Below are 53,206 nucleotides of genomic sequence, written 5' to 3' on the forward strand. Positions count from 1 at the left end.
TAAATACCAGCAACTTGAAAAATCGCTTAACTATTTAATCACATATTACGTCAACCAAATAGCTTTACACGTAGATACAACTGCTGGGTAATCGTTTTCAGAATATCATGTTAAAAGCTATCAATACTGAATAACCGCCACTGAACTGCGGCAGTTGGCACGCTTAACATCCAGCCATTGTTGCAAAATCAAAGCGGCTGCTTTGCGGTCAATCAAACCTTTATGGCGTGACGGGGAGCGGTTCTCAGCTATCAGCATTTGCTCTGCTTGAAATGAAGTTAATCGCTCATCCATATATTCCACAGGCAGTTTCAGCGCTCTAGCAAGTCTGGTAGTAAATTTCTGAACTTGACGCGCCTGAAATCCTAGTGAGCCATCCATTGAATAAGGTAAGCCCATAACTAGAATTTGCACCTCGCGTTCATTAACTATTTGTCGGATTTGCTCGACATCCTGCTCAAAAGATCTGCGCTCAATTGTAGTGATTCCCGTGGCAATTAAACCCGTGCGATCGCACCCGGCAATACCAATCCGCTTGCGACCAAAATCTAGTCCCAACGCTGAAATAAACGGTTTTGCTTGCTCTTGGGATATCACACTAATTCTCCTGCTGTGCATCTGCTGATTCAGGAATCGGCGATGGTTCTATGTTAGGGTTTTTTACCGAAAAGTTAATCGGTTCTGACAAGCTTTGCAACGGTTTATCTGACGATGGCAACTTTGGTGGTTGTATCCATGACATCCCACCTGGTATAGGTTTACGTGACGGTTGTAAACCTTGTAGCATATCAGTCCACTGAATCCCTTCTAAGGAGACGAATTTAGACTCCCGTAGCTTGTGCCACACAGAGCGAGACATAACTAATGTATGTTCTATGCGTTTTGCTCCAATTCGCTCCAAATACTCTTCTCGCTCTGCCTGATAGTCTGAGGAAGCTAGTTGCAAACCTTGCTGGGGAAAATCTTGGGCAATGCGAGCCAGTTGAGATAATAATTCTGGATACAGCCAAGTGTAAGCAGGATGAACCGTCAGCGTTGCAGCGTGAGGAACTTCACCATTCCGGTCAAGTTGCACCTGAAAATAGCCGATCGCAGCTTTGCGTTGGGGTTCAAATACGTAACCACTGACTACTTCTGTTTTCGTCAGCCATTGCGTCACTGCATCAGTTAAAGCGCCGAACAAACTGGTTTTAAAGTCGCGGGTATTGCGGTCAAAAACCTGACGTACCAAAGGTGGCATCGATGCCGTATCAAGCTGATATAGTAACTGGGCATCAGCATTACTCACTGGCAAGAGGTTGGGCAAATCTGGCTCTGCTTGTGCCAATTCAGCCAGTAATTCTGGCCCAATTTCCCAGTACGTCATTTCTGCCAGACGCTGGAATCCATTTTGTCGATATAGTGCCAGCGCCTCAATGTCGTTGATGTTAACTTCCAGTAGCCAAGTGCGAGCTTCCAAAATCGATTCAAAGCAATGACGCAAAAGTTGCGAGCCAATTCCTTGTTTATCGACACCACGCTCTAACAGCACTTGATCAATCCGCCAAGTACTGCGTGTCCGGTTAAACGGTGACACTTGAATCATTCCTAGAAGCATCCGCCCTTGCTCTGCAACGTAGGCACAGAGGCGATATTGTAGCGGGTTAGGAAACCAACTCAAAAATTTGAGTAATCCATACCAGCGACGCAGCATGAGCATCTGGCTGATGGCAAAACCTGCTCCCTTGGGAGTGAGGGCTGCGAATGACTCTTGAGTTATGCGCTCAATCCCATCCAAATCCCGGTATTGGAGTGGTCGGATAACAACGCTGAGGTTTCGGGGAAGTAATGAAGTCATTTTAATTCGAGCCGCCATTTAGCCTTAACTAACTGATCTTCAAAGGGACTGCTGCAATAATCTTAACTAGTTTCTGCTGCTCTTAGAAACTTGATTGTAGTAAACTAGAATTATCTAGGCAGCGCTACTGGGTCTTATTCCTGCTTCTACCAAGGTAGTCGGCTACAACAGTCCACAGGCGTAAATTCAGGTCAAGCCAACCTTACTTGTACCAATATTAAACTTGATTACTAATATACTGCGGATATCACTTGGCTTGGTTTTCGCTTTTGATGGGTAGCAGATATATTAGTTTTAAAGTTGAAAAATATCATATCACTATTTTGAGCCAGCGCGTTAGGGAGCCAGTACGAAGACCGTTTTCCCGTCGCTGCTTCGAGTGCGCTCAGGACAAGTCTTGTCTTGTGTCTGGCTCTGCCGACTTGTAGCGACTGGTGTTGACTTCAAAAGAATCCCCATAACAGATAAGTTGATGTGCAGCTAAATTGCATAACACGAAAACCCAAAAATATTGTAGTGCGGGCAACATGAGCGCGTCCAATATACAAATTAAATACGCAACAGCTTAACAATGGATAATTTTAGTAAAGTATTTGGTGATTTAGTGTACCTCTCTACTATTGCCTCAAAAGGGTGATTTGAGTAACTTAATACTTAAAAAAGCCGAAAAAGCAGACCTTGTGAGAACACCATTGGCATTGATCCAACAACATCTGCCTTTATTTTATGGGAATTTTGATTAAAATTTGTATATATTTATAGCCCTTGTCGAGAAACGAGCTTTTCAAAGTGGGCTTGGGTTTGATGGAGTAATTGCTGGCGACTATCTACCAGTGTTTGTTTCAGGGGTGGAACAAGATTGCGAGCTTGCAGAGTCATGTGAAGTTGCAAGTTGGCGACATATTCACTGAAATCTTGATTCACTTCATCTGCGCCCGCATCCGTTAATAAATTTGATTCCATTGCCACTGTGTTCTCCTGTGTTAATCCTGTGCTGTTTCTCTTCATGACCAAAAATTATCACGTTGTTTGGACTAACTTCTGAATTTGCAATGAAGTTTAACGCTTCTTAGGGATAGCGATCGCTGTCGGGTTTTCATCTGCCCATTAAAATCTCAAACCAATACCACCTTGTACGGAGATAGCTGTACCACTGCTATCACGGTAGGCATCAAAAGCGATGATCGCGTTGCCAAAAAGCACAGTATTGCTATTTGGGATCATATAATCAATGCCCGGTTGTAAAGCAAAACTAATTTTGTCACCCACAGGAGAAGATCCACCACCACCAGCCAACACCAACCCAGCACCCAGGTAGGCATCAGCTTGCCAGTTGAGGGGGAAATCGTAGGAAACCGTTGGCACAACTGCCGTATTATTACCAATTAACACTTGAGCGCGGAGTGAAATTGGTGCTTCCAAAAGCTTGTAGCGTCCCGCTATCACCCCTCCGAGTTGGATACCATCGGTAATACCAATAGCGGGGCCTATACCGATATAACTGCCATAAGCTACTTGAGCTTGTGCTGGTTTCGTACTAGCCAGACTCAAGACCAAACCAGCCCCCAAAACTGAAACCAAATATTGAATATACTTCATAACCGACTCCTCACACCAATTTGTCATTTGTCATTTGTCATTTGTCATTTGTTATTGGCCAAACAGGGCAATTCAATTTTGGATTTTGGTGAAGCAGCGCGGGAACAGGGGGTTTCCCCCATGAGTGACTGCACCAAGCCGTCCCTTGCGCGTCTCCCCTTGGGAGAAGGGATTGACGATTTTGGATTAAATTTCAATTCTTTAATCTAAAATCTGTCTTGAAAAGTTTGCTCAAACTCCTCCACCCCCGCACGCAACTTTATGTCTCCGACACGCTCTTCGCGTTCGCAAAATCTAAAATCTAAAATTCTTACTCCCTCATCTCCCTCATCTCCCTCATCTCCCTCATCTCCCTCATCTCCCTCATCTCCCATCTAATTCTACGGGCAACGGGGATGAATCCCTCCTTGAGTACAAATGTATGCTAATTGCTTGGAATCTAAATTTTTGGCTTGAGAAAAATCAACCCCTTGGACTACGGCAGATACTGAGCCTAAATCTGGGGTTTGGACAAATTGATCTGCTGGATCTTGTTTGGTAGGGGCGAGAATTACCCCCTTAAAATCGGCTCCGGCGACATTTGCCCCTCGTAAATCTGCAAGACTCAGGTCGGCATTTTGCAAATTCACGTTTTCCATCTGGGCAGAACGCAAAACAGCACCAGTTAGACGAGTGGCGCCCAGGTTAGCATTACTGAGATTAGCACGATCCAAATAGGCTCCTGATAAATCTGCCCCTTGCCAATCAGTATCAGTTAAGTTGGCAAAGGATAATTGCGTTCCTATAGCACTGACGCGACCTAAACGCGCGGCGTACAGATTAGCTTCGTTCAAGTTGGCGCCGCCTAAATCTGCTCCAGTTAAGCTGGCTCTTTCCAAAACTGCGTTTTGCAGATCGGCTCCTACTAGTTGGGTGCTATTGAGTTTAGCCTCAAATAGACGTGCGTTGGATAAGTTGGCTCCGTTGAGAGTGGCGCGGCTCAAATCGGTACGGTTCATCAAGACGCGACTGAGGTTAGCATCAGTCAGATTGGCTTGCTGTAACTGAGCTTGGCTTAAATCAGCGATCGCATCGTCATAAGTATCCCAGCGTCCATCTTCACCCACACCCCGAAAGCGGCTACCCTTCAAACTGGCTTGGTTCAGATTTGCTGATTTTAACTTAACTCCTGATAAATCAACGTTGTCTAATACCAAGTTGAAAAAGGAACTTCCTGGAGTACCGCTTTGCCCTAATTGGGTGCGACTCAGGTCAACGCCCTCGATTTTACCACTGTAAACGGAGAGAATCTTGTTGATCGTCCTCTGGTTTCTTTGTAGCCGCCCTTGCTGCAATTCCCGCTCTTGGGTTGCAGTGCTACCCACAGTTTCCAGTTCACCCACCAAAAACTGATTCTTATTTTTTAATTCGGGGATGGCTTTCGGCCCGACAGTTGTCAAAGCTTGTTGAATCGTATCCAAGAGGCTAGGGTTGGTTTCGCTAACCAAGAGATCCGCCAGAAATTTAATCGATTGTGGGTCATCAAGACCACCCATAGCTAAAATTGCAGTTTCACGCTCCTTATTAGTCGCCCCAGAGTTAGGACTCAATTGTTTAACGAGTTCGAGAAACTGTTGGCTGTTGATTTGCTTAGTTGCTCGCTGAGATTGTTGAATTTGGATATAAACTTGAGTGCCGATTAAAGTTGCCAACACAGCAGTCATACTCGTAAGCCCTACCCCAAACAAGATAAGATTAGGATTTTGCTGTATCCGCCGCCACAGATTAGGCGACTGGTTAGTTTGGGCTGCGGCTAATTCTTCATTTCCTTCCTGCCATTCTTCTGCTTGATCGTTACCGTCAGCAGACTGAACTTGTTTGTTACTAGCTAAAAGTCCATCTATTGTATAAGTGCCTGCAAGTTGATCGTGGAGTGCGCGACGTCCCCGGCGCGATGGTAAGCCGATCCCTTCACCCACAATCATTAACAAAGACAAAAATGTGAATAATCCTAAATTCGGAAAAGCAAAGCTGTAGCGCCACAGCAGATAAGCGATGGAAATGGGTACAGTCCAACGCCCAACTCCTTCTCTAATTACAACTGCTCCCAAACCAGGCGGTGTCCCTGACTCGTTGACAACCCGCAGTTTTAACCAACGTTTAGGAATTGTGCTACCAGTCTTAGCCAGTAAATACAATTGCCACCACGAGAGAGTTACAGGCGCTAACAAGGCGATTGTCCATAAAATATTAGTCGGCCATGCGACGTTAGGGATGCCATAGCTCACAGGCAGAGCCAGGGGTCTGGCGATCGCTCTTTGCGTTACGATCAGCACGGGGTTAAGCGGTACTCGGTTCAGATCGCTTCTAGAATTGGCATAGACACCAATGCCGAAGGGAATCAACCCACTAGTAACCACTAGTGTGATTTCAGCCGCCCAAGCTGCAAAACGCCTACTTGCTAGCAACAGCGACTTGGCTCTTTCCGGTTCTTTTGACTGACGAGATTGATTACTAGTTCTCCTGACAATTGGTGTCGTCATCGTATAATTCCCTTCGATATTATTTCTACGCCGCGATCGGCACAATTAAAATAGACTAAGCTAATCGGCAAAAAGAAAAGCATCTGGAAATAGAATTTAGGAGACATAAGTCAGGAGCCGTTTGTATTCTGGCTCCTGACTCTCATAACTCCGGGCAGAGTGCAAAGTAAAGGCATATCAACTTATTACTTACGTTGAAAGCTACCAGACACAAAAAATTTGTATCCAACATACACTAAGACTGCCAAAAGTGCCAGAGTAATTACAGATGCAACCAGTTTAAACACTGTTTGCAGCATCGCCAAGCCCACTAGCACCGTCACACCCGAAACTACCAGCTTTTTTACCCCAGATAAACTGTTGAACCAAATCTGAAATCGCTCTAGTTGCAAGTTCAAGTTGGCAAAAACAGACTGAGACGTTTGTTTTTGTTCTTGTGGTTGGGGAACCACCCCAGGTGGGGAATTATTAATCTCTGCCTCTAGCTTATTGAGGCGACGCTGTAAGTCTTCTTCTGGTTGAGGATTCATCAATCTTTTTTACCTCAGCTAAGTCACTTATTCAACAACAGATCAACCAAATTCTCTTTTTGGTGGTTGTCTTAGAGGATGTTTGAAAAGTCCTATTCTCGGTATCAAATAGTTTTAGATCCCCCTAAATCCCCCGAGAAATTGGGGGACTTTGATTCTGGTTCCCCCCTTAAAAAGGGGGGTTAGGGGGGATCTAAAAGTGCCTAAAGTCACAGCGAAACACTTTTCAAACAACCTCTTAGTGATTTTAGCTAATGTCACGAGATGTGCGACTTATTCTTGGAACCCCGCTTCCATTCCTCCCCCCGTTGGCGTCAGCCTGCCGTCAGGCAAGCCCAGAGAGGCTTTAAGTCTTACTCCCCTTCCCTATGAGGGAAGCTGACTTTTCACGGTATGTGGAAAACCTCACTTCTATTTCTCTCTCCTAAAAGGAGAGAGACTTTGAATTTTCCCCCTTCCCGTCGCGGGAAGGGGGTTAGGGGGTTAGGTTTTTCGTAGGTTTCTTCCACATAACGTGAAAAGTCAGATGAGGGAAGGCGTTGGGGGTTAGCTCTGAGATAAAGTCGCACACGGCGTAATGTCTGTATGTGCAGGAACTTTTTGGACAGATAAAATTTATTATGATGATTTTTAGCTTCCTAGCGTGTTACGGATTGAAGTGCGGAATATACGGTGAAATATTTTGGTGCAAAAGTGCCACTAAAAATAGATAATTTGCACGATTGATGGTTTCTACACAACTGAAATCTTCACAAACAATCCTTAACTGAATAGTATTGCTTTATACGGCAGCTTTTGGAACCAAGATGGATTGCTGTCGTCAATTAAATTACTACTGTATAACAATATTGCTCTCAAACAAATCTGGAGCATTAATTAAGATGAAGACGCTTAGGCTACTTGCAATTGTTCCCACAGCTTTGGCGATGAGTTTGGTTTTCACTGAGGCTAATTTGGCACAGACACCAGAGATCAAAATTAATCGGAATTTCCAACCAGATCCATTGATTTTGAAGGGAAAGTCTGGGGGAACTGTCAAAAGTAATTGTGGCAATATTACCACTGAACCTAGTCAAGTTATCCAGGTTACAGAGTCACTACCTTATTTGCGATTAACAGTAGAGAGTGAAGGGAAGCCAACGCTATTGATCGACGGGCCTGGGGGTCGCTTTTGTGTACTAGCAGATAGTTACTCTGGAGGTAAGTCAGAACAGTCTGGTTACTGGCAAGCAGGAAAATACTCGCTGCATGTGGGCGAACTATCCCAACGAGAGTATAGCTACACCCTCTCAATCTCGCAAAAAAATAAATAGTCATTAGTCATTAGTCATTAGTCATTTGTCTTTTGCTAATAACTAATGACCAATAACCGAATTTTAGATTTTAAATTTTGGATTTTGGATTGAAGATTCAAAACCGTTCGACTGAGGCTCACGGCGAAGCCTAAAATTTAAAAAGGGTTACGAGCAAACAAATTTATACTTGCTGCGCGAGAAGCAAGCTACGTGAAACAAATCTAAAATCTAAAATTAAATGACAGAGATAGTGACTTGATTGCTCTTTTCAATCTAAAATCTAAAATCTAAAATCCAAAATTGTGTGATTAATCTTCCAGTGATTGGGCTGGAACTTCGACAGCAGTGATATCAATTGTGCCTTCTGGTGTGAAGCGCTGAAAATGACTGTTTTGTACTAACAGTGACTCCCCACAGTTAGGACACTGCAACTGACTGTTATTTAAACCTGTAAATTCATATCCACAGACGGGACACTGATCGGCAATCAAGTTGCGTTGCAGCCACCAACGAAAGCCAAAAAAAGCCACAATGGGTGCCAACAACAGCAACCCGAAAATAATTAGCAACGAATTAACCAACCAACCAAAGCCCAGTGATGCCAGTAACCAAATGACTGCCAGCAGGGTGAGCCAAGGGCGGAGATTTAAAAGATTCAATTGAAATGACTTAAAGCTCATTTTTTAAATGTCGTCCTGCTCTCCTTCTAGGATAGCGATTTTAGTCATTGGTCATTTGTCATTTGTCATTTGTCATTTGTCATTTGGACTTGATTACTGAGGATAGAAGTATTTTTTGCAAGTGCTGTTGGAAGGCATCTATGCCAAACAGTGCGATCGCTTGTTCTCGCAGCCACTCTCCATCACAGCGCTGGTCATCCCCTTGAAGCATTTCTATACAAGCGGCTGCTACAGCATCAAAACTGCGATGTGGTACCCGCCATCCCAGTTTACCATCCTGCAAGGGATCAGCTGACCCATCATCGTCACCGGATAATACCGGCACTCCACAAGCCATTGCTTCCAGATAAACAATGCCAAAGCCTTCTTGCGAAGGCATAATATAGGCATCAGCAAGGCGGTAATGTTCGATTAATTCTTCTGTGGCAACGAAACCAGCAAAGACGACGCGATCGCTCACACCTAAATTTTTTGCTAGCTGCGCTAATCGTGGTTGGTCATCACCGCGACCAATTACCAAATATTTCACTTCTGGGAAAACCTGAGCGATTTGTGATAATGCCCGAATCGTGATATCTACACCCTTGTAAATATCCCCTGACCATAACCGCGCTACGGTCATTAACACCTTAGCACCAGTTAAGCCATACTTGTGGACTAATTCTGGCTGCTTGCAACCAGGAGTAAATTTATCCCCATCAATTGCACAGGGCATCATCTGTACCATTTTCGGGTTTAGACCATTCGCAACACAAACGCGATCGCGGCTGTAGCGACTAATTGCCCAAATTCCAGATGCTGATGTCAGGGCGCGACGTTCTTGATTTTTGAGCGGTTCCCAGACTTCTTTACCGTAAGTTAGCACGGTGTAAGGAATCCTCAAGGGCTGGCAAAGAGTTTGGATTAATACTGCTAAGTTAATATGACCGCAGAAAACTTGCTGCGGACGGCTTTGCAACAGACACTTAAGTAAAGCTGCTGCCATTTGCAGTCTTCCTATTTGGGGAGACTGATTTTTAAAGTAATTAAATTTTAAGTTCTCGTCTTCAAACGGATTTGAGCTATCAGGACTATCTCGCAGCAAAAAGACTTCTGCCTTGTAGGGTTGGCTCAATCCCACATAGGCGCGAAAAATATCTTTTATATATGATTGAATACCACCTTCGTGGGCAAAAATTTCTAAAAACACGAAGACATGGTTAGTTTTTTTGTTAACTTTATTACCTAACTTCAGCTTTTCTGTCACTGTAGTAATGTGTATATTAGATTATTTATACTCGCACTCAGGGAGCGATGTCTACGAGGGGCGTAGCTGCGGCACTGTTTTGTAACCGTTCTAAATCTGTTTTTACCATTTCTTCTAGAAGTTCCTCAAAGCTCACTTGGGGTTCCCATCCGAGGTTTCTTTTAGCTTTATTGGGGTTAGCTACTACTTGAAAATGCTCATCTTCTCGCAATAAGCTGGTATTTAGGACTACATACTGCGTCCAATCCAACAAACTCAAAGGCTAGGGAGCTAGTATAACTCGAATGTTATCTTTACTGTATTCATTAATTCTTTTTATACAAAAAAATTCTGAAAATCTTTTTTGGGCTTTACAAAAAAATCATAATGAATAAGCATTTTCACGTAAAAAACATATTATTCCAATCAAAACAATATTGAAAAAAGAGTATACTCTTGTCAATCAAATAACATATTTGATCAGAGACTCCTTACGCTCGTCCTTCTGTTTTAAAGTGAGTGGCTCAACTTTGGGCAAAATAACCGTATCCCTACGGGGAAGCTACGCATAGCGGCGACCATCGGAGAAGTTTTGTTTTTCGTACTCCTAAGTATAAACAAGCTATGCCCAGTCTTTTGTAGAGAAGACAAGCCCTCGCACGCGGCTGGTACTCGTTCCCTACGCTTTGGCTGCGCTCAAAACCGTAAAATTGGCATCAGAAGTATTCTTACCTTCCTTTACCCTTGACTGTTTCACTTTTATTTTTGTGTTTCTACAGAGTATTTGACGATGAGCAGGCAATTTCTACCATCCGCACCACGTTCGTATACAACACGGTCAGCCAACCGCCGCAGGAGAAACCATCCATACCCGCCTACTTGTAGAGTACCTGGGGCTGGTTCTGCGATCGCATCAGGATTGAAAGGTTTTCCATAATCCCAAATTCTAATCTCTAGTCGGTCAATCCAGAGATAAACATTAATCTCAATGATTGTTTCTGGGGGTAAAGCATGATGAGCATGACGAACAGCGTTGGTAAAGCCTTCTGCTAATGCTAAATTGAGGCGATCAAGTTGGGTTTTTGACCAGCCAAGTTGAGACAAATGTTGTAGACAAAATTGCTCGAACCATTCTTGCACCTGATTTAGGAGACTGAGTTCGCTCTTAACCCTCAGATGATCTTGCTGCACTATGCTAAGAATTAACTGTGACTTGAATATAAATAAACCCAAGTTACTAGTTATTAAATTTTGCACTATTCGCAAAATTTCTCTGACATATAAAAATCTAAGTTGACATATTCTGTGTACCAAAATACAAAACATGAACCATTTTGGCATTTCGAGGGTTGTAACTAGCAACTTACTTTAAGTAAGTGAAAAATGTTTGTATTTGTTGACTTTTAGTGATTTGAGATTTTGGAATAGCTTTTCAATCCAAAACTTCAAGAAGAATTCAGAATTCAGAATTCAGAATGTAATCAATGAATGGGGGATTGGGACCCATACTTCGACCCAACTCTTAGAGACGCTACGCGTAGCTTGCTTCCCCGTAGGGGTACGACGCAAGCTCAGTTACCACTACTGTCTTATTAACCACTAAAGAAAGCATATTTAGTGGTAACTTAAATCCGTTTATTCAGACGCAACGCTCGAATACTCGCTACTGCTGCGCTATCCGCTTTTTCGTTCAGAATTCAATTCTCAATTCTGACTCCTGAATTCTGACTCCTGACTCCTGAATTCTGACTCCTGAATTCTGACTCCTGAATCCTGACTCCTGAATCCTGACTCCTGAATTCTGACTCCTGACTCCTGAATTCTTTCCTGTTAAAATTGACGCCTGTTGATTTTTTTCAAAAGCACATCTGCATCTGCTCTTGAAACTCACAGGCGTCAAAGCACTTTTTGGTGACTAATTTAGAATAGTCCCAAGGTCAAAGATTTATCCAATGGCAAGGCAGCACCAATACCCAGCCACAGTGTGACAAGGGTACCAAAAAGGAATACTGTGGTTGCAACTGGACGGCGGAAAGGGTTTTGAAATTTATTGACGTTCTCAATAAAAGGAATGAGAATCAGCCCGACTGGTACTGAACCCATTGCTAACACTCCTAAAAGTTTGTTAGGAAGCGATCGCAAAATCTGGAAGACTGGATATAAGTACCATTCTGGCAAAATTTCCAATGGTGTGGCAAAAGGATTTGCTGGTTCACCGTTCATCGCGGGATCTAACACAGCTAGAGCCACAATCGCCGCGAAGGAACCCATGATCACGATTGGAAATACGTAAAGTAGGTCATTAGGCCAAGCGGGTTCACCATAGTAATTGTGACCCATGCCTTTAGCGAGTTTGGCTCTTAACTGAGGATCGCTCAGGTCAGGTTTTTTTTGTGTTGACATTTTGAAATGTGCTCTCCTGCTTAAGTTAAATTAAAGCATTTGTGAAAGCTATCAGCTACTAGGCAACCCTAGCAAAAGCGGCAAATAGCGTTTGTCTATTTACAGTCAGCTGCCTGGAGGGTCTTTACAGCTTTCGGCTTCAGATATAAAGTGTTTGTTTTTTGGAACTTATGTACAATTAATTTCTTGTGTTTCATAAGTTTAAAACAAACAACTTCATCTGAAAACTGACAAATGTTACCTTTCGCTAATAGTTAAGATTACAAAGGACCGGAAATGCCTTGTTTGCGGATCATCAAGAAGTGAAACAGCATGAAGACTGCAATCAACCAAGGCAGCACAAAGGTGTGGGCGCTGTAGTATCGAGTTAGTGTTGCTTGACCAACACTTGAACCGCCGCGCAGTAAGTCGGAGATGAGAACGCCAACCACGGGAATTGCTTCTGGTACGCCGCTAACGATTTTCACAGCCCAGTAGCCAATTTGATCCCAAGGTAGGGAGTAGCCAGTGACTCCAAAGGAAACGGTAATCACAGCCAGGATGACACCACTTATCCAGGTCAATTCGCGGGGCTTTTTGAAACCACCAGTCAGGTAAACCCGGAAGGTGTGCAAAATCATCATCAATACCATCATGCTGGCAGACCAGCGATGGATGGAGCGAATTAGCCAACCGAAGCTGACTTCAGTCATGATGTACTGCACTGAGGAGAAAGCTTCAGCTACTGTTGGTCTGTAGTAGAACGTCATGGCAAATCCAGTGGCAAACTGGATGAGAAAGCAAACTAGGGTAATTCCACCCAAGCAGTAAAATATATTGACGTGGGGAGGGACGTACTTGCTAGTGACATCTTCAGCGATCGCCTCAATTTCTAGGCGTTCCTCAAACCAGTCGTAAACGTTGGCCATACAATCTCAAGTTCCTAAAAGTCGGTTGCGGTTGATAAATCCCGAAGTTCTGAATCAGCAAAAGCCCTTTCGGGTTCACAGTCGCCTGCGGAGGGAAACCCTCCTGCAACGCTGTCTCACTGTCGCTCAGACTTCTCTCCCAATTAGCAATTTTGGGATTTTAGTAAAGGGGAGTTTTTTTGCTTGTCAGCTTTTGGCGTGCTCAGAGACTTCAGAAACTTTACACTCTGTAAAGATGGAATATATTGCGATCTCTTTACGCCCCTACACAGAAAATGGTGGACACAAAGTAGATTTTATCCTTTGGTGAGTGGATACGATGCATCAGTTGACTGAACAACTTGATGAGAAAAATGCACCACTTCTATAAAAAAAGTAACATAATCGAGAGATAGATTTCATCAACAACAGGGGAAGTGGGCATTTCTAGGCAATTTGGGTTGAGGTGGAATTGATAATGGGGTTCATGAATAAACAAGTCTTTCGGGTTGGATTTTCATTGTTAATGGCGTTTTGGTTGGCGTTGGGTACGCTGACTCAGCCGGCGGTGGCTTTGACCACGGAACAAAAGCTGGTTTCGGAAGTTTGGCGAATTGTTAATCGCACTTATCTAGATGAGACGTTTAATCATCAAAACTGGGCGGCTGTCCGGCAAAAGGCTCTGGAGAAGCCGCTCACGGACTCAAATGCTAGTTATACGGCAATTGGGAAGATGCTCAAGAGCCTCGATGATCCTTTTACCCGCTTTTTAGATCCAGAACAGTACCGCAGCTTACAGGTCAATACTTCTGGGGAACTGACTGGGGTTGGATTGCAAATTGCCTTGAATCCTGAGACTGGGAAGTTGCAAGTAGTGGCTCCCATCGCCGGTTCACCAGCAGATAAAGCGGGGATTAGACCACGCGATCGCATTCTCAAAATTGAGGGCGTTTCGACGGAAAATCTCACCCTTGATGAAGCTGCGACTAGGATGCGCGGACCGATTGGTAGCCTTGTGACTCTGGTGATCGAACGAGACGGAGAGACAGAAACGGAAATTAGATTGACACGCGATCGCATTGCTCTTAACCCTGTGGTCTCCGAATTACGTGTTTCCACTGAGGGTACACCTATTGGCTACCTTCGCCTGACTCAATTCAATGCCAACGCTTCAACGGAATTGGCACACGCTATTTCTAGTCTAGAAAAAAAAGGCGCTGCTGCCTACATTCTGGATTTACGCAATAATCCTGGGGGGCTATTGCAATCAGGAATTGAAATCGCCCGTCTGTGGTTAGACTCCGGCACTGTCGTCTACACTGTTAACCGACAAGGCATTCAGGGTAGTTTTGAAGCCATCGGGCCAGCCCTGACGAACGATCCTCTGGTGATTTTGGTGAATCAAGGAACAGCCAGTGCCAGTGAGATTCTCGCCGGCGCACTCCAAGATAACGGTCGCGCCCAGTTGGTAGGCGAAACTACCTTTGGAAAGGGTCTAATTCAATCCTTATTTGAATTATCAGATGGTTCGGGCTTGGCAGTCACAATTGCTAAGTATGAAACTCCTCAACATCGGGATATCAACAAACTAGGTATTAAGCCAGATAAAGTGGTTTCCCAAGATCCAATTAACCGCGAACAGATTGGCACCGAAGCGGATCTGCAATATCAAGCAGCAGTGCAACTTTTGGTTAAAAACTCGGTGATGGCGGGAAAGGCGTAAAGAGACGCGATTAATCGCGTCTGTACAGGAGTTTGGAGCTTGGAGAGACGCGATTAATCGCGTCTGTACAGGAGTTAGGAGTTCGCCTTGTTCCCAGTCAGAGACTGGGAATCACCGAAATTGTTATCCGATAGCTCCTGAACTTGCTTTTTGTCAGTAACTATGAGATATTTTGTCTGAGATTGAAAATACTGTATTCCTATCGAATTACTGAAAATTCTTGCTAAGTAGCAGGGTGTATAAACTTATTGACATGAATTTAAGTTTTTTCAGAAAGCATCCACTGTTGTTTGTCATCATAATTTTCTTTGGGCTTTTTTTCAGTAGTACAGTAGTTGCTGCCAACTTAAAATTATATTTCGCTGCTCAGAAGTCTGGGTCAGTACAATCAGCAAATCCTGAAGCTATTGCGATCGCAGATCAACAAGTACCTGTAGATAAATTACTAAAATTGATCCAGCAACGATTGCTAATTGCACATGATGTAGCCCGGTGGAAATGGAATCACAAACGTCCTATTGAGGATCGAAAGCGGGAACAAGAGTTACTATTAAAGGTTAGGCAACAAGCGACAACCCATAGTCTAGAACCCGATACAGTTGCAGCATTTTTTCAAGGACAAATAGAAGCAGGAAAACTCATCCAAACAGTTGATTTTCAAAACTGGCAAAAGCAAGGCATTAAATCTTTTCCTAAGGTGCCAGACTTAAACCAGACATTGCGACCATCGTTAGATAAATTAAACACAGAATTTATCTTTGCTTTAAAAGAACTGACTCCTGTTCTAGGTTGTCCGCAGATACGCCAATTAATTCAGTCACGTTCTCAGGTAATTATTCAGGGAGATGGTATTGATCAGCGAGTGCAGAGCCTAGCAATTTCACCCCTGCTGCAATTTCAAAGCGCTTCTTGCAAAGTAGGTAACTTCCGTTGATCGGGTTAGCGATACTTAATGCCAATTATGTATGAAGATGTGGTAAATTATCCATAAGTGTGATTTTATCGCTTATGCCATTAGAGGATGTTTGAAAAGTATGGGGCGAATAGAATTCGCTACTACACAAAACTTAGTCCACCTCCGTGGACTAATACAAAATCAAGCGTTTTTAACCCACGTTCGCCCTTGGCGTTCCGCAGGAAAGGTGGGTTTTGTCTGTGTAGCCGCGACTTCTAGTCGCCCGGCTAGTGATAAATTAGACTTTTCAAACATCCTCTTATCCATCCGATTGGACTGCCTAGGTTAACTGCTGCACAAAGGCTTGATGTTCGATAGAATTCAGCCCTGCCTGCAATACGGTTAATACTTGTTGCATATCACCCGACAGCAAGGCAGATTGATCTAACCACAATCCTGGAAAGACTCGACTTTGAATCACACCTGCGGCATCGGGGTGCAAATTTATATACTCTCCTGCTTCTAGGTGGAACCAATCGATGCGCTGCTCAAACACCTGCCACACGAGGTATTCTTGTATTCCATTCCGCCGATAAGCACGCTTTTTGTCACCCAAATCAACCGTGGCACTACTGGCGGCAATTTCGGCAACCAGTTCTGGCGCTCCTTCCACATAACCATCTTGGCTGAGGTGCGATCGCCCACCCGCCTGAGCATCAATTAATAATATCGCGTCGGGTTGGGGTTCATTGTCCAAGTCAAGGCGAACGGTTGAGTTATCACCAACACGCACTCCTGGGGTCATAGCCTGATACACTCCTAGCCAAGTTATGACTCTAGCATGAGGTTCAGCATGGGGTTCAAAACGCAGTGGTGAAGCCATGTAGACAGTTCCTTCAATCAATTCGGCTTTTTTCAGCTTTGGCATGGCGCTGTAGCGCCGCTCAAATTCAAAGCGGGTTAAGCGATCGCCGTTTTCCAATGGGGGAACTGTCAAACGCCAAAGTGAGGAACGAGGCATAATTAGGGCAGTGACAAATTATTTTTATCCTACAATATGTGATTTTATCGCTTATGCCGTTATCCATCCGATTGGACTGTCTGGGCTAACTGCTGCACAAAGGTTTGATGTTCGATAGAATTCACTCCTGCCTGTAATACGCTTAATACCTGTTGCATATTACCCGACACCAAGGCGGATTGATCTAACCACAATCCTGGAAAGACTCGACTTTGAATCACACCTGCCGCATCAGGATGCAGACTTATATACTCTCCTGCTTCTAGGTGGAACCAATCAATGCGCTGCTCAAACACCTGCCACACGAGGTACTCCTGTATTCCATTCCGCCGATAAGCACGCTTTTTGTCACCCAAATCAACCGTGGCACTACTGGCGGCAATTTCGGCAACCAGTTCTGGCGCTCCTTCCACATAACCATCTTGGCTGAGGTGCGATCGCCCACCCGCCTGAGCATCAATTAATAATATCGCGTCGGGTTGGGGTTCATTGTCCAAGTCAAGGCGAACGGTTGAGTTATCACCAACACGCACTCCTGGGGTCATAGCCTGATACACTCCTAGCCAAGTTATGACTCTAGCATGAGGTTCAGCATGGGGTTCAAAACGCAGTGGTGAAGCCATGTAGACAGTTCCTTCAATCAATTCGGCTTTTTTCAGCTTTGGCATGGCGCTGTAGCGCCGCTCAAATTCAAAGCGGGTTAAGCGATCGCCGTTTTCCAATGGGGGAACTGTCAAACGCCAAAGCGAGGAACGAGGCATAAATTAGGGCAGTAACAAATTATTTTTATCCTACAATAATTGACTGACAAAAGTACGACCATATCTCGCCTTCAAACTCTATCCCTTTATGGGTAGAGTATTCACCAATTCTGACTCCTGACTCCTGACTCCTGAATTCTGACTCCTGAATTCTGAATTCTGACTCCTGACTCCTGTTTTCTCGCTTATGCCGACAACGGTAGCTGAATCACAAATTCAGTTCCTTCGCCAAGTTGAGAATTCACGTTAATCGCCCCGCCATGTTTTTCTACAATAATTTGACGAGCGATCGCAAGTCCTAATCCTGTACCGTTACCGACAGCTTTCGTCGTAAATAAATGGTCAAATATCTTTTGTTTTACCTCTTCAGTCATCCCCTTACCATTGTCAGCAATGGTAATTTTTACACTGCCATTTTCTAGTGATGTTTGAATTGTTATGCGGTTAGGATTAAGCTTAATTTCTTCAAAACTCCGATTTGCATTTGATTCATCCAATGCATCAATAGCATTTGCTAAGATATTCATAAATACTTGATTTAATTGTCCAGGAAAACACTCAACTTGAGGAAAAGTACTGTACTCAGTTATCACTTCAATAGCTGGACGTTGTTCATTGGCCTTGAGACGATGTTTCAAAATTAAAATTGTGCTATCAATGCCTTGGTGAATATTAAACGGCACTTTATAATCTTTGTCGGCACGGGAGAAAGTTCGTAAACTGGTGCTGATATTTTTCAGACGATCGCACGCCATCGTCATGGAATCAATCATCTTGGGCAAGTCTTCTAAGCTATAATCTAGGTCGATTTCTTCAGCATGGTTTTTGATCTCATCACTGGCATTGGGCAGGCTTGATTGATAGAGTTTTAAGTGTTCGATAATATCACCAAAAGTAGGTTTAGCTTGTTTGAGACTGGCAGCAATAAAACCGAGAGGATTATTCATTTCGTGAGCTACACCAGCAACTAAGTTGCCCAGTGCAGACATTTTTTCACTTTGCACCATTTGTAATTGGGTGTTTTGCAGATCAGTTAGCGCGTGTTCTAAGTCAAGTGATTTTTGCTGCAAGGCAAGTTCAGCTTTTTTGCGATCGCTAATATCTCGCATCACAACTACTGCACCGACTTTGTTACCCAAAGGATCGAAGATTGCTTGTCCGCTTGCTAACAAAATTCTCCTAGAACCATGCTTCGGCGCAATTACCATTTCGGCATTTTCGACTATTTCCCCTTGCAAGGCGCGAAACAGAGGGATTTCTGTGATTGACAGAGGTGTTTGACCATCAGGTTGATAGAGTGAGAAGTGTTCTGCCCATTGTTCTGCTGGTAATGATTCCACTGGTAAGCCATGAAACTCACGAGTTGCGTTATTGAATAAGGTCAACTTGCCACTAAGGTCACAAACAACAATCCCATCGGTAATATTGTGAATGATCGCATTCAAAAACTCTCGTTCTTTGGCTAGAGATGCTTCGGCTTCTTTGCGTAAGCGAAGCTCGTTGTAGACATTGCTAATATCAATCATCACCCCATCCCATAAGATTGCGCCATCGGCTTGTCGCTCTGGCCGAGCAAGAGATTGAATCCATTTGACGGTTCCTGAAGGCAGGATAATCCGACATTCTACGTCAAATGGTGTCAGAGTTTGGGCAGAGTAAGCGATCGCTTGGACAATAGCTGGTTGATCGTCAGGATGATTCATGTCGTAAAGACTATGGGTTCCTGCTATCACCGACTCTGGCTCTAAACCATACAAGTCGAAACAGCCAGAGCTAACGTAGGGTGTTGAAGTTGAACCGTCGGCCGCGATCTGGAATTGGTACACCATACCAGGAATATTATTCGCCAAATTTTGGAAGCGAACTTCACCAGCCTGCAATTTTGCTAGAGATTGTTCCAACTGTTGAGCATAGTTCTGGGAATTTCGATAAAGTCGAGCATTTTCTAAAGAGATTGCAGCTTGAGTGCAAAGTAAGTTGAGCAGTTCGACGCGATCGCGTGTAAAGGCTCCGGTTGCCACATTATTTTCCAGATACAATATACCAAGCAACTTACCCTGATGCAAAATCGGGCTGCACAAGATACTCTTGGGCTGCTGTTGGTGAATATACGGGTCATTGATTAATTGCGGATGCACCGTGGCATCAATAATTACTGCTGGTTTTAAGATGCGTTTGACGGTATTAATTAAGCTAACTGGCACATCAACAGAGTCTTCAATGGGTTGCGGGTTGAGCAACATTGGGTAAAAATTGACGTGGGCAATTCCCTTGTTCTCTCCAGATGTAACACCAAGGGAAAGCTCTGCTAAAGCCTGAACTAGCAACCGACCTGACTCCAAAAGCATGAACACACATTTATCGGCTCCGGCATTTTCAATGACGATATGCAGAAATACCGAGAGCAGTTTTTCGAGTTCGATTTCGCCAGAAAGGGTTTGGGAAGCTTTGAGAATGGTAGCTAAATCTAAAGCAACAGAGACGCTGCTACTGCTGGAACTGGTGGAACTGGTAGAGGTGACACTCTCCAATCTGAAAATAGTTTCGTGAGTTGAGAGGGGAGAACGGGTTTGCTCTAAGATGTGGGCGAGGAGTTGGGGATAGCGTCGTTCTAAATCGGCGACTTTAGCTTTAGCGCCCCAACGAGCATAGCCGTAGTAGGCTTGGGTCATGTATTCTTGGGCAATCCGCTCTTTGCCCCAGTTGAGGTAAAATTTAGCTGCTAGTTCATTGGCAAGTGCTTCTTCTTGGATATAAGCGTTTTCTTTGGCTCCAATGATGGCGCGATCGTACAAGTCCATAGCCTCAGCTTTATTTCCTTGCACTCGCTGCTGTTCCGCCTCCACTAGATGAAACTTGTGCAAGAAATTCATCGGCGCATGGTCTGCCCACTTCTTCATTTTTTGCTGGTTGTTTGTGACTCTACTCAAAAGAGATTCTTGTTGTGAATCTGGCAGCGATGGGTAGACTGCTAAGTGCGCCAAAGAATCATAGAAAGACAATACTGGTACTACCAGAAGACCTTGCACTCCATCTGAATACTGTTCAGCTTGCAGCGCACTTTCCTGTGCTTGTGCATAGTCTCCAAACAGGTAGCAAAGAATCAATTTATTAAAATAAAAGTGATGAAACCCAGTTATATCATTAGTATCCTTCAGCCGTGGTAAAGTTGTTTCCTCGTTATAGACTTCACCCTGTAAGATGCCTGAATGTTCTGAGGGGTTCAGCAAGTTCAAGACTGATTGTTGAAAGATTTCATGAAAAAAGCTTAAAGCATTTTCTTGCTTGAGTCGAGCTAGGACATCACTAATGGTTGCTATTTCTTGTGCAACTATTGTCAGTTCCTGTCCCATCAGATATGTGTGCTGGTATTTATGTATGGCAGCATAGCCAGCAAATTCAAAATTGCCGCCTTCCAGTCCGCTTTGGTAGGCATCCCAAAGAATTGGCAACGTTTCTCTGACATGAACTTTGGCATAAGCTATAGAAACTCCCATCACAACAAATACAGATGCTTTGATGTCTGGATCATTAAACTTTTCTGTTAGGTTTAAGGCTAATCTCCCAAATTCATAAGCCGATTCAATATTCTGAAACACTGCATTTAACAGTAAACCGTAAGAAACGTAACCATAACTTGAGAAAGGTGAATTGCCATAGTTGATTGATAAGTTCACCAATTCACATATCACCAATGGATATAGTATCGGTGCAGCTTGATAGATAGCAGGGGTAATACTGACTAACATCCTGGCAGCAGATAGATGCTTGATATCTGTCATCAATGGTAAGTTAATCAATTCTTGGATATTCTTCCCCTCCAGATTGCTGGCGATTTGAGTTAGTGCTTGCTGAATGTCTGAGGGTTCGGGTGATTCTGGTATGCTTACCCCCACAAGTTTCAAGGCTTCTAACCCAATTTTGACTGCTTCTAGCTTTTTGACTTGCGCCATATTAGCTTGGATTTTGACAGCATAGATTTTCACTTTGTCAACAGAAGTTTTTGCCTGTTGCAGGACAATATCTACCCATTGCTCCATCTGCTGAAAATTGCCGTTGAGATACGCGGTTTCTGCTGCTAGTTCATACAGTCCAAGGGTGAGGTTGTAGTGGGTTTGCCAGCAAGACTGCCCCTGACTCAGGTTCAGCAAGGCGATGCCTGTGGTGGAATATTCCAATGCAGCTGGATAAGCTGTTGCGGCTTTAGCTTTTTGTCCAGCGTTCAAATTGAGTTGAGCCAGTTCTATTTGCTGGGATGGTTCAATAATCAGGGATTTCCCGATATTGAGTTGATTGACAATCTCAAATAGGTTTTCATTGTGTTCTGTGACTGGCGTATTGTTCAGCAGCAGTTGCCCAATTTTCAGGTGAGTTGCCTGTTTTTGCTCCTCTGGGATGAGGGAATATGCCGCTTGTTGGACGCGATCGTGCAAGAATTTGTAAATTGTCATTTGTCCTTTGTCATTTGTCCTTTGCAAATGACCAATGACCCCTTCAGGGTTCGCCAGTCGCTCATGGGGGAAACCCCCAAGATCGCGCTGGCTCACCAATGACGAATCCTGATAAAACTTGTAAACCTCATTGAGAGGAATGATAAATCCTTCTTGCAATGCTTTCCACAAGTCCGAAGCGGTTTCTGTCTGGGATTTTTCATAAACGATCGCTAGCGTCGCCAAATCAAAGTGATTGCCAATACAAGCTGCCAGTTTCAAAACATCTTGAGTGATGTCGGACAATTTCTGAAGCTGTTGGGCCATAAATTCCACCACATCATCGGTGAGAGCCAGCGATCGCACTTGCGCTACATCACACTGCCAAAAACCTGCTTCCCAATCAAAGGTAATCAGCCCATCTTCATGCAGTGCTTTCAAAAACTGAGTCGTGAAAAAGGGATTGCCTTTGGCTTTTTGATAAACTAATTCTGTTAACGGCAATGCGATTTCAGTCGCACAACTGAGGGAGTCGGCGATTAAATGGTTCACATCTGCTTGACTCAAGGAACCTAGAGTCAGAGTGTTGAGAGGTGAGGATGCTTTTTCAATTTCATCTAGCGTTAACATCAGTGGATGAGCCGCAAACACCTCATTATCGCGGTATGCGCCAATAATGAACAGATAACCGCGATTGCTTGCCATCAACAGCTTCAGCAAATTGAGCGATACCGAATCTGCCCATTGCAAGTCATCGAGAAACATCACTAAGGGATGCTCTCTTGTGGTGAAGACTTGAATGAAATTTTGGAACAGCAGATGGAAACGGTTCTCGGCTGCACTGCCCGATAATTCAGCGATCGCAGGCTGTTTACCGATTATCTGTTCCAATTCAGGAATCACCTCGATCAAGACTTGCCCGTTCTCTCCAACTGCGGCTAAAATCTGACTCTGCCATTGCTCCAGTTGGGTATCACTTTCACTGAACAACTGTGCCATCAAATCACGAAAAGCTTGCACAAAAGCAGATAGAGGAATGTTGCGGTTGAACTGGTCGTATTTCCCTTTGATAAAGTAGCCGTTCCACCGGACGATCGGCTTATGCACTTCATTGACGACGGCGGTTTTGCCAATGCCAGAGAAACCTGCCACCAGCATCAGTTCACAGCCACCATTGGCAACATGACCAAATGCCTCCAATAACGTCTGTACTTCCGATTCGCGTCCGTAGAGTTTTTCGGGGATGAGAAAGCGATCGCTGATATCGCGCTCTCCCAATTCAAACCAAGTATGCTTGCCTGTTTCTCGCCACTGTTCTAGGCAGGTAACAAGGTCATGTTTAAGTCCCATAGCACTCTGATAGCGGTCTTCGGCATTCTTTGCCATCAGTTTGCGGACAATCTCGCCCAGCATCAAAGGCAAATTGGGATTTAAATCGCAGAGGAAGGGTGGAAGCTTGGCAATGTGGCAATGCACCAACTCCATCGGGTCATGGGACTCAAAGGGCAATTCTGTGCTCAATAGTTCAAAGAAAGTCACACCTAATGAATAGAAGTCGCTGCGGTAGTCAACGCCCCGGTTCATCCGTCCGGTTTGCTCTGGGGAAAGATACGCTAGCGTTCCCTCCAGTCCTTTGATGCTCTGGATCTCTTGGGTTTCTCGTGGTAAAAGCGAGGCAATGCTGAAGTCAATCAGCTTAATTTGTTTCGTGTCGGGGTGAATCAGGATGTTGGCTGGCTTAATGTCTTTGTGAATGACCCGCTGTTGATGTAACAGGTGTAGCGTGTCTAGCAGTTGCAGAGCAATTCCTTGGAATTGCTCTAAAGTCAATGGTCGTCCTTGGGTAAATTCCCGCAAAGAAATGCCGCCAAAGTCTTCCATCACTAGAGCATAGCCGTTGCGATGGGCTTCTAAGCTGTAGGGCTTGATGATCTGGGGAATATCTAGGTTTTTAGCGATCGCATATTGGTTGCGAAACTGTATTAATTCACTGAAAGTAGGGTATTCTCGTTTTAAGAGCTTGATCACAACTGGAAGGCGTTGGCGAAGCCCACCGAAGGTATCGCCTTCTTGAAGTGCCCGATATACTTGAGTGCGAGAACCTGAATAAAGTTGCTCAATAATTTGGTAGCCAGCGATCGTTACAGTTCCATCAACTTTTGCGCTCATAAACTTTTCCGAGAATTCCTGTGTACTAAAGTTAGAATTCCCAGGACAATATCTTAGTTAACAAACTTTACAAAACTTGTATTAGCAGGAAGCAGAAAAGCACTTTAAATAGATGTGGCGATCGCTTTTTGATGACTTATACCATTTTACACAAAGCCTGATACATATAGATTTCTCATAGGGGCACAGCAATGCTGTGCCCCTACCAACGTATTTGTATCATTATTAAAGTAAAACGGTATTACCGAGTCTTTGAACTGGATTCATCCACCTTTAAACTCCGTTAACGAGTCTTTGAACTGGATTCATCCACCTCTGAACTCCGTTGTCTCGTTCCCAGTCTCCGACTGGGAATGCATTCCGAGAGGCTCCGCCTCAAGACTTGCGGCGGAGCCACAATGAGGTGCATTTCCAGCCTCTTGCTGGAAACGAGGTTTTAAAAGCCGATGCAATGGCATTGTCCGTCAAGAGACTTGTGTATACACTGTAGACTTCTAAAGTAGCGGCTGTATCCGCAGCAAAGCTGGTAAATCCAGAGAGGTGAGGTGTTGATAAGCTTGATCTATCACACGCTTGCCTCTGAGAAAGCCAGTATTAGCTCCAGGACAAATGTAGCGGAGAGTTTCTGGTGTAAAACGTTCTAACAAGAAGCGAAGACTGTTAATTTGCCTAGGCCAGTGAAAGGTTTTCGCTGTCCGTAATGGTACTGGTTGACCCTGCTGGTTAGGAACTAAATGGCGACCAGAAAACAATATGCCTCCAAATTCGCTGTAGTAGAGGCAAGATGAGCCGGGAGAATGCCCTGGTGTCCAAATCACTTGTGTAGCGGCATCGAGAGTAAATTCCTGCCTAAAGGTAGTTACGGTTAAACCTGGTAATAAATAAGCTTCTTGCTCTTGAATCAGCACCTCGCAGCCAAAGATTTGCTGAATTTCAGCAGTTTTGCCAATCGCGCCTCGATGGGTGAGAAATAACCAACGCACGCCGCCATGCGTTCCTAAGAAATCTTGATTTGTTTGGTCTAGAGCAGGGCAATCTATGAGGATATTGCCTTCATTTCTTACAATAAAATAAGAGGTTCCCCCTAATGTGTCCCGATTGGGTGGAAAGGCAAAAATGCTCTCTGGGGCGAAGTCCGATTGCAGAGAACCTCCGCTAGGAACTTCGTCAAGAAAGACAGCCCGTGGTGGCTTAGTTGTATGACTTGGCACTTGAGGTAAAGGGCACATGATCAAAAAACCGAAACTGAGAAATTGTGAACAATCTGATGACAGTGTGGAAATTCTGAAGAATTGAAACTTAAGCCTTAAACAGCACTGTTAACCGTTGGGAATAAAATTGGGGTTTCAGGTCTGCCTTGTAGTTAATGCTATGGTGCTGAAGCTACTGGTGGGGCGTTTTGTCCAAATTACTGAAGATAATATGGCATTTTGGTTTCTGTTTATCATCCTACTGGGGCTAGCTACTTATCTAATGGTGCAGCACAGCGTCGCTCACATCACCCGGACGCCAGTATGGTTGTTGTGGCTGGTTTTAATGACACCAGCATTTCTGTTGAGTGGATGGACGCTGATATATGGGGCGAAACAACCTCCACCGCCAGCGCTGATTCTCTGGTCGTTATTTGTCTGCACACTATTGTATTGGACGTTGTTTCAATGGGGGCGTCAAGCGCCAACAGATACACAGACCGAAGCCCAAGCTCAAGCCTCCGAATCACAGCCGACTATCCAACCTACCCCAGAACCAATAGTGCGTCCCATTGAGTTAACAGAAGAAACCCAACTACGAAATTGTTTTCCTTGGTCTGTATACTACGTTCAAAATATTGAGTATCGGCCACAAGCTGTGATTTGTCGTGGTCAGTTGCGAACTAAAGCCAGCAACGCCTACCAGCAGATTAAGACTAATATTGAAGCAGAATTTGGCGATCGCTTCGTACTAATCTTTCAAGAAGGTTTAAATGACAAACCTTTCTTTGTGCTAGTTCCCAACACTCAAGCTGCTAAAGAGAGAAATACACCACAACACGAGCAGCAACGGTTAACTCGACCAGGATTAGCACTTCTGCTCCTAGCAGCTACTTTGGTAACTACTACCTTGGTGGGAGTGCAAAATGCTGGTGTTTCTCTGCCGCCTATCTGGGAAATTGGCTCTTTGTTCAAAGTTCTATCTAACCCAGATGCCCTATTCAAAGGATTGCCCTATGCTTTAGGACTAATGACTATTTTGGGTATTCACGAACTTGGGCATTATTTGACAGCTAAATTTTACAATATTCGCTCGACGTTGCCTTACTTTATTCCCGTGCCTTTCTTCTTAGGAACTTTTGGCGCATTTATTCAGATGCGTAGTCCTATTCCTAACCGCAAAGCTTTATTTGATATTAGTATCGCTGGGCCACTTGCAGGTTTTGTTGTTACCTTGCCATTACTAATATGGGGCTTGGCTCATTCTGACGTAGTTTCCCTGAATGAAAAAAGCCGAGTTTTGAATCTTGATGCCCTAAATCCCAAGTATTCAATTTTACTGGCGCTACTCTCGAAGTTAGCTTTGGGAAGTCAGTTAACAGCAAAATCAGCCCTTGACTTACACCCACTTGCAGTCGCTGGTTTTCTGGGATTAGTTGTCACGGCGTTAAATTTAATGCCTGTGGGACAACTTGATGGAGGTCACATTGTCCATGCGATGTTTGGACAACGAATTGCAATGGTAATTGGTCAAATTGCTCGCGTGTTGTTGCTATTACTTTCTTTAGTTCGGGAAGAATTTTTGGTGTGGGCGATTATCTTATTATTTATGCCGTTGGTTGATGAACCAGCGCTGAATGATGTGACGGAATTGGATAATGGACGTGACATTTGGGGATTACTGGCGATCGCTTTACTGATTATAATTGTTCTGCCATTACCGCAGGCGATCGCTAACTTTTTGCAAATTTAAAAAGTATCAACGCCAGAGAGAAATATAGGAATCATATTTGATTTCTGAAAAAATGTTGCAAAAAAATTGCTTTGTTGGGTGCAAGCTTTGCGTAACCCAACATCCTGATAATCAGTTGGGTTACGCTCCGCTCCACCCAACCTACGTCTACGTCTAATGCACTATTTTAGTCTAGAGGGTCCACTACGTGCATTTCACTAATCTTATACTAGATATCTAAATTTTTTCCCAACTATGCAATTAACCACAGTTTGGTATTTTGTGATTTGAATTTGTTCCCCAGTAAAATAATCTGGTAGGGTGCGTTATGGACATTAGTCCTAACGCACTGGCTCCCCTACAAAACTAACTAGATACTGAATTAGCCGCCTCGGAAACCTTCGCGGCTGGTGGAAAACCACCCATGCGAATCTCAGAAGTGAAGGAAGTGATACTAAGTCCACCAAAACTTTTGAGGACATTTACCCGCATTCGCAAATTAGGGCTAGCAAACCACAGACGCTCCTCAGAACTCATGGTTTCATCCTCTGTAGTGAGAGTCAAAGCATCATCACTATCAATTTTATAGCGTCCGGCAACTGGAGTTTTATCGGCATCAACTATTTCTCGTAGTAACTTGCCTTGAGCCGGATTATCTGCATCAGGCACCAAAACTAACACAGTTGAACCACTGTGTTTTGCTTGATCCTTTTCCATTGTGCCGTTCCAAGTAATTTTGGTAGCACAAGAGGCAGAACTAAGATTAATTTTGTACTGTTGACAGAGTTTAATCACTTCTGGATCATCTACTGCCAGTGTCTCAATGATAATGTCTGACTTGCTATTTTCAGATTGGTTAAAAGCCAAATGTTGACTAGTACGATGAGAAAACCATTTACCAGCACTTAACTGAAAAAACTCTTCAATATTCATGAATAAAATTACCCTGCATCAAAATGCTAAAATTCCCACTTAATTATGATAAAACAGGAGTCAGAATTCAGAATTCAGAATTCAGAATTCTCTACCCATAAAGGGATAGAGTTTTAATTAGGAAGAACATTTTAATTTTTTTCGCCCACCAGGGGGGAGGTTTTGACCAATATTCATCACCCACTCGTACAGAATTCATACTGAATTCTGACTCCTGAGTTCTGAATTCTTCTGATTAAAATGTCGTCGGAAACTTTAATATTAAGCTTGATTGGCTATTTCCTCAAGCTTCTTCAGTCCAATCCTGGCTGCCTCAGCAACGTTGAAATGATTGTCTTTTTCCAAATATTTCAAAGCTGAGACACTCTTGGGAGTAGGAAGATTTCCCAAAGCTTCTGCCAAACGCTGCCTTACTAACCAATCATCTGATTGAGCGAAGCGCAGGATCTGATCGACAGATTCAATGTCTTGAATTTCTCCCAGTGCAGAGATTGCAGCTTGTTGCAACACTACTTCTTCGCTATCTAATGCCCGAAGCAGAATTTGACGCGCACGCGGATCTTTAATGTTACCTAGAGAAACGGCGGCACTAAAGCGTACTAGCCAATCAGTATCTTCATAAAACGCCCGTGAAAGCACCTCAAAGGCTCTAGCATCACCCAAATATCCTAAAGCACCGGCAGCATCAGCGCGTATACCATAATCGGGGTCATTTTCGAGAATTCTGACCAAAATTGCATAACATTCTGGCGTCGGCTTGATTCCAAGAGCAAATATTGCCATCGATCGCAGTTGCAAAGATTCGTCATCTAGTACCTTTTTAATCAAAGGGACTGCATCCTCAGCAGCAACATGACGCAGATTCGCCAAGGCTACCATGCGATCGCGTAAATTCGGACTTTCTAACTGAGTAGAAATTTCTTCTAAGCTTAGAGTTGCCATTTGGTTCAAAGCGTTTTCTTTACTTATCTTAATTTACCCGATCCGTTCATCAGGCTGTCACCATAGTGAAGTAGGAGTTTGGCTACTTGACAAAGTGCCTCGACTATGATTTAAAAATAAACAAATGTTACTTCCGGCGAGATTCTGTATTGAATTTAGCAGTCAGATTTAACACGACGCTGTGCGTAGCTTGCTTACAGCAGAAATCATGTATTTGAACCACATCTGTCGTAGGGGCACAGAAAAAGCTCATTGGTGTCAACTTAACGTGAAAGCCAGTCTATAAGCAGCTTTTAAGATTGTCTCGTTCCCAGTCTCCGACTGGGAATGCCCGTCATTGAGGCTCCGCCTCTGTTCCTGGCGGCAGAGCCACCAGGAACTGCATTTCCAGCAAGAGGCTGGAAACGAGATTTGAAAAGGGTTTTGGCTTAAGTTGACACGCATGAGCTTTTTCTGTGCCCCTACCGCATGGTCTATTTAGCTGAAAATAGCTGTAAGAGTAGGATTACGCTAACCCACCTTCAAAGCAATCTTAAGAATATATTCTGCTATTTTTTAAACCGGACTATTTGTATAAGTCTGATTAAAACTATATATTTAAACTAGGTTTGAGAACGGAGAGGGAGGGATTCGAACCCTCGTTAAGTTGCCCTAAACACACTTTCCAGGCGTGCGCCTTCAACCACTCGGCCACCTCTCCAGGTGCCACAAGTTACCATGATACTATAGAATCGCAGAAAATGCAAAGATAAAGAAAGATATTTTAGATTGAATCTGAAAGTCCCAATCCCAAAAAGCAAATCCAGATGTCCCGTACATACACAATTAGAGTTAGCGATCGCGCCACTGGCAAAACATACACTCTAGAAGTTCCAGAAGACCGCTACATCCTGCACTCTGGCGAAAAACAAGGGGTGGAACTGCCGTTTTCCTGCCGCAACGGGGCCTGCACCACTTGTGCTGTGAGAGTGTTGTCAGGAGAAATTTACCAACCAGAGGCGATCGGATTGTCGCCAGATTTACGTCGGCAAGGTTATGCCTTGTTGTGTGTGAGTTACCCCCGTTCTGACTTGGAGGTGGAGACACAAGACGAAGATGAAGTCTACGAACTCCAGTTTGGACGATATTTTGCTAGGGGGAGAGTTAAAGCGGGTTTACCCTTAGATGAGGATTGAATTCAGAATGCAGAATCCAGAATTCAGAATGCAGAATCCAGAATTCAGAATGCAGAATCCAGAATTCAGAATGCAGAATCCAGAATTCAGAATTCAGAATTCAGAATTCAGAATCAATACTTCGGCAGAGCTACGTAACCATCAGTCGGGGATTTGGACCCGCCACTACGAAAGTTGACCACACTTCGGCGCTGCTCTGTTACCACCAAATCTACGATTTGGTGGGGGTCTAAAAAGAGTCTATTCATCCGCTTTTTCGGTCAAAATTCATTCTGAATTCTGACGACTGGCGCTTTTATTCTGTTTTGATAAACTATTCAAAATCACCGAATTTCCGATGCCTGTACATTTTGGTAACTGGGTGCGAAAAATAGCTATTTTGGCTTGCTTATTGCTCTTGGTGAGTTGCCAAGGTAAAAACCAGCTGCCAAACAATGAAGCTCAGGTGAAAGTAGCGCGGGTAGTTAGTGGGCAAAGTTTGGAAGTGTTAGGCATGGCGGAACAACCAAATTTGATTTCCCAAGTGCGGTTAGTGGGTCTTGATGCACCAGATTTGCGGCAGCGGCCTTGGGGGGAAGCAGCAAAAGAACAGTTAGAGAATCTAATTGGTGGTGCAGAACAATCGGTAACGCTAGAGTTTGATTTAGAAGCAAAAGACAAAATCGGCCGAACTCTAGCTTATGTGTGGAAAAATAAGGTGTTGTTGAATGAAGAATTGGTGAAACAAGGGAATGCAATGTTTGTTGGGCGATCGCCTAACCACAAATATGACCAGCGTTTAGAACGTGCCCAACAATGGGCTAGACTCATGGGGCAAGGAATCTGGAATGCAGAAAAACCCATGCGCCTCACTCCCGGCGAGTTTCGCCGCCAAAATCTTTGAGGAGTGGGGAATGGGGAGTGGGGAATAGGGAGTGGGGAAGATGAGGGAGATGAGGGAGATGAGGGAGATGAGGGAGATGAACCAATGACAAATGACAAATGACAAATGACAAATGACAAATGACAAATGACAAATCTACAAATTTTTCTAGATATTGCTACGGAAGCGGCCTTAGCTGCTGGTACTATTTTGCAAGGTTACTTGGGTAAGTTAGAAGATGCAATTATTGAAAAAGGACGCCCTGGTGATTTAGTCACCGTTGCTGATAAAGCCTCAGAAGAGTTGATTTTAGAACTTTTGCGCCGCCATTTTCCCCAGCATTCTATCCTCGCTGAAGAATCAGGGAAATTAGGTAATCAAGAGAATGAATACCTCTGGGCAATAGATCCTCTAGATGGCACAACCAACTATGCCCATCAATACCCATTTTTTGCGGTTTCTATCGGGCTGTTAATTCATGGCGTTCCGCAAGTTGGTGTAATTTATGACCCATTTAACAATGAGCTATTCCGTGCGGCTACTGGCTTAGGAGCAACGCGAAACCGTCATCCCATCAAGGTTTCGGTAACATCGGAACTGAGTAAAAGCCTACTAGTGACAGGATTTGCCTACGATCGCCGCGAAACTTCTGATAACAACTACGCAGAATTTAGTCACCTCACCCATCTTACCCAAGGAGTCAGACGTAGCGGTTCCGCATCGCTAGATTTGGCCTATGTTGCCTGTGGACGTGTCGATGGTTACTGGGAACGAGGGCTTGCTCCTTGGGATATTGCCGCCGGGATAATTTTGGTACAAGAAGCTGGGGGCAAAGTCACCGCCTACGATGGCAATCCCGTCAAAATTGAATCAGGTAGAATTCTCGCAACAAATAGTTATATTCACGACTCTCTCAGTAACGAACTTTCACAAGTTCCGCCACTGTCAGCGTGGGTGTGAGGGGAGTGGGGAGTGGAGAGTGGAGAGTGGGGAGTGGGGAGTGGGGAGTGGGGGGAGATGAACTATTGATTATTGCCCAATGACTAATGACTAATGACTAATGACTAATGACTAATGACTGATCAAGCGAAGTAAACTAGAAAGAATCTAACTGCTCCTTTGGTGCAAGAGTTCTGTATGTCTTTCAAAATAGATCGTGGACTATTTAAATATGATTTCATAGATCATCACGCAATATTGTGCGTTCCAGTTGATGCAGATGTCAAAGAGATTCGCAAACGTTATCTCCAAATCGCCCGCCGTCTGCACCCGGACAGTAATCTTACTGAAAGTGCGGCTCAAAAACAGCTAGGGAACGAATTCTTATCAAAGCTAGTTAACCCGGCTTACGAAAAACTGACTAACGATCGCACTCGCACCGAATATATTATAATTTTGTCGCAAATTGGCAAGCGCCTAGTACAAGAGTCTACTTCGGTAACTCTAAACACTGACTTGGGTAAACAGTTAGCCCAAGCCCCGAATCTCGATCATTTCTATAAAAGTGCGATCGCTAAACTAGCCCAAACTCAATATGATTCTTTAGAGCAAGTGCTGCAAGTCATTGCCCAAGTTAGTGAGTTGAATTTAGTGTATTTAATGCGGAGTGCGGGCAAATCATCCACAGCGCCGCCGCCACATGCTCAACCCAAAGTTCAATCAGATACGCCTCATCCAGATACAGCAAAAAATACACCACCAGCACCAGCACCAGCGCCACCAAAAGAAGACTCGGTTATAGAACAATATGTTCGTCGCGCTCAATCTTTGATTGATAAAAACCAATTTGCCCAAGCCAAAGTAGAGTTGCAAGATGCCCTAAAGCTAGAACCTAAAAATAGTCGCTGCCATAGCTTAATTGCAATGGTGTATTTAAAGCAAAATCAGCTAAAAATGGCAAAAATCCACTTTGACAACGCTCTAAAATTAGACCCCCATGATGAAACGGCTCTGCAATGGAAACCTAAAATAGATAAAGCTTTAGGACAACAACATGGCGATCATAAGGTGACTTCATCCCCCAATAATAAAGATAAGCAACCAGATAAATCTGGTAGTGGCGGTTTGTTCGGTGGTTTGTTTGGTGGGAAGAAAAAATAATGGTGTATCAACCTGCATCGGGAGCCAGGGATTTATTGCCCTTGGATGTGGCGAAAAAACGCTGGATTGAAGATCGGTTACAGCAGGTGTTTCACCGTTGGGGATATCACAGGATTATCACCTCGACTTTAGAACGCATGGATACTCTGATGGCAGGGGAAGCAATCCAGCGCCAGATGGTGATTCAACTACAACAAAATGGCGAAGATGATGAGTTAGGGCTACGTCCAGAATTAACAGCATCTATTGCTCGCACCGTTGTGACTCGGATGGCAGATCTGCGTTATCCACAACGGTTATATTACAACGCCAATGTGTTTCGCCGCACTTGGGAAAGTAGACATAATCGCCAGCAAGAGTTTTATCAAGCTGGGGTGGAGTTATTGGGTGCTGGCGGATTGCTGGCGAATGCCGAAGTACTGCTGTTAATCGCAGATTGTTTGGCAGCACTGGGTTTGCGGGAATGGCATTTAATTTTAGGTGAGGCGGGAATTACCCGATCGCTTCTGAGTGCCTTTCCTGCTAATTTACAGGATAAAGTTCGCAGTGCGATCGCTCATCTTGACCGCATTACTATAGATACTTTACCTCTAAGTGACAAACTACGCGATCGCGCCCGAATCATCCTGGATTTGCGCGGCTCTAGTGCAGACGTGTTACAAAAAGTTAGTAGTTTGGATTTAGATGAAGAACAGCGAGAGGCAGTGAATAACCTCAAATCCCTAGTAGAATTACTAGAGTCAGAGAAAAAATTTCCGTTAATCCTCGACCTCAGCCTGATTCAGACCATAGATTACTACACCGGTATTGTATTTGAAGTTGTCAACGATACCGAATCCCAAGCCAGAGTTTTAGGGCGCGGTGGTCGCTATGACCAGCTTTTGGGGCTATATCATCCCCAAGGAGAAAATATCCCCGGAATTGGTTTTGGACTCAATATCGAAGATTTATACCAAGTTTTGTTGTCTACTCAGCAATTACCACAAGTAACCCCAGCGAGTAACTGGTTAGTAGTACCAGAGACGCCGAGTGCTAACACTGCGGCCTTTGCCTACGCGCAAAAACTCAGAGATTCTACTCATTTGGTGCGGGTAGAAATTGATTTGGGGGGAAGGGATGCAGACGCTATTCGCCAATATGCACGCGATCGCAGCATAGCCCAAATTGCTTGGATCAAAGCTGATGGCTCACCAACCATTGAATCATTGCGTTAGTGGCCAAACAGGGCAATTCAATTTTGGATTTTGGTGAAGCAGCGCGGTCTTGGGGGTTTCCCCCATGAGTGACTGCTGAACCCGAAGGGATTTTAGATTTTGGATTAAATTTCAATTCTTTAATCCAAAATCTAAAATCTAAAATTCTTACTCTCCCCACTCCCCACTCCCCTGCTAGGCTAGAAATAGCCGATACAGAAGAGAGGGAATCGAGAACATGCCGCATACGATTGTTACAGAAGTCTGTGAAGGTGTCGCTGACTGCGTAGGTGCTTGTCCAGTTGCTTGCATTCATGAAGGCCCAGGCAAAAATGTCAAGGGCACCGATTGGTACTGGATTGACTTTGCCACCTGCATAGACTGTGGTATATGTCTCCAAGTTTGCCCAGTAGAAGGGGCGATTCTTCCAGAAGAACGACCGGAGTTGCAAAAAACTCCGTAATAGTCCATAGTCAACAGTCAATAGTCAATAGCTATGTTTGACTTGACTGTTGACCAACGACAAATGACAAATGACCAATGACAAATGACTATTTACTAGATGTTCAAAATGTCCACGCTGGATACATCAAAGATGTAGATATCCTGCAAGGTGTGAATTTTCGGGTTGCACCAGGAGAATTGGTAACAGTGATTGGCCCCAACGGTGCTGGTAAATCTACCCTGGCAAAAGCAATTTTTGGGCTTTTGATCCCCCACACAGGCACAATTACCTTCAAAGGTGAAAATATCGTGGGGCTAAAGTCCAATCAAATCGTCCAACGAGGAATGTGCTACGTACCGCAAATCGCCAATGTGTTCCCCTCTCTCAGTGTTGAAGAGAACTTGGAGATGGGTGCTTTTGTGCTTAACGTTCCCCTGAAACCAATCAAAGATAAAATATTTACTATGTTCCCTAGATTAAGCGATCGCCGTCGTCAACGCGCTGGTACTCTCTCTGGAGGAGAACGCCAGATGCTAGCGATGGGCAAAGCTTTGATGTTGGAACCTAGTTTGCTGATTTTGGATGAACCATCTGCTGCTTTATCGCCCATCTTGGTGACACAAGTGTTTGAGCAGATTAAACAAATTAATCAGGCGGGTACTGCGATCGTACTAGTAGAACAAAATGCCCGTAAAGCTTTAGAGATGGCCAATCGTGGATATGTATTAGAGTCGGGACGTGATGCGATCTCCGGTCTTGGTGAAGAATTGTTGAATGACCCGAAAGTGGGTGAGCTATATCTGGGAGCAGGTAAGAGACATTAACCCTTTTGAATCACTCTTGCCCCATTCAACATTACACCAGTTTAAGATGGGAGCTTCACCAAGGGATAGCGATCGCTAGGTTGGGCAAAGCCTACGCTATCTATAACTAATACAAAAGCCATAACACTTCCTGCCACTGCCGCGACCGTCGTTTTCGATGCTCAAAGAATTCTCCCCAATAATCCTTGCGTTTCTAATCACATCTACAGCGAGTAGAAACATAAAACAGGACATTCATTCAGGAAAAAATCACCAAAACGTAAATTATTCGGATCTGCCAAAACCCTCATTCACAATTCTTAATTCTTAATTACGAACAGGTTAAAGTCCCTAGCGATTAGCGTAGGCATCGCCTGTTTTTCTCTTGCCCCTCATTGCATTTTTCGTCTAGTTTGTCAATGCGTAAGTTCTACTAGCAACTTTCCCTCCCTTGAATTCAAATTCAACATCACTTAAAAAATTCCCTTAATTAAAGCAAAAAGATTTACTATAAAAACACATTTTCAGGGTATTCACTGATGTAGTCCGCGATTTTACATGGTTAATATGTAGCAAATAATATAGTATCAGTTACTTAAGCTGCGGCTTTTGGCTGGGCTAACGCAAGAACAGCTTGCAATAACTTTCGGTGTGACATATACAACAATTAATCGTTGGGAAAATCGACGCTCTAAACTGTCGCCGCTAGCGATGGAGAAGATTGAGGGGATGTTGGAGAAGATGAAATATTATGAAAGTGCTTTTACCACAGGGAGTTGAAGTTCAAGGTTTTGAGAGAGAATTAAAAACAACTCTAGAGCAAGCACAACTTGCAGGTTATGCCCTTATGGGTTTTGCTTTTAGAGAGGCTCTCAGTTCAAAGCTTCACGAAATTGATGCTTTGGTGGTTATGGAGCCAGGAGTATTTGTATGTTTGGAGGCAAAAGGATATAAAGGTAAGTGGACAGGAAGCGCCAACGAAACATGGTTTTCTGATAATCAAGAAATTAAAGCAGTTGGCGGCAATCCATATATACAAGTTGAACGATACAGCCTAGTTATTAAAGATAAACTTCGGTCTTGTATATTTCAGGATATTAATTTTTGGGTTAATTATTTTGTTGTTGCTCCCGATCAAACACAATTTGAAATAAAAGATGCAGTTATTAATAGCTTTCAACATGGAAGGTCAGTGCAAATTTGTAATGTATCTAGAATAGAACAGGTCTTAGGCAGTATTAGAACTAGGGAAAATGTTGCTGCAAAATTCAATGAAGTTGGTATTAAAAAAATTATTAGCGAACTCACAGGAATCTCACTAGAAAAAATTGAAATACTTATTGGTCAGCCGACTGACTCTGGTACACAAATAGTTTCTACGCTACCAATACCTGTTGACCCACCGATAAAACGAGTTGGTAAACCACCTCCAATTGCTGTTGCTCCCCCGATAAAACTACATGATAATAAATATATTTATCCTTCTATAATCCTTACTTGCTTTGTAGTAGTAGGAGTAGGAATATTTGCGGTTTGGTATTATTTTAATCAAAGACCATGCGAAACCGCTACTGAAACAAGAGTAAATAGTATTTGTTATAAAGATATTACTAAAAAGCCTCTTGTTATAGGCATTATCACTTCACCTAACCAGTATTCAGAATTTAAAACATACTTAAAAAAACAACTCGGTTCTCAAGCCATAAATGTAGTAGTTGAAGGTAACTCTGAAATTACATATAAAGATGCTCAAAATAATATTTCTAAAAACAAATGGGATATCGTGTTTGCCAACTCACCCATGAATGGAATGCGAGCTAAAGATAATAATTACAAATGGTTAGCTCGAATGTATCCTAAGTATCCACTTACTTATGAATCAGTTTTATTTGTTAGGTCTGATAGTCGAATTAAGTCAATTGAAGATATTAAGTCTACAACAACTATCGCTCTTGGAGATTTAAATTCAGCTTCGAGCTTCTATATGCCTGCCTATAATTTATATGGAAAATCTATAACTGTAACGGCAGGACATAGAAGTAGTAAAATCCGAGAGCTAGTAGCTAATAAACAAGCAGATATAGGAGCAGTTGTATACACTACGGTCAAGGATGATCCACAATTCCGACTAATTCAAATTAGTAGAGAAATTCCAGGCACAGGAGTTTACTTATCTCCAAAATTAACTCCTACTATTCAAAAGCAGATTCAAAACATTTTAGAAAATGCACCTAAAAGAATTAAGAAACAGGCAAACTACGACAGAGGAGAAGAGCCAGACTATAAAGAATTTAGAACGATTGCATTAAGAGCAGATCAAGTTTTGTCTTGCGCTAATTTTAGTAGAAATCCTGTACAATTTTTTTGTAACGCAACATCTCAAGGGATTCTAGGACGGGTGGCTGGTTTGACCAAGCAGGGCAATGGAATGATTCGATTACGATTGGAACGAGAAAATCATCAAACCTGCCAAGTCTTTGTTTCTTCACAAACGCTGAACAAAATTATGGATGCTAGCTCACCAGAAATTATTAATAGAAAACAAGTCAATATTATTGGAGTAGAGCCAATAGAACTACAAGACGGCACTTGTGAACTAACAATTGAAAACCCTACTCAGCTAGTAGTATTACAACCTAAAGCTTAATGTTGCCTTAAGCGAAGCTGACACCAGGGGGCAAGATATAGCAGTCTGCTTTGATTTTTGTTCGCGCAGCCTGGCGTAGCCATAATTATTTGCGTAGACAGGGAGTAGAGACGCGATTAAATGATTTTAATTTGAATATTCCCAGGTATGTAGATACTTTTGAGGAAGAAGAAGAGATTAATATTGCCGCAGTTCAGCAGGAAATTGAAGGGCTAGAGGCGGAACTATCTGAGGTGCGAGTTAAGATGAGTGAATATCTCAAAGAATTGGATATTTATAGCTAAAGGAGAAAACTATGACTAGTGCGATCGCTTCTGATACGCCTTTGGCAAAATTATTACCTACAAACATAACCATATTGCAAGGCATTCACTGGGATACCTATCAGAATTTAGTGCGAGATTTGGAGTCACAACCAGGAACGCGACTGACTTATGATGATGGAACTTTGGAGATTATGATGCCGCTACCACCACACGAACGTTATAAACGATTATTGGGTCGTTTTGTTGAAGTTACTACAGAAGAGATAGGCATTGAAATTTTCAGTTTAGGTTCTACAACTTGGACACGAGAAGATTTACGCAAGGGTTTAGAAGCAGATGAGTGTTATTACATTCAAAATGAGTTAGCTGTACGCGGTAAAGATGTAATTGATTTGACAATTGATCCACCTCCAGATTTGGCGATTGAGGTTGATAGTACCAGCAGTTCGATGAATCGGATGGGGATTTATGCGGCGTTGGGTGTGCCAGAGGTATGGCGTTTTGATCGTGAAACTTTGACAATTTTGAGTTTAGTTAATAATGACTACCAACCTCGTGAAATATCGTTAGTGTTGCCGATTTTTGATGCTGCTGTATTGATGAAGTTTTTGGAATTAAGTTTAATAATGGGTGAAACAAGTTTAATTCGTCATGTGCGGGAATGGGTGAGGGAACAGTTAGCAAAATCATCAACAGTAGTGGAGGAACAATAATGAGCTTTTCAATTGAGCGCGTTTTAAATAAAATTGATCAATTAAAGAAGTCGGAAGTCGGAAGTCGGAAGTAAAGTTATTGTAAGGGGATTTGACCCCGACTCAAAACTTACCGATTATAGAACCGGGGGACTTAAACCCACGGAGTTTATTAAGTTTAGTGGAACAGATGCAGGTATTAGAGCATTTGGTGAAGCAGATTAAGCAATCTGTTACTTGATAAATTCCCCATGTTAGCTCAATTTCCTGATATGGGAAGAAAACGAGATGAACTCCAAACAGGACTACGCAGTTTACCCATTAAGCCCTATACTATATATTACACTCAGCTTACTGAATACTTGGAAATTGTAAGAATTTTTCATCAATTTAGAGACATACAAAATCAATTCTCCGATGATGATGCAGAAAGTTAAAGCAGCCTACCACAGATGACTTAAAGCACAAGACAATGAACCTATCCCCAAGTGACTGGCTAGAAAATATCATCTCCCAACTTCCTGCCCTTACTCTTCTGCAAAACATGGGCTATGAATATCTTACACCAAAAGAAGCATTAGCTAAACGTGGGGGAAAGCGATCGCGCATTGTCTTAGAAGAAATCTTCACAGCCCAACGCCACTTTGTTGCACGCGATCGCATTAATTGAGTGGTAACAAGCACAGATCAGTCGATAACCTGCAACTTGGGTTAACATCCAATTTATCTCCCTGGCTTACCTCACCCTCAATCCCTCTCCGATATATTGGAGAGGGAAGCTAGATACAGGATGAAGTTTTGTATTTTATCGAACAGAATTCAGGAGTCAGGAGTCAGGAGTCAGAATTCAGTTGGGTATTCTGAACGAAAAAGCGGATGAATAATCGGCGTTTTTGCACCCCCACCAAAAATTCTAGTTTTGTGGTCAACAAGAAAGTCGCGGGTCCCAATCCCCGACTGAAAGATTGGTGAATTCTGGATTCTGGATTCTGAATTCTTCTTCAATTAATTTACGTTCCTTAGCCAGGTGGATCATATTTATTTAACCTGTAGTTGCCTCGGTAAATCCCGCATTCATAATTCAAATCCTCTTCACAAAACAAAACCGTCCTGCCTGTAAAGGCTAGGGCGGTTTTATTCAGGTTCTTCTTTTAGCTCCTCTTTAAGTGACTTAAGGTCTTTAATCCTGGCTTCGATTCCAGCTATCTCATTAGCTTTTGGCTTGCGATCGCTTTCTGTTTAAAACTTGAGAATGAACGATAAATTGCCCTAGCGATCTAAAATGACACTGTTAATCGGCAAACAAAAAGCAATTAAGTTTAGTGTATGGTGCGTCAACACTCGATTTTTTCATTTGTTCTAGTATTATTGGCCACATTCCTCTTGAGTTGTGGCAGTCCTGGTGTCGCGGTGGCACCTCCAACTTACACGGCAACGCAACTTGAAAGAATTCAGGCTTATGTTCCTGAAATTCAGGCTGTGCGCGATCGCTCACAAGAGTTGAAAACTCTGATCCAAGAAGGTGATTGGATCAATGTGCGTAACTTTATACATGGTCCGGTAACAGAAGCAAGGCTGAACCTGACTTATGTCACTCCCAACCTTCTACCCAAAGACCAACCCACAGCACGTCAAATAACGCGAGATTTGTTTAACGACCTGGTTAAACTTGATAAAGCTACTAGTGCTGGCAATCCTCTAATTGCCTTGAGTAAATCCCAAGCTGCTTTCGCAGACATTGACAAATTCCTCCAGCTTCTTCCGAAAAGAGAAGAGAGTTAGGAGTTATGAGTTAGGAGTTATGAGTTAGGAGTTAGGAGTTAAGAGTTATAAATTTTTAACTCCTCACTCCTCACTTCAAGTACAAGTTATGAATGTAGTTATTATCGGTTGTGGTGTAATTGGGGCTGCGATCGCCTATGAACTGAGTCAAGTAAAAGGGCTAAAAATCACAGTTTGCGATCGGCAACCACCAGCACAAGCTTCCACGGGCGCTGCACTTGGCGTTTTGATGGGCGCAATCAGCCAAAAAGTCAAGGGCAAGGCTTGGCAGATGCGACATACTAGCATCCAACGCTATGAAACTTTGATTCCTGAACTAGAAGCTTTAACAGGTCGCAAAATCCCTTTTAATCGCCAGGGAATTCTCAGTCTTTATTTGGAAGAGGAGAATTTACCAGCATGGGAAAAGCTAGTAGAAATTCGCCACTCTCAAGGCTGGCATTTAGAAATCTGGGACACGGCTAAACTCCAGAATATCTGTCCTCAAGTTGATGTCTACGACGGGCTGCGCCTACACAAAAAAATTACTGGCGCTGTCTATTCTCCCCAAGACCGCCAGCTTGATCCAACTGCCCTGACATTAGCTTTAGTTGAGGCTGCCCAGCAAAATGGTGTGACTTTCAAATTTGGTGTGGCTGTTTTGGATGCCCCCAACTCAACACCTGAATCTTATCCTCAATTTTGTCAGCAACTTGAGACTACAGAAGGAAAAATAGCCGCAGATTGGTTTGTAATCGCCGCCGGGCTAGGTTCAACACCACTGACGGCAAAATTAAACCAGATGCTTGATATCCGCCCCGTACTTGGGCAAGCGTTGCAAATGCGTCTGGGTCATCCGTTAGGTAATGCCGACTTCCAGCCAGTGATAACGGGTAACGATGTGCATATTGTTCCTGTGGGCGGTGGAGATTATTGGGTAGGCGCAACAGTGGAATTTCCCAGCAATGGCGATGAGATACCACCAAATCGAGAATTGCTGGAATCTATTAGAGAACAAGCGATCGCATTTTGCCCAGAGTTAGCCACAGCAACGATTCTCCGCACTTGGTCGGGGTTACGTCCCCGTCCTGAAGGACGCCCAGCCCCAGTTATTGGTAAGTTACCAGGGTTTAGTAATGTCCTCCTCGCTACCGGACACTATCGCAACGGCGTTTTACTAGCACCCGCCACAGCTTATGCAATTCGTGAGATGATTATTTTTCAGGGAGTGGGGAATGGGGAGTGGGGAGTGGGGGGATGAGGGGGATGAGGGGGATGAGGGGGATGAGGGAGATGAGGGAGATGAGGGGGATGAGGGAGATGAGGGGGATGAGGGGGATGAGGGGGATGAGGGAGGAAGAATAACTCATGCAATGCCCAATGCCCCATGCCCAATACTTCGACTTCGCTCAGTACAAGTGCCCCATGCCCAATGCCCAATGCCCAATGCCAATATAGGAAAATAGCGTGTCAATAACAGAACATAAAATCAATGTAGATTCACTGGAATGGTTTTATCGGGAATCTTTACCAATCGGCAGAACTGACTTAGCGCCTGTGTTGTTGCTACACGGGTTAGTTTCACAAAGTTACAGTTGGCGTAATATTATACCTGCTTTAGCGAATCAGGGGACAAGAGCGATCGCTCCAGATTGGATTGGTTATGGCTTTTCTGCAAAACCAGAAAAACGAGATTTTGCTTACACTCCCGATGCTTTTATCACAGCTTTAGAAGGATTTATTAAAGCCCTAGAACTTGAACATTTTTCTTTAGTTGTCCAAGGCTTTTTAGGTTCTGTAGGACTACAATATGCTTTGCGTCATCCAGAACAAATTGCTAATTTAGCTATCTTAAATACACCAATTTCAACTGCTGCTAAATTACCCTGGAAAATTAAACAAATGGGTTTACCTTTGGCGGGTGAAGTGATCACCCAAGACCCACTTTTAGTTGACCGGACGCTAGAAGGTGGAAGCCGTTATCGCATCGGAGATAAAGACTTAGATATTTATCGAAAACCATTTTTGACAACTTCTGCATCTGGTCGAAGTCTCTTAGCAAGTATTCGCAATTTACAGCTTGATTCCGCAATGACAGAAATCCAATCTGGCTTTCAAGAATGGCCACAGCCAATTCTTATACAATGGGGCATGATTGACCCTTGGCTACCTGTAGACATTGCCGAAAATTTTGCAAATTCCGTACCAAATACCGAATTAATAAAACTTAATAACGTCGGACATTATCCTCAAGAACACTACCACGAGGTAATTTTGCAAGACCTTTTACCCTTTGTGCGTCGTAAAGATACTCATTGACAATATACCTTTGGCAAAAATCGATATTATAAAAATGAAACCAAGATTACCACAGAGAAATATCTATCATTTCTCTGTGGTAAAAAATAAATTCGGGATTTTTGCTAGATTTATAAATGTTATCCCCGCCGGCATTTGTGAACTTTTTATTACCATTAAAAAGGCATCACAACCACAAGTAAAGGCAATACTGCTCGGTTTTTGGTGCATAGTCATTTGAGATCCCCCTTAGTCCCCCTTAAAAAGGGGGAAAAATAAGGCATTTTTAGCCCCCCAATTTATCGGGGGGTTGGGGGGATCGACTCAAAACCTACGCAGTATTGCAAGTAAAGGAGATTAGAATTCATGGCTTATTCATGGTTTAAAGCATTTCATATTGTCGGATTTGTAGTTTGGTTCGCTGGTTTGTTCTATCTGGTACGTCTTTTTATCTATCACGTTGAAGCGAACCTTGAACCGGAACCAGCCCGAACGATACTGAAAAATCAGTATCAAATTATGGAAAAGCGGCTCTATCATATCATCACTAATCCAGGAATGTTTGTGACGATCGCAATGGCTATCGGTTTATTAAGCACTGAACCGGACATTTTAAAAGAGGGTTGGTTGCATATCAAGCTGCTGTTTGTTGCCATTTTAATTGGCTATCATCATTACTGCGCCCGGCTAATGAAGAAGTTAGCAGTAGATGAATGTGGCTGGAATAGTCAGCAATTACGTGCTTTAAATGAAGCACCCACAGTTATGTTAGTAGCGATCGTGCTGCTGGCTGTGTTTAAGAATAATCTACCTACAGATATCGCTGCCTGGGCTATTTTTGCCATGATTATTTTGATGGCAGTCACTATTCAACTTTACGCCAAAAAACGCAGGCAAGATAAAGAGAAGCTGACGGCACAGATAGGGCAACCACAAGAACAAAGTTAAGTAGGTCGGCGCAATTAAAGCTAACTGGTGAAGGCTGTCCTTTGTCATTGGTCATTGGTCATTAGTAAGGGGTTTAAGCCTATTTACGTTTCGTAATATACTTCGGTTTTTTCGCGCCAACTTACTTAGACAAATTCCTGTCTCACACAAAGTAGGGTAGCACAGATGTGCTAACCTACCACACTTGGATTACAACAATAACTCGTACCAATTAACCATTACCTCATGCTGGAAACGTCTTCGCTAAATCATCCCCAGGAATCACGGTAGCGTAGAAAACATATTTGCGATTAGCGAGATAGCGACGGTCTTGTTTAATAATCGCCATAAACTCTCTATGTCCTTCACGGCTACGTCCCACTAAACAACCTGCACTGGCATGGCCAATATCATTTCGGGGAAAATCAAAGCCGTAGTGTTGATTCACATAGAAATCATCACCTGTATCAAGTTTGTCGCCAGTCCGTTTAAAATCTTTGTTGAAATCTCTACAAACAGTTATATCTCCAACTTGCACTAATGCTTCGTGAGGCTCTGCTGTGCCGTGGATGCCAACAGCCCAAGCTTTGTATTGTCCAAACTGAATCCTAGCTGCTCCTTTGGGATTCATCGGATTATAAGTGTAGTAGTTCCCTGGTTCTGTAGTCGCTTCCCAGTGATCTACGATTTTGGGAACACCATTTACTACTTCAATGACAATCCGCCGATCATTAAATTCATTGGGTGTATCACTATTGAGAGTCCAGTCTCTATTTATACCCTCTATATAAACAATGTTGTATTCTTTTGGATTGGTGAATACCTGATACTCTTTAGATTGCAAGTATTTGACAATCCTGCTGGCAATGTCATTACCAAGTTTTAAGGGGGGTTTAGGAAGCTCATCTGGTTTGGTTTCAATTAGTTTCTTGGCTGTGACTGCTCCTAAAAAGTCATTTTCTCCAGTCTTGGTTAATTCTTGAAATTTTTTGATAGATATCACAGAAACAGGGCCAAATTTCCCATCAGATGGAGGTTCTAGCAAACCTAAGTTGATTAATAGTGTCTGAACCTGACGAGCCAAGTCTGCATCTTTAGCGATCGCCTCAAATCCCCATTTCTCATCTTTTCCTAAGAAATCTTGCAGTTTCATTATGCACCTACCTTCATTTGCTTCCTTCTAAGTATAAACATCATTTTGAAGATTGATGCTGTTTGAAATAATACTCTCGTATAAAGTATGATGTCAAAATTTTTACTATTAATTTATGATTCAGCACACAAAAATTCACAGAAATACCCCACCCTAACCCTCCCCTTATAAAGGGGAGGGAACTAAATTTCCTGTTTCCCCCCTTTATAAGGGAACTAAATTTCCTGTTTCCCCCCTTTATGAGGGAACTAAATTTCCTGTTTCCCCCCTTTATGAGGGAACTAAATTTCCTGTTTCCCCCCTTTATGAGGGAACTAAATTTCCTGTTTCCCCCTTTATGAGGGAACTAAATTTCCTGTTTTCCCCCTTTATGAGGGAACTAAATTTCCTGTTTCCCCCCTTTATAAGGGGGGATTAAGGGGGGTAATGTAGCCTCGCTTGCGGCGAGGGGTTCTTGTACCTCACAAGGACTGAGAACTACTATAAGTATAAAATTTTACTGAAATATAGTTCACACATCTGATCGGCTGATATATCTGCTGAATGCTGACACAAATGGAATCTTTGTGTTAAAACTTGGCAGACCAATTTGATACATAGTGTTGGAGTGGGTGAATCAGATTTTGGGAATAATCCTCATAGTGTTTGAAAGCATCGTTTTGGTTAGGTTCGCACGATGAGAGCGCGATTTATTTATTGCTGTTTATCTATTGCATTTTGCGGCATTTTGTGGATTTGTTTGGCATTAATTCCAGCCCAGGCAATGCCCACAGAGTCTATTGATACTCTGCGACAACAGCAGCAACAAATGAACCAGCAGCATGAGAGTGGGGCTAACGATCGCGATCGCTTAACAAATATCCAACAAGAGGCGCAAAAACACCTGACTGGTTTAAAGCAAAATCTGCAAACCACAGATAGCTATATTCAAGAGAGCGAATTGCAATTACAACAAGCTACTCAACGCCTGCAACAGTTGGAAACTGATTTAGCTGTAGCGGAACGTGACTATGAAGCTCGTCAAATAGTAACAGTAGCACGATTGCGTTATCTCCAGCGATCGCCAGCATCTGTTGGATGGGCAGTTTTGCTCCAAAGTGAAAATATTAGCGATTTTATCAGCCGTCGTTATCAGTTGAAGTTAGTGTATCAGGCAGACCAACAAATTTTGGTGAAACTCAACGCCCAAGCAAATCTGCTCAATAAACAAAAAACGGAAGTTGAACAGCAAAAAAATGAAATCGCCTTGATGCGTGAGCAACTATTGGCACAAAAAACCGATTATCAAACTCAGGCGCAGTCACAATCAGAATTGATTCAACGCCTCAATAGCGATCGCCTCGCCTTGGAAGCAGCGCAAAACCAGCTAGAGAGGGAATCCCAAAATCTGGAAGTCTTGATTCAACAAAAGGTAGCAGAAGCCAAAGCAACAGAAGAGGCGCAAGCAAAAACCAACAGCCGTACAAGTTTCATCATTCGGGGAACTGGTGTAATGGTATATCCTAGTGATGCTCCTACTAGCAGTCCCTTCGGCTGGCGAATGCACCCAATCCTCGGCTATCGTCGCTTTCATGCCGGGTTGGATTTTGCCGCTAGCTATGGCAGTACAATTCGGGCAGCCGATTCGGGAATAGTGATTTTTGCTGGGTGGTATGGTGGTTATGGCAGAGCGGTAATTATCGATCACGGCAAAGGCATTACGACATTGTACGGACATACCAGCGAATTGTATGTAACCGAAGGTGAAGCTGTTGAACGCGGACAAGCGATCGCTGCTGTCGGTTCCACAGGTTTATCAACTGGGCCTCACCTCCACTTTGAAGTTCGTCGAGATGGTACACCCGTGAACCCAGCTAATTATCTTTAAGCGATCGCCAATTCGGGGATATTTTTATGAAAATCTGTATTGTTGGCGCGGGTGCGATTGGTGGATATTTAGGGGCAAAACTGACACTAGCAGGTGAAGCCGTGACGCTGATTGCGCGTGGTTCTCATTTGGAGGCAATTAAAACAAATGGGCTGAAGTTGCTTATGGCAGACGGTTCTAGCCAAATTGCTAGTCCATCTTTGGCAACTAGCGATATTCAGAAAGCAGGGCGACAAGATGTAGTAATTTTAACTGTAAAGGCTCAGAGTTTGTCTGCGATCGCACCCTCTCTCCCTGCACTCTATGATGCTCACACAATGGTGGTGACAGCCCAAAATGGTGTTCCTTGGTGGTACTTTCGTCAGCATGGCGGTGAATATGAAGGTACACGCATTCAATCTGTTGACCCAGATGGGATTATTGAAGCTAATATCGGTGCCCAACGCGCCATCGGTTGTGTTGTTTACCCAGCAACTGAGATAATTGAACCAGGTGTAATCAAACATATTGAAGGCGATCGCTTTACTCTCGGTGAAATCGACGGCACTAAAACAGAACGCATCCAATTATTAGCACAGACTTTAAAACAGGCAGGATTCAAAGCACCAATCCGCAATCAAATTCGCACGGAAATTTGGATCAAGTTGTGGGGTAATGTCGCATTTAATCCCATCAGTGCGCTGACTGGTGCTACTCTAGAAGGTATTTGTCGCTATCCCCTGACTCGTGAATTAGCGCGGCAAATGATGACTGAAACTCAGGCGATCGCGGAAAACTTAGGTATAAAGTTTGGCATTAGTTTGGAACAGCGAATTAATGGGGCAGAAAATGTTGGTGCCCATAAAACCTCAATGCTACAAGATATTGAAGCCGGACGCGCTACGGAGATAGACGCTATTGTTGGCGCGGTGGCAGAATTGGGAAAACTCACTCAAATTCCCACACCTTATATTGATGCTATTTATGCCAGTGTTAAGTTGTTGGAAGCGACTAAAGTAAGAATTTGACGAACCACAGAGGCGCAGAGAACACAGAGAGAGGAGAAATAGAGAGGATTTTTGCGTCAGCTTTGGGATATTTTTTTATTTGGAAGTCTCTTAAGCTGCAATACGCTTGGGTTAAGGCTAAAACTCTTTGTCAAAATCAATTTTTTTAACGAACCGCAAAGGACGCAAAGGACGCAAAGGAAGAGAAGGAAGAGAAGGAATAAGTAAGTGGGTCAAATTAAATATAAGACCTCACTCTGCCTCCGGCTTCTCTCTCCTTACCAAGGAGAGGGATTGAGGGTGAGGTTTTATCTTATATTTAATTGTGTCTTCCTACTTAAATGCTTAACTGAAGTGTATTGCTTTAAGGTGCGGAATGTAAATTATATAATTATCAAGTTTATGAAGAAAAAAAAAGTATGGCTATTAACAATACTGTTTGTAGCAGTAGTAGGAATCAGCATCATTACAGGAGATAGCAATTATCTAAAAGCTGCCTCATCTTTAGGTAAAGACACGCTGACGATGATTACTTCCCCAGATTATCCTCCTTATGAGTTTTATGATACTAAAGGAGGCGATGTCTACGACGGGCTACGCCTACGCCAAATCGTTGGCTTTGATATAGATATTGCCAAGACCCTTGCTCAAAAACTAGGGTTTAAACTTCAGATCATGGAATCCGATTTTAATGGATTAATTCCTGCACTCCAAGCAAATCGGGCTGACTTTGTAATGGCTGGGATGACTCCAACTCCAGAACGTCAGAAAAATATTGATTTTTCAATTATTTATTACGAAGCTAAAGATACGATTGTCGCCCCTAAAGGTAGCAACCTGAAGCAGCCCAAAGACTTATCAGGAAAAAAGGTTGGGGTACAACTAGGAACGATACAGGAACAAAATGCTCAGAAAATTGCTCAAAAAGTTGCGGGTATTCAGCTAAAGCAACTCAACAAAGTGCCGGAAGTAGTTCAGGAAATCAAATCTGGGCGAATTGATGCAGCAATTGTTGAAGATACTGTCGCTAAGGGATTCGCCCAAGCTAACCCAGATTTAGAGTTTAATATTATTCCCTCAGAGGAGGCAAGTGGATCAGCGATCGCTTTTCCTAAAGGTTCTTCTTTAGCAGAACCGTTTAACAAAGTCCTTCAGCAAATGAAGGACAATGGCACATTAGCTAAATTGGTAGCCAAGTGGTTTTCACAGAACATTACCGCCAATCCTGCATCCTCAACTCCTGCTAAAGGCGGATTGAATCTTGACTTCACCCGAATTCTTCCTGACATTCCCTTTATTCTTCGGGGAATCCCTTTAACTTTATTGTTTACGCTATTATCTGTATCCTTGGGGTTAATCTGGGGAACAATACTGTCTCTATTAAAAATTATCGGCATCAAGCCGCTTACCTGGGTTGCTAACGCCTACACCTCTGTTTTCCGAGGCACACCTTTATTATTACAGTTGGCGTTGGTTTACTACGCAACACCCCAGCTTACAGGCTATGACATTTCCGCATTGGAGGCAGGGGTGCTAACTTTTACCCTGAATTCTGGCGCTTATATGTCGGAAACCATCAGAGGTGGAATTCAGGCGGTGGATAAAGGGCAAAGTGAAGCGGCGATGTCTATGGGTGTTCCCTATTGGTTGATGATGTGGGATGTGATTTTTCCCCAAGCATTGAAGAACATTCTCCCCGCATTGGTGAATGAAACTATCGGATTGCTCAAAGATTCCGCACTGGTGTCAACGATTGGGGTAGTGGAAATATTACGCAGCGCCCAAATCGTTGGTGCAAACAAGTATATTTATTTTGAACCACTGCTATTTGCAGGGTTAATCTACTATGTTTTGGTAATGGGTATGACTTTGGGTGCATCCGCTTTAGAAAGGAGGTTACGGCAAAGTGAGTAATGTAGTAATTCGCACGGAATTCTTATGTAAATCCTTTGGCAAACTCGACGTACTCAAAGATATTTCCACTGAGTTTTATCAGGGCGAAGTGGTTGCCATATTAGGCCCTTCTGGTTCAGGTAAGTCTACCTTTCTGCGATGCATAAACTTGCTAGAACAACCCACCAGAGGAAGAATCTACTTTCACGACCAAGAAATCACTAATCCCAAGGTAAACATTGCTAAGGTGCGCCAACATTTGGTGATGGTATTTCAACATTTTAATTTGTTTCCCCACATGAGTGTGCTGCAAAATGTCACCTACGCACCCATAAAGGTGAAAGGAATAAACAAGCAAAAAGCAGAAGAACAAGGGTTAGAATTGCTTGCTAAGGTAGGTTTAGAGCCAAAAGCGTCTGTCTATCCGTCCAAACTATCTGGGGGACAGAAACAGCGAGTAGCGATCGCTCGTGCATTAGCAATGGAACCAGAGATGATTTTGTTTGATGAACCCACCTCTGCACTAGATCCAGAAATGGTTAAAGATGTGCTGGAAGTGATCAAAGCTTTAGCGCTATCTGGAATCACAATGGCGATCGTTACCCATGAAATGGGCTTTGCTAGAGTTGTTGCCAATCGGATTATGTTCCTCGACCAGGGAAGTTTAGCAGAAGATACTACTCCTAGTGAGTTTTTCCAAAATCCTCAGTGCGATCGCGCCAAGCAGTTCTTAGAAAAAATGCTTTAGAAATTGATTTAGTTATCCCTACTTTCTCAACCGAAAGCGCACCGGCATTCTATCCGGCGGATAAATCAAAAGGTTCTGCTGTAACTGTTCCAGAGATGATCGACCGTTGACCAACTCCCAGTCAAAGTAGTAAAGCAGTAGTGCCAGCATCATCGTTGCTTCCAGCATTGATAAATGCTCTCCCAAGCAACGATGAGAACCTGAGCCAAAGTCTATCATTGGAAGTACGGTACTTTCCTTATTCTTCTCTAACCAACGCTCTGGCAGAAATTCATCGGGATGAGAATAGACTTCTGGATCTCGTCCAGCAGCAAGCATTGACCAGTATATTTTCGTGCCACGAGGAATAACCGTACCCTCGATCAGAATGTCACGTTGAGCCTCCAATGAAGTCGAGCCAGAGGCGACTGAATAAAGGCGCAAAGTTTCCTTGATAATAGCGCGGATGTAATTCAATTCCTTAAGGCTTTCTGAATTAATACCGCCTTGACTTTCCCAAGCTTGGTCAACAACGGCCTGTGCTTGCTGAAAAACCCTTTGATTTAAGGTCAACTCTGCTATTGCAAAGGATAAAGTATGAGCCGTCGTATCAGTACCAGCTATTAAAAGTTCAATAGCTTCTGCTACCAGTGTTTTCCGATTGTATTTTGGTTCTTTGGCAGCTATTTTCACTAACATTGATTCCTGGAACAAAGGACTTACCTGTGTTAAATCGGTCTGATTTTGTTCTCTCATCTGTAAAGCTAAGTCTACACGGGGAGTAATAAACTCCTCTAAATATCGCCTTGCTGCCCAATAATCTCGTGAGTTCTTAGTTGGCAGATATTTCATCCATATCTTCTCGCCAGTAGCTACCCGTAGGAACCGATAGCTTACAATACACATCGCCTCGTACACTTTGAGGACATCAAGGGGTTGTCCTTCTTGACTAGCAATGTTTTTATCCACCGGAATGCCCAGTACTAAACAGGAAATCACCCTCATTGTTAGCTCTACAAACAGAGGATCTACCTGAACTTCTTTTGGTGAGGCAGCGGACTGAATTTTCTCAATTACTTGTTCGCAAGCTTGGCTAATAATTTCCACATATTTGGAGAGACCGCTAGAACTGAATTCAGGGTTCCAAGCTTTGCGTCTGTACTGCCACTCACTTCCACTTTGACCGAAAAGAATCGGCCCACTAATGTCGTTCCAAGCTTTGCTCGCTCGCTGTGACCTAATTAGGCTACCATCTCTCATGCCATTAACAATGGTGTCTTCGATAACTTTTGGCTTACTCAAAATGAGAATTGGATTGCCAGTCCAGTAAACATACATTGGGCCTAGCTGCTGGCTCCAATCAAACAATAATTGGAAGAATTTCTTCTCTTTCACTGCTGCTAATACTTGAGGAATATTTCCTAATAGCCAGTGTCTCTTAGGAGAGGGAAGGGACTGTAGAGATTTGTAAGTGTTCTTTTGTTTCCACCAGCGCCAACCAAATATTCCCACTGTGCTAGTAATGCCTAAGACTGTAACTAAATATGGAAATGAGTCAGAAAAAGCAATTTGAGCGGCAATCTCTTGGAACATGAATCCGCCTTTGTCCAACAAAACTTAGGTTATTCAGATACTACCGTATTGTTTCCAGATTCGTTCAGCGCGGTTCTCAGTTGAGTGGTTTCTAAAGAAAATCTAAAGGTAGCAAATAGCGATCGCCTGGAAACAGGATAATGCAGCTGAACTGGCCAATCCTTCCCATTCAACCTAGAACTATGGCATCTACACCGAAAATCCTCGCCTTTGCTGGCAGCACCCGGATTGATTCTTACAACAAAAAATTGGTAAAAATTGCGGCGGCTGGTGCTAAGGCAGCAGGTGCAGAAGTGACTTATCTCGACCTCCGCGATTTGCCTTTACCTCTGTTTGATGAAGATTTGGAAGCTCAAGAAGGACTACCTGCTAACGCCCGTACTTTCAAGGAGTTGTTAATTTCTCATCAAGGATTGCTGATTGCTTCGCCGGAATATAATAGTTCGATCACAGCAGTTTTGAAGAACGCCATTGACTGGGCATCCCGTCCAGCCCCAAACGAAGCATCATTGGCTGCTTTTGCAGGTAAAGTTGCTACCATTATGAGCGCTTCCCCAGGCGCTATTGGCGGTTTACGCGGGTTGGTTCACCTGCGGTCTATCTTGGGAAACATCAAAGTTTTAGTACTTCCCGACCAGGTAGCCGTACCCAAAGCTTACGAAGCCTTTAACGCCGATGGCACATTAAAAGATCCTAAACAGCAAGAATCTATTGAAAAGCTAGGCGATGGCTTAACAAAGATATTGCTGAAGCTTAATTAAACTCTTGAGGTGTTCAGTAGATAACGAACACCTGTAATTAAACACAGATTTTGGGGTATGAAAGCGTGGCTACTACCTCTCGTTACCTTCACCTTCGGCCTATCATTAGGAGTTAACGATGATCACAAAAAGAAAACCTAGACATCCTGGCGGATTACAGCAGAAATCATGTATTTGAACCACATCTGTCGTAGGGGCACAGCAATGCTCATTGGTGTCAACTTAAGACGATAAAGCCCATATTTGTTGGGTGTAAGCGTCAATCTCTCGATGACGCTTACGC

Annotated in this window: 48 protein-coding genes and 1 tRNA gene; 28 read left to right on the forward strand and 21 right to left on the reverse strand. The window is 43.4% G+C overall.

Translation table 11 applies throughout. The features are described from left to right. Positions 1-120: 120 nt before the first annotated feature. The 6 genes from ruvX to V7K27_RS02800 all read right to left on the reverse strand — a co-directional run bounded on the left by ruvX (position 121) and on the right by V7K27_RS02800 (position 6,488). On the reverse strand, positions 121-597 hold the full coding sequence (gene ruvX / locus V7K27_RS02775; protein WP_334944074.1) for a Holliday junction resolvase RuvX: 477 nt from the start codon (positions 595-597) through the stop codon (positions 121-123). 1 nt (position 598) lies between these two features. Next, the gene (locus V7K27_RS02780; RefSeq protein ID WP_334944076.1) at positions 599-1,855 is read right to left on the reverse strand and encodes a GNAT family N-acetyltransferase; all 1,257 of its coding nucleotides are present in this window, start codon (positions 1,853-1,855) and stop codon (positions 599-601) included. 738 nt (positions 1,856-2,593) lie between these two features. After that, positions 2,594-2,800, reverse strand: coding sequence for a hypothetical protein (locus tag V7K27_RS02785; RefSeq protein WP_334944157.1), 207 nt, complete (start codon positions 2,798-2,800; stop codon positions 2,594-2,596). A gap of 144 nt (positions 2,801-2,944) precedes the next feature. Beyond that, positions 2,945-3,436 carry a hypothetical protein gene (locus tag V7K27_RS02790; RefSeq protein ID WP_334944159.1) on the reverse strand — a complete coding sequence of 164 codons (492 nt, stop codon included), beginning with the start codon at positions 3,434-3,436 and terminating at the stop codon, positions 2,945-2,947. 380 nt (positions 3,437-3,816) lie between these two features. Next, complete coding sequence (locus tag V7K27_RS02795) at positions 3,817-5,958, reverse strand: pentapeptide repeat-containing protein (protein WP_334944078.1); 2,142 nt, start codon at positions 5,956-5,958, stop codon at positions 3,817-3,819. A 185-nt stretch (positions 5,959-6,143) separates the two neighbouring features. Further along, the gene (locus tag V7K27_RS02800; protein ID WP_334944080.1) at positions 6,144-6,488 is read right to left on the reverse strand and encodes a hypothetical protein; all 345 of its coding nucleotides are present in this window, start codon (positions 6,486-6,488) and stop codon (positions 6,144-6,146) included. Positions 6,489-7,369: 881 nt separating this feature from the next. Between V7K27_RS02800 and V7K27_RS02805 the strand changes: the two genes are divergently transcribed. Continuing rightward, the gene (locus V7K27_RS02805) at positions 7,370-7,801 is read left to right on the forward strand and encodes a hypothetical protein (RefSeq protein WP_334944082.1); all 432 of its coding nucleotides are present in this window, start codon (positions 7,370-7,372) and stop codon (positions 7,799-7,801) included. A gap of 290 nt (positions 7,802-8,091) precedes the next feature. Here the strand turns inward: V7K27_RS02805 and V7K27_RS02810 are convergent, their stop codons facing one another. The 6 genes from V7K27_RS02810 to petB all read right to left on the reverse strand — a co-directional run bounded on the left by V7K27_RS02810 (position 8,092) and on the right by petB (position 12,999). Beyond that, a complete protein-coding gene (locus V7K27_RS02810) occupies positions 8,092-8,463 on the reverse strand; it encodes a hypothetical protein (protein WP_334944083.1) in 372 nt (123 codons plus the stop codon). A 79-nt stretch (positions 8,464-8,542) separates the two neighbouring features. Continuing rightward, on the reverse strand, positions 8,543-9,724 hold the full coding sequence (locus tag V7K27_RS02815) for a glycosyltransferase family 4 protein (protein WP_334944161.1): 1,182 nt from the start codon (positions 9,722-9,724) through the stop codon (positions 8,543-8,545). A 22-nt stretch (positions 9,725-9,746) separates the two neighbouring features. Beyond that, positions 9,747-9,959: a GDP-mannose 4,6-dehydratase gene (locus tag V7K27_RS02820; RefSeq protein WP_442947583.1), complete on the reverse strand. Its 213-nt coding sequence runs from the start codon at positions 9,957-9,959 to the stop codon at positions 9,747-9,749. A 488-nt stretch (positions 9,960-10,447) separates the two neighbouring features. Beyond that, a complete protein-coding gene (locus V7K27_RS02825) occupies positions 10,448-10,891 on the reverse strand; it encodes an ATP-binding protein (protein ID WP_334944163.1) in 444 nt (147 codons plus the stop codon). A gap of 717 nt (positions 10,892-11,608) precedes the next feature. Beyond that, positions 11,609-12,091, reverse strand: a complete 483-nt coding sequence (gene petD, locus V7K27_RS02830; protein WP_292771259.1) for a cytochrome b6-f complex subunit IV — start codon at positions 12,089-12,091, stop codon at positions 11,609-11,611. Positions 12,092-12,351: 260 nt separating this feature from the next. Then, positions 12,352-12,999, reverse strand: a complete 648-nt coding sequence (gene petB, locus V7K27_RS02835; protein WP_334944085.1) for a cytochrome b6 — start codon at positions 12,997-12,999, stop codon at positions 12,352-12,354. A gap of 457 nt (positions 13,000-13,456) precedes the next feature. Between petB and ctpA the strand changes: the two genes are divergently transcribed. Next, positions 13,457-14,701, forward strand: coding sequence for a carboxyl-terminal processing protease CtpA (ctpA, locus tag V7K27_RS02840; RefSeq protein ID WP_334944087.1), 1,245 nt, complete (start codon positions 13,457-13,459; stop codon positions 14,699-14,701). A gap of 286 nt (positions 14,702-14,987) precedes the next feature. Continuing rightward, the gene (gene aroQ, locus V7K27_RS02845; RefSeq protein ID WP_334944089.1) at positions 14,988-15,635 is read left to right on the forward strand and encodes a gamma subclass chorismate mutase AroQ; all 648 of its coding nucleotides are present in this window, start codon (positions 14,988-14,990) and stop codon (positions 15,633-15,635) included. A 301-nt stretch (positions 15,636-15,936) separates the two neighbouring features. Here aroQ and V7K27_RS02850 read toward each other — a convergent pair whose 3' ends face one another. From V7K27_RS02850 to V7K27_RS02865, 4 genes are all read right to left on the reverse strand, one after another. Beyond that, on the reverse strand, positions 15,937-16,617 hold the full coding sequence (locus V7K27_RS02850) for a Uma2 family endonuclease (RefSeq protein WP_334944091.1): 681 nt from the start codon (positions 16,615-16,617) through the stop codon (positions 15,937-15,939). A gap of 59 nt (positions 16,618-16,676) precedes the next feature. Further along, complete coding sequence (locus tag V7K27_RS02855; protein ID WP_334944093.1) at positions 16,677-17,378, reverse strand: Uma2 family endonuclease; 702 nt, start codon at positions 17,376-17,378, stop codon at positions 16,677-16,679. A gap of 185 nt (positions 17,379-17,563) precedes the next feature. Continuing rightward, a complete protein-coding gene (locus V7K27_RS02860; RefSeq protein WP_334944095.1) occupies positions 17,564-23,977 on the reverse strand; it encodes an ATP-binding sensor histidine kinase in 6,414 nt (2,137 codons plus the stop codon). Positions 23,978-24,471: 494 nt separating this feature from the next. After that, on the reverse strand, positions 24,472-25,206 hold the full coding sequence (locus tag V7K27_RS02865) for an MBL fold metallo-hydrolase (RefSeq protein WP_334944097.1): 735 nt from the start codon (positions 25,204-25,206) through the stop codon (positions 24,472-24,474). A gap of 193 nt (positions 25,207-25,399) precedes the next feature. Here V7K27_RS02865 and V7K27_RS02870 point away from each other — a divergent pair, with 193 nt between their 5' ends. Further along, positions 25,400-26,920: a site-2 protease family protein gene (locus V7K27_RS02870; RefSeq protein WP_334944165.1), complete on the forward strand. Its 1,521-nt coding sequence runs from the start codon at positions 25,400-25,402 to the stop codon at positions 26,918-26,920. Positions 26,921-27,265: 345 nt separating this feature from the next. Here V7K27_RS02870 and V7K27_RS02875 read toward each other — a convergent pair whose 3' ends face one another. From V7K27_RS02875 to V7K27_RS02885, 3 genes are all read right to left on the reverse strand, one after another. Beyond that, the gene (locus V7K27_RS02875) at positions 27,266-27,832 is read right to left on the reverse strand and encodes a phycobiliprotein lyase (protein WP_334944099.1); all 567 of its coding nucleotides are present in this window, start codon (positions 27,830-27,832) and stop codon (positions 27,266-27,268) included. A 261-nt stretch (positions 27,833-28,093) separates the two neighbouring features. Then, positions 28,094-28,774 carry a HEAT repeat domain-containing protein gene (locus V7K27_RS02880; RefSeq protein ID WP_334944101.1) on the reverse strand — a complete coding sequence of 227 codons (681 nt, stop codon included), beginning with the start codon at positions 28,772-28,774 and terminating at the stop codon, positions 28,094-28,096. Positions 28,775-29,389: 615 nt separating this feature from the next. Then, positions 29,390-29,474 (reverse strand) — tRNA-Ser (locus V7K27_RS02885). A 106-nt stretch (positions 29,475-29,580) separates the two neighbouring features. Here V7K27_RS02885 and V7K27_RS02890 point away from each other — a divergent pair. From V7K27_RS02890 to hemJ, 19 genes are all read left to right on the forward strand, one after another. Then, positions 29,581-29,949, forward strand: coding sequence for a 2Fe-2S iron-sulfur cluster-binding protein (locus V7K27_RS02890; protein ID WP_334944103.1), 369 nt, complete (start codon positions 29,581-29,583; stop codon positions 29,947-29,949). A 337-nt stretch (positions 29,950-30,286) separates the two neighbouring features. Next, positions 30,287-30,832, forward strand: coding sequence for a thermonuclease family protein (locus tag V7K27_RS02895; protein WP_334944105.1), 546 nt, complete (start codon positions 30,287-30,289; stop codon positions 30,830-30,832). Positions 30,833-30,958: 126 nt separating this feature from the next. Further along, positions 30,959-31,771, forward strand: a complete 813-nt coding sequence (locus V7K27_RS02900; protein ID WP_334944107.1) for an inositol monophosphatase family protein — start codon at positions 30,959-30,961, stop codon at positions 31,769-31,771. Between the two features lie 177 nt (positions 31,772-31,948). After that, the gene (locus tag V7K27_RS02905; RefSeq protein ID WP_334944109.1) at positions 31,949-32,911 is read left to right on the forward strand and encodes a J domain-containing protein; all 963 of its coding nucleotides are present in this window, start codon (positions 31,949-31,951) and stop codon (positions 32,909-32,911) included. Continuing rightward, on the forward strand, positions 32,911-34,125 hold the full coding sequence (locus V7K27_RS02910; protein WP_334944111.1) for an ATP phosphoribosyltransferase regulatory subunit: 1,215 nt from the start codon (positions 32,911-32,913) through the stop codon (positions 34,123-34,125). Before V7K27_RS02905 ends, V7K27_RS02910 begins: the two co-directional genes overlap by 1 nt. 217 nt (positions 34,126-34,342) lie before the next feature. Further along, positions 34,343-34,567 (forward strand): indolepyruvate ferredoxin oxidoreductase subunit alpha, encoded by a 225-nt coding sequence (locus V7K27_RS02915; RefSeq protein ID WP_334944113.1) that lies wholly within the window; start codon positions 34,343-34,345, stop codon positions 34,565-34,567. A 77-nt stretch (positions 34,568-34,644) separates the two neighbouring features. Next, positions 34,645-35,373: an ABC transporter ATP-binding protein gene (locus tag V7K27_RS02920; protein WP_334944115.1), complete on the forward strand. Its 729-nt coding sequence runs from the start codon at positions 34,645-34,647 to the stop codon at positions 35,371-35,373. Between the two features lie 579 nt (positions 35,374-35,952). Continuing rightward, positions 35,953-36,132, forward strand: coding sequence for a helix-turn-helix transcriptional regulator (locus V7K27_RS02925; RefSeq protein WP_334944167.1), 180 nt, complete (start codon positions 35,953-35,955; stop codon positions 36,130-36,132). Continuing rightward, a complete protein-coding gene (locus V7K27_RS02930; protein WP_334944117.1) occupies positions 36,104-37,999 on the forward strand; it encodes a PhnD/SsuA/transferrin family substrate-binding protein in 1,896 nt (631 codons plus the stop codon). The genes V7K27_RS02925 and V7K27_RS02930 overlap by 29 nt, the downstream gene beginning before the upstream one ends. A gap of 50 nt (positions 38,000-38,049) precedes the next feature. After that, entirely contained in the window at positions 38,050-38,283 is a 234-nt protein-coding gene (locus V7K27_RS02935; protein WP_334944119.1) for a hypothetical protein, read from the forward strand. A gap of 11 nt (positions 38,284-38,294) precedes the next feature. Then, on the forward strand, positions 38,295-38,978 hold the full coding sequence (locus V7K27_RS02940; protein ID WP_334944121.1) for a Uma2 family endonuclease: 684 nt from the start codon (positions 38,295-38,297) through the stop codon (positions 38,976-38,978). A 209-nt stretch (positions 38,979-39,187) separates the two neighbouring features. Further along, positions 39,188-39,394: a type II toxin-antitoxin system RelE/ParE family toxin gene (locus tag V7K27_RS02945; protein ID WP_442947584.1), complete on the forward strand. Its 207-nt coding sequence runs from the start codon at positions 39,188-39,190 to the stop codon at positions 39,392-39,394. Positions 39,395-39,429: 35 nt separating this feature from the next. Beyond that, complete coding sequence (locus V7K27_RS02950; protein WP_334944123.1) at positions 39,430-39,627, forward strand: hypothetical protein; 198 nt, start codon at positions 39,430-39,432, stop codon at positions 39,625-39,627. Between the two features lie 656 nt (positions 39,628-40,283). After that, on the forward strand, positions 40,284-40,739 hold the full coding sequence (psbQ, locus tag V7K27_RS02955; RefSeq protein ID WP_334944124.1) for a photosystem II protein PsbQ: 456 nt from the start codon (positions 40,284-40,286) through the stop codon (positions 40,737-40,739). Positions 40,740-40,827: 88 nt separating this feature from the next. Beyond that, the gene (locus tag V7K27_RS02960) at positions 40,828-41,979 is read left to right on the forward strand and encodes an NAD(P)/FAD-dependent oxidoreductase (RefSeq protein WP_334944126.1); all 1,152 of its coding nucleotides are present in this window, start codon (positions 40,828-40,830) and stop codon (positions 41,977-41,979) included. After that, positions 41,954-42,184, forward strand: coding sequence for a hypothetical protein (locus V7K27_RS02965; protein ID WP_334944128.1), 231 nt, complete (start codon positions 41,954-41,956; stop codon positions 42,182-42,184). Before V7K27_RS02960 ends, V7K27_RS02965 begins: the two co-directional genes overlap by 26 nt. 1 nt (position 42,185) lies before the next feature. Beyond that, the gene (locus V7K27_RS02970; RefSeq protein ID WP_334944130.1) at positions 42,186-43,037 is read left to right on the forward strand and encodes an alpha/beta fold hydrolase; all 852 of its coding nucleotides are present in this window, start codon (positions 42,186-42,188) and stop codon (positions 43,035-43,037) included. A 10-nt stretch (positions 43,038-43,047) separates the two neighbouring features. Beyond that, on the forward strand, positions 43,048-43,257 hold the full coding sequence (locus V7K27_RS02975) for a hypothetical protein (protein ID WP_334944132.1): 210 nt from the start codon (positions 43,048-43,050) through the stop codon (positions 43,255-43,257). A 125-nt stretch (positions 43,258-43,382) separates the two neighbouring features. Beyond that, the gene (hemJ, locus tag V7K27_RS02980) at positions 43,383-43,964 is read left to right on the forward strand and encodes a protoporphyrinogen oxidase HemJ (protein WP_334944134.1); all 582 of its coding nucleotides are present in this window, start codon (positions 43,383-43,385) and stop codon (positions 43,962-43,964) included. 223 nt (positions 43,965-44,187) lie between these two features. Here hemJ and V7K27_RS02985 read toward each other — a convergent pair whose 3' ends face one another. After that, positions 44,188-45,096, reverse strand: coding sequence for a peptidoglycan-binding domain-containing protein (locus V7K27_RS02985; RefSeq protein WP_334944136.1), 909 nt, complete (start codon positions 45,094-45,096; stop codon positions 44,188-44,190). A gap of 676 nt (positions 45,097-45,772) precedes the next feature. On the opposite strand from V7K27_RS02985, the gene V7K27_RS02990 reads away from it, so the two are divergent. From V7K27_RS02990 to V7K27_RS03005, 4 genes are all read left to right on the forward strand, one after another. Beyond that, positions 45,773-46,963, forward strand: coding sequence for a murein hydrolase activator EnvC family protein (locus V7K27_RS02990; RefSeq protein WP_334944138.1), 1,191 nt, complete (start codon positions 45,773-45,775; stop codon positions 46,961-46,963). Between the two features lie 26 nt (positions 46,964-46,989). Continuing rightward, a complete protein-coding gene (locus V7K27_RS02995) occupies positions 46,990-47,970 on the forward strand; it encodes a 2-dehydropantoate 2-reductase (RefSeq protein ID WP_334944140.1) in 981 nt (326 codons plus the stop codon). A gap of 381 nt (positions 47,971-48,351) precedes the next feature. Then, entirely contained in the window at positions 48,352-49,863 is a 1,512-nt protein-coding gene (locus V7K27_RS03000) for an ABC transporter permease subunit (protein WP_334944142.1), read from the forward strand. Further along, positions 49,856-50,590 carry an amino acid ABC transporter ATP-binding protein gene (locus V7K27_RS03005; protein WP_334944145.1) on the forward strand — a complete coding sequence of 245 codons (735 nt, stop codon included), beginning with the start codon at positions 49,856-49,858 and terminating at the stop codon, positions 50,588-50,590. Before V7K27_RS03000 ends, V7K27_RS03005 begins: the two co-directional genes overlap by 8 nt. A gap of 18 nt (positions 50,591-50,608) precedes the next feature. Here V7K27_RS03005 and V7K27_RS03010 read toward each other — a convergent pair whose 3' ends face one another. Continuing rightward, entirely contained in the window at positions 50,609-52,162 is a 1,554-nt protein-coding gene (locus tag V7K27_RS03010; RefSeq protein WP_334944147.1) for a cytochrome P450, read from the reverse strand. Between the two features lie 182 nt (positions 52,163-52,344). Between V7K27_RS03010 and V7K27_RS03015 the strand changes: the two genes are divergently transcribed. Beyond that, complete coding sequence (locus V7K27_RS03015) at positions 52,345-52,923, forward strand: NADPH-dependent FMN reductase (RefSeq protein ID WP_334944149.1); 579 nt, start codon at positions 52,345-52,347, stop codon at positions 52,921-52,923. Positions 52,924-53,206: the final 283 nt, after the last annotated feature.

Source organism: Nostoc sp., assembly GCF_036919575.1.
Taxonomy (GTDB): Bacteria; Cyanobacteriota; Cyanobacteriia; order Cyanobacteriales; family Nostocaceae; genus Nostoc.

Bases quoted from the DNA above. Each gene is read 5' to 3' on its own strand.
- V7K27_RS02850 (WP_334944091.1), bottom strand. From the start codon at position 16,617: ATGCCTCGTTCCTCACTTTGGCGTTTGACAGTTCCCCCATTGGAAAAC.
- V7K27_RS02940 (WP_334944121.1), top strand. From the start codon at position 38,295: ATGACTAGTGCGATCGCTTCTGATACGCCTTTGGCAAAATTATTACCT.
- V7K27_RS02780 (WP_334944076.1), bottom strand. From the start codon at position 1,855: ATGGCGGCTCGAATTAAAATGACTTCATTACTTCCCCGAAACCTCAGC.
- V7K27_RS02930 (WP_334944117.1), top strand. From the start codon at position 36,104: ATGAAAGTGCTTTTACCACAGGGAGTTGAAGTTCAAGGTTTTGAGAGA.
- V7K27_RS02910 (WP_334944111.1), top strand. From the start codon at position 32,911: ATGGTGTATCAACCTGCATCGGGAGCCAGGGATTTATTGCCCTTGGAT.
- V7K27_RS02880 (WP_334944101.1), bottom strand. From the start codon at position 28,774: ATGGCAACTCTAAGCTTAGAAGAAATTTCTACTCAGTTAGAAAGTCCG.
- V7K27_RS02810 (WP_334944083.1), bottom strand. From the start codon at position 8,463: ATGAGCTTTAAGTCATTTCAATTGAATCTTTTAAATCTCCGCCCTTGG.
- V7K27_RS02860 (WP_334944095.1), bottom strand. From the start codon at position 23,977: ATGAGCGCAAAAGTTGATGGAACTGTAACGATCGCTGGCTACCAAATT.
- hemJ (WP_334944134.1), top strand. From the start codon at position 43,383: ATGGCTTATTCATGGTTTAAAGCATTTCATATTGTCGGATTTGTAGTT.
- V7K27_RS02920 (WP_334944115.1), top strand. From the start codon at position 34,645: ATGACAAATGACTATTTACTAGATGTTCAAAATGTCCACGCTGGATAC.
- V7K27_RS02995 (WP_334944140.1), top strand. From the start codon at position 46,990: ATGAAAATCTGTATTGTTGGCGCGGGTGCGATTGGTGGATATTTAGGG.
- V7K27_RS02895 (WP_334944105.1), top strand. From the start codon at position 30,287: ATGCCTGTACATTTTGGTAACTGGGTGCGAAAAATAGCTATTTTGGCT.
- V7K27_RS02890 (WP_334944103.1), top strand. From the start codon at position 29,581: ATGTCCCGTACATACACAATTAGAGTTAGCGATCGCGCCACTGGCAAA.
- V7K27_RS02905 (WP_334944109.1), top strand. From the start codon at position 31,949: ATGTCTTTCAAAATAGATCGTGGACTATTTAAATATGATTTCATAGAT.
- petB (WP_334944085.1), bottom strand. From the start codon at position 12,999: ATGGCCAACGTTTACGACTGGTTTGAGGAACGCCTAGAAATTGAGGCG.
- V7K27_RS02870 (WP_334944165.1), top strand. From the start codon at position 25,400: ATGGCATTTTGGTTTCTGTTTATCATCCTACTGGGGCTAGCTACTTAT.
- V7K27_RS02805 (WP_334944082.1), top strand. From the start codon at position 7,370: ATGAAGACGCTTAGGCTACTTGCAATTGTTCCCACAGCTTTGGCGATG.
- V7K27_RS03000 (WP_334944142.1), top strand. From the start codon at position 48,352: ATGAAGAAAAAAAAAGTATGGCTATTAACAATACTGTTTGTAGCAGTA.
- petD (WP_292771259.1), bottom strand. From the start codon at position 12,091: ATGTCAACACAAAAAAAACCTGACCTGAGCGATCCTCAGTTAAGAGCC.
- ctpA (WP_334944087.1), top strand. From the start codon at position 13,457: ATGGGGTTCATGAATAAACAAGTCTTTCGGGTTGGATTTTCATTGTTA.
- V7K27_RS02990 (WP_334944138.1), top strand. From the start codon at position 45,773: ATGAGAGCGCGATTTATTTATTGCTGTTTATCTATTGCATTTTGCGGC.
- V7K27_RS02960 (WP_334944126.1), top strand. From the start codon at position 40,828: ATGAATGTAGTTATTATCGGTTGTGGTGTAATTGGGGCTGCGATCGCC.
- V7K27_RS02785 (WP_334944157.1), bottom strand. From the start codon at position 2,800: ATGGAATCAAATTTATTAACGGATGCGGGCGCAGATGAAGTGAATCAA.
- V7K27_RS02875 (WP_334944099.1), bottom strand. From the start codon at position 27,832: ATGAATATTGAAGAGTTTTTTCAGTTAAGTGCTGGTAAATGGTTTTCT.
- V7K27_RS03015 (WP_334944149.1), top strand. From the start codon at position 52,345: ATGGCATCTACACCGAAAATCCTCGCCTTTGCTGGCAGCACCCGGATT.
- V7K27_RS03010 (WP_334944147.1), bottom strand. From the start codon at position 52,162: ATGTTCCAAGAGATTGCCGCTCAAATTGCTTTTTCTGACTCATTTCCA.
- V7K27_RS02985 (WP_334944136.1), bottom strand. From the start codon at position 45,096: ATGAAACTGCAAGATTTCTTAGGAAAAGATGAGAAATGGGGATTTGAG.
- V7K27_RS02795 (WP_334944078.1), bottom strand. From the start codon at position 5,958: ATGACGACACCAATTGTCAGGAGAACTAGTAATCAATCTCGTCAGTCA.
- V7K27_RS02900 (WP_334944107.1), top strand. From the start codon at position 30,959: ATGACAAATCTACAAATTTTTCTAGATATTGCTACGGAAGCGGCCTTA.
- psbQ (WP_334944124.1), top strand. From the start codon at position 40,284: ATGGTGCGTCAACACTCGATTTTTTCATTTGTTCTAGTATTATTGGCC.
- V7K27_RS02855 (WP_334944093.1), bottom strand. From the start codon at position 17,378: ATGCCTCGTTCCTCGCTTTGGCGTTTGACAGTTCCCCCATTGGAAAAC.
- V7K27_RS02800 (WP_334944080.1), bottom strand. From the start codon at position 6,488: ATGAATCCTCAACCAGAAGAAGACTTACAGCGTCGCCTCAATAAGCTA.
- V7K27_RS02950 (WP_334944123.1), top strand. From the start codon at position 39,430: ATGAACCTATCCCCAAGTGACTGGCTAGAAAATATCATCTCCCAACTT.
- V7K27_RS02915 (WP_334944113.1), top strand. From the start codon at position 34,343: ATGCCGCATACGATTGTTACAGAAGTCTGTGAAGGTGTCGCTGACTGC.
- V7K27_RS02790 (WP_334944159.1), bottom strand. From the start codon at position 3,436: ATGAAGTATATTCAATATTTGGTTTCAGTTTTGGGGGCTGGTTTGGTC.
- V7K27_RS02865 (WP_334944097.1), bottom strand. From the start codon at position 25,206: ATGTGCCCTTTACCTCAAGTGCCAAGTCATACAACTAAGCCACCACGG.
- V7K27_RS02965 (WP_334944128.1), top strand. From the start codon at position 41,954: ATGGGGAGTGGGGAGTGGGGGGATGAGGGGGATGAGGGGGATGAGGGG.